The organism is Pseudomonas sp. BMS12 (genome assembly GCF_001592875.1).
GTDB lineage: Bacteria > Pseudomonadota > Gammaproteobacteria > Pseudomonadales > Pseudomonadaceae > Aquipseudomonas.
Map to the genome: position 1 here is coordinate 57672 of NZ_LSOF01000018.1, position 54386 is coordinate 112057.

Annotated in this window: 55 protein-coding genes, 4 pseudogenes and 1 riboswitch (2 of these 60 cut by a window edge); of the genes and pseudogenes, 43 read left to right on the forward strand and 16 right to left on the reverse strand. The window is 65.4% G+C overall.

The window, feature by feature from the left end; translation table 11 throughout:
- Window positions 1-61, forward strand: partial view of an AMP-binding protein gene (locus tag AYB31_RS16915; protein WP_068829882.1) — the 3' end only. Its footprint begins 1580 nt before the window's first position; only the last 61 of its 1641 coding nucleotides appear in the window; its start codon lies off the left edge, out of view; it ends in the stop codon at window positions 59-61.
- A 2-nt stretch (window positions 62-63) separates the two neighbouring features.
- On the forward strand, window positions 64-1239 hold the full coding sequence (locus AYB31_RS16920; RefSeq protein ID WP_068829883.1) for a CaiB/BaiF CoA transferase family protein: 1176 nt from the start codon (window positions 64-66) through the stop codon (window positions 1237-1239).
- Window positions 1240-1355: 116 nt separating this feature from the next.
- Here the strand turns inward: AYB31_RS16920 and AYB31_RS16925 are convergent.
- The 3 genes and pseudogenes from AYB31_RS16925 to AYB31_RS16935 all read right to left on the reverse strand — a co-directional run.
- Window positions 1356-1859, reverse strand: a pseudogene (locus AYB31_RS16925) (SprT family zinc-dependent metalloprotease); the annotation flags it as partial.
- 86 nt (window positions 1860-1945) lie between these two features.
- The gene (locus AYB31_RS16930) at window positions 1946-2545 is read right to left on the reverse strand and encodes a Yip1 family protein (RefSeq protein WP_068829885.1); all 600 of its coding nucleotides are present in this window, start codon (window positions 2543-2545) and stop codon (window positions 1946-1948) included.
- Window positions 2546-2711: 166 nt separating this feature from the next.
- A complete protein-coding gene (locus AYB31_RS16935) occupies window positions 2712-3305 on the reverse strand; it encodes a DNA-J related domain-containing protein (protein ID WP_068829886.1) in 594 nt (197 codons plus the stop codon).
- 86 nt (window positions 3306-3391) lie between these two features.
- Here AYB31_RS16935 and ttcA point away from each other — a divergent pair, with 86 nt between their 5' ends.
- Window positions 3392-4219: a tRNA 2-thiocytidine(32) synthetase TtcA gene (gene ttcA, locus AYB31_RS16940; protein ID WP_068829887.1), complete on the forward strand. Its 828-nt coding sequence runs from the start codon at window positions 3392-3394 to the stop codon at window positions 4217-4219.
- 40 nt (window positions 4220-4259) lie between these two features.
- Here ttcA and AYB31_RS16945 read toward each other — a convergent pair whose 3' ends face one another.
- Window positions 4260-5147, reverse strand: a complete 888-nt coding sequence (locus tag AYB31_RS16945; RefSeq protein ID WP_236715574.1) for a LysR family transcriptional regulator — start codon at window positions 5145-5147, stop codon at window positions 4260-4262.
- A gap of 151 nt (window positions 5148-5298) precedes the next feature.
- Here AYB31_RS16945 and AYB31_RS16950 point away from each other — a divergent pair, with 151 nt between their 5' ends.
- The 7 genes from AYB31_RS16950 (at window position 5299) to AYB31_RS16980 (ending at window position 10299) form a co-directional block, all read left to right on the forward strand.
- Window positions 5299-6510, forward strand: coding sequence for an MFS transporter (locus tag AYB31_RS16950; protein WP_068829889.1), 1212 nt, complete (start codon window positions 5299-5301; stop codon window positions 6508-6510).
- Between the two features lie 81 nt (window positions 6511-6591).
- Window positions 6592-7263: a DNA-3-methyladenine glycosylase I gene (locus AYB31_RS16955; RefSeq protein ID WP_068829890.1), complete on the forward strand. Its 672-nt coding sequence runs from the start codon at window positions 6592-6594 to the stop codon at window positions 7261-7263.
- 26 nt (window positions 7264-7289) lie between these two features.
- Complete coding sequence (locus AYB31_RS16960; RefSeq protein WP_068829891.1) at window positions 7290-8057, forward strand: NAD-dependent deacylase; 768 nt, start codon at window positions 7290-7292, stop codon at window positions 8055-8057.
- A 69-nt stretch (window positions 8058-8126) separates the two neighbouring features.
- Complete coding sequence (locus AYB31_RS16965; protein ID WP_068829892.1) at window positions 8127-8720, forward strand: C40 family peptidase; 594 nt, start codon at window positions 8127-8129, stop codon at window positions 8718-8720.
- Window positions 8721-8796: 76 nt separating this feature from the next.
- Window positions 8797-9312, forward strand: coding sequence for a C40 family peptidase (locus tag AYB31_RS16970; protein ID WP_068829893.1), 516 nt, complete (start codon window positions 8797-8799; stop codon window positions 9310-9312).
- A complete protein-coding gene (locus AYB31_RS16975) occupies window positions 9309-9971 on the forward strand; it encodes a class I SAM-dependent methyltransferase (RefSeq protein WP_068829894.1) in 663 nt (220 codons plus the stop codon). The genes AYB31_RS16970 and AYB31_RS16975 overlap by 4 nt, the downstream gene beginning before the upstream one ends.
- A gap of 7 nt (window positions 9972-9978) precedes the next feature.
- Entirely contained in the window at window positions 9979-10299 is a 321-nt protein-coding gene (locus AYB31_RS16980) for a hypothetical protein (RefSeq protein WP_068829895.1), read from the forward strand.
- Window positions 10300-10307: 8 nt separating this feature from the next.
- Here the strand turns inward: AYB31_RS16980 and AYB31_RS16985 are convergent, their stop codons facing one another.
- Window positions 10308-10637: a four-helix bundle copper-binding protein gene (locus AYB31_RS16985; protein WP_068829896.1), complete on the reverse strand. Its 330-nt coding sequence runs from the start codon at window positions 10635-10637 to the stop codon at window positions 10308-10310.
- Between the two features lie 106 nt (window positions 10638-10743).
- A riboswitch (cobalamin riboswitch) is annotated at window positions 10744-10970 on the forward strand.
- Between the two features lie 100 nt (window positions 10971-11070).
- Between AYB31_RS16985 and btuB the strand changes: the two genes are divergently transcribed.
- From btuB to AYB31_RS17055, 14 genes are all read left to right on the forward strand, one after another.
- The gene (gene btuB, locus AYB31_RS16990) at window positions 11071-12936 is read left to right on the forward strand and encodes a TonB-dependent vitamin B12 receptor (protein ID WP_082805338.1); all 1866 of its coding nucleotides are present in this window, start codon (window positions 11071-11073) and stop codon (window positions 12934-12936) included.
- Between the two features lie 11 nt (window positions 12937-12947).
- Window positions 12948-13517 carry a hypothetical protein gene (locus tag AYB31_RS16995; RefSeq protein WP_068829897.1) on the forward strand — a complete coding sequence of 190 codons (570 nt, stop codon included), beginning with the start codon at window positions 12948-12950 and terminating at the stop codon, window positions 13515-13517.
- On the forward strand, window positions 13517-14809 hold the full coding sequence (locus tag AYB31_RS17000) for a cobyrinate a,c-diamide synthase (RefSeq protein WP_068829898.1): 1293 nt from the start codon (window positions 13517-13519) through the stop codon (window positions 14807-14809). The genes AYB31_RS16995 and AYB31_RS17000 overlap by 1 nt, the downstream gene beginning before the upstream one ends.
- Window positions 14806-15453, forward strand: a complete 648-nt coding sequence (gene bluB, locus AYB31_RS17005) for a 5,6-dimethylbenzimidazole synthase (RefSeq protein ID WP_068829899.1) — start codon at window positions 14806-14808, stop codon at window positions 15451-15453. Before AYB31_RS17000 ends, bluB begins: the two co-directional genes overlap by 4 nt.
- Window positions 15450-16355 (forward strand): adenosylcobinamide-phosphate synthase CbiB, encoded by a 906-nt coding sequence (gene cbiB, locus AYB31_RS17010; RefSeq protein WP_068829900.1) that lies wholly within the window; start codon window positions 15450-15452, stop codon window positions 16353-16355. Before bluB ends, cbiB begins: the two co-directional genes overlap by 4 nt.
- Entirely contained in the window at window positions 16348-17331 is a 984-nt protein-coding gene (cobD, locus tag AYB31_RS17015; protein WP_068829901.1) for a threonine-phosphate decarboxylase CobD, read from the forward strand. Before cbiB ends, cobD begins: the two co-directional genes overlap by 8 nt.
- A gap of 11 nt (window positions 17332-17342) precedes the next feature.
- On the forward strand, window positions 17343-18782 hold the full coding sequence (locus tag AYB31_RS17020; RefSeq protein WP_068829902.1) for a cobyric acid synthase: 1440 nt from the start codon (window positions 17343-17345) through the stop codon (window positions 18780-18782).
- 70 nt (window positions 18783-18852) lie between these two features.
- Window positions 18853-19374, forward strand: coding sequence for a bifunctional adenosylcobinamide kinase/adenosylcobinamide-phosphate guanylyltransferase (cobU, locus tag AYB31_RS17025; RefSeq protein WP_068829903.1), 522 nt, complete (start codon window positions 18853-18855; stop codon window positions 19372-19374).
- The gene (gene cobT / locus AYB31_RS17030; protein ID WP_068829904.1) at window positions 19371-20426 is read left to right on the forward strand and encodes a nicotinate-nucleotide--dimethylbenzimidazole phosphoribosyltransferase; all 1056 of its coding nucleotides are present in this window, start codon (window positions 19371-19373) and stop codon (window positions 20424-20426) included. The genes cobU and cobT overlap by 4 nt, the downstream gene beginning before the upstream one ends.
- Window positions 20423-20995 (forward strand): alpha-ribazole phosphatase family protein, encoded by a 573-nt coding sequence (gene cobC / locus AYB31_RS17035; protein WP_068829905.1) that lies wholly within the window; start codon window positions 20423-20425, stop codon window positions 20993-20995. The genes cobT and cobC overlap by 4 nt, the downstream gene beginning before the upstream one ends.
- Complete coding sequence (locus AYB31_RS17040) at window positions 20995-21732, forward strand: adenosylcobinamide-GDP ribazoletransferase (protein WP_068829906.1); 738 nt, start codon at window positions 20995-20997, stop codon at window positions 21730-21732. The genes cobC and AYB31_RS17040 overlap by 1 nt, the downstream gene beginning before the upstream one ends.
- A 91-nt stretch (window positions 21733-21823) precedes the next feature.
- Window positions 21824-22237 carry a MarR family winged helix-turn-helix transcriptional regulator gene (locus AYB31_RS17045; RefSeq protein ID WP_068829907.1) on the forward strand — a complete coding sequence of 138 codons (414 nt, stop codon included), beginning with the start codon at window positions 21824-21826 and terminating at the stop codon, window positions 22235-22237.
- 27 nt (window positions 22238-22264) lie between these two features.
- Entirely contained in the window at window positions 22265-23488 is a 1224-nt protein-coding gene (locus AYB31_RS17050; RefSeq protein WP_068829909.1) for an MFS transporter, read from the forward strand.
- 177 nt (window positions 23489-23665) lie between these two features.
- Window positions 23666-24235, forward strand: coding sequence for a glutathione peroxidase (locus AYB31_RS17055; RefSeq protein WP_068829911.1), 570 nt, complete (start codon window positions 23666-23668; stop codon window positions 24233-24235).
- Between the two features lie 58 nt (window positions 24236-24293).
- Here the strand turns inward: AYB31_RS17055 and AYB31_RS17060 are convergent, their stop codons facing one another.
- The 6 genes from AYB31_RS17060 to AYB31_RS17085 form a co-directional block, all read right to left on the reverse strand.
- Window positions 24294-25616 (reverse strand): OmpP1/FadL family transporter, encoded by a 1323-nt coding sequence (locus AYB31_RS17060; RefSeq protein WP_068829913.1) that lies wholly within the window; start codon window positions 25614-25616, stop codon window positions 24294-24296.
- A 152-nt stretch (window positions 25617-25768) separates the two neighbouring features.
- Window positions 25769-26248, reverse strand: a complete 480-nt coding sequence (locus AYB31_RS17065; protein WP_068829914.1) for a hypothetical protein — start codon at window positions 26246-26248, stop codon at window positions 25769-25771.
- A gap of 237 nt (window positions 26249-26485) precedes the next feature.
- Window positions 26486-27166 carry a polysaccharide lyase family 7 protein gene (locus AYB31_RS17070; protein WP_068829915.1) on the reverse strand — a complete coding sequence of 227 codons (681 nt, stop codon included), beginning with the start codon at window positions 27164-27166 and terminating at the stop codon, window positions 26486-26488.
- A gap of 424 nt (window positions 27167-27590) precedes the next feature.
- Window positions 27591-30128 (reverse strand): penicillin acylase family protein, encoded by a 2538-nt coding sequence (locus AYB31_RS17075; protein ID WP_068829917.1) that lies wholly within the window; start codon window positions 30126-30128, stop codon window positions 27591-27593.
- Between the two features lie 109 nt (window positions 30129-30237).
- Entirely contained in the window at window positions 30238-30441 is a 204-nt protein-coding gene (locus AYB31_RS17080) for an SEC-C metal-binding domain-containing protein (protein WP_068829918.1), read from the reverse strand.
- Window positions 30442-30446: 5 nt separating this feature from the next.
- On the reverse strand, window positions 30447-30947 hold the full coding sequence (locus AYB31_RS17085; RefSeq protein ID WP_068829920.1) for an LEA type 2 family protein: 501 nt from the start codon (window positions 30945-30947) through the stop codon (window positions 30447-30449).
- A 110-nt stretch (window positions 30948-31057) separates the two neighbouring features.
- Here AYB31_RS17085 and AYB31_RS17090 point away from each other — a divergent pair, with 110 nt between their 5' ends.
- On the forward strand, window positions 31058-31609 hold the full coding sequence (locus tag AYB31_RS17090; RefSeq protein ID WP_068829921.1) for a hypothetical protein: 552 nt from the start codon (window positions 31058-31060) through the stop codon (window positions 31607-31609).
- A gap of 51 nt (window positions 31610-31660) precedes the next feature.
- On the opposite strand, the gene AYB31_RS17095 is transcribed toward AYB31_RS17090, so the two are convergent.
- The 3 genes from AYB31_RS17095 to AYB31_RS17105 are packed head-to-tail and all read right to left on the reverse strand — an operon-like array spanning window position 31661 to window position 33797.
- The gene (locus AYB31_RS17095) at window positions 31661-32770 is read right to left on the reverse strand and encodes a hypothetical protein (RefSeq protein ID WP_068829923.1); all 1110 of its coding nucleotides are present in this window, start codon (window positions 32768-32770) and stop codon (window positions 31661-31663) included.
- 51 nt (window positions 32771-32821) lie between these two features.
- Entirely contained in the window at window positions 32822-33295 is a 474-nt protein-coding gene (locus AYB31_RS17100) for a YchJ family protein (RefSeq protein ID WP_068829924.1), read from the reverse strand.
- Window positions 33296-33299: 4 nt separating this feature from the next.
- Window positions 33300-33797, reverse strand: a complete 498-nt coding sequence (locus AYB31_RS17105; protein ID WP_068829926.1) for a DUF6231 family protein — start codon at window positions 33795-33797, stop codon at window positions 33300-33302.
- Window positions 33798-34218: 421 nt separating this feature from the next.
- On the opposite strand from AYB31_RS17105, the pseudogene AYB31_RS22075 reads away from it, so the two are divergent.
- Together AYB31_RS22075 and AYB31_RS17115 are read left to right on the forward strand one after the other, a co-directional pair.
- Window positions 34219-34581: pseudogene (locus AYB31_RS22075) on the forward strand (OmpA family protein); the annotation flags it as partial.
- A 376-nt stretch (window positions 34582-34957) separates the two neighbouring features.
- A pseudogene (locus tag AYB31_RS17115) lies at window positions 34958-35449 on the forward strand (OmpA family protein); the annotation flags it as partial.
- Between the two features lie 108 nt (window positions 35450-35557).
- On the opposite strand, the gene AYB31_RS17120 reads toward AYB31_RS17115, so the two are convergent.
- Window positions 35558-36022, reverse strand: a complete 465-nt coding sequence (locus AYB31_RS17120) for a CopD family protein (RefSeq protein WP_068829929.1) — start codon at window positions 36020-36022, stop codon at window positions 35558-35560.
- Between the two features lie 90 nt (window positions 36023-36112).
- Between AYB31_RS17120 and dinG the strand changes: the two genes are divergently transcribed.
- From dinG to AYB31_RS17160, 8 genes and pseudogenes are all read left to right on the forward strand, one after another.
- Complete coding sequence (gene dinG / locus AYB31_RS17125; RefSeq protein WP_068829931.1) at window positions 36113-38260, forward strand: ATP-dependent DNA helicase DinG; 2148 nt, start codon at window positions 36113-36115, stop codon at window positions 38258-38260.
- A gap of 70 nt (window positions 38261-38330) precedes the next feature.
- Entirely contained in the window at window positions 38331-40592 is a 2262-nt protein-coding gene (locus AYB31_RS17130; RefSeq protein WP_068829933.1) for a beta-agarase, read from the forward strand.
- A 128-nt stretch (window positions 40593-40720) separates the two neighbouring features.
- Window positions 40721-41866 (forward strand): serine hydrolase domain-containing protein, encoded by a 1146-nt coding sequence (locus AYB31_RS17135; RefSeq protein ID WP_068829934.1) that lies wholly within the window; start codon window positions 40721-40723, stop codon window positions 41864-41866.
- A gap of 139 nt (window positions 41867-42005) precedes the next feature.
- Window positions 42006-42533, forward strand: a pseudogene (locus tag AYB31_RS17140) (OmpA family protein); the annotation flags it as partial.
- Between the two features lie 45 nt (window positions 42534-42578).
- Window positions 42579-43226 carry a pyridoxamine 5'-phosphate oxidase gene (pdxH, locus tag AYB31_RS17145; protein ID WP_068829936.1) on the forward strand — a complete coding sequence of 216 codons (648 nt, stop codon included), beginning with the start codon at window positions 42579-42581 and terminating at the stop codon, window positions 43224-43226.
- 27 nt (window positions 43227-43253) lie between these two features.
- Window positions 43254-44342, forward strand: coding sequence for a sugar diacid recognition domain-containing protein (locus AYB31_RS17150; protein ID WP_068829938.1), 1089 nt, complete (start codon window positions 43254-43256; stop codon window positions 44340-44342).
- A gap of 141 nt (window positions 44343-44483) precedes the next feature.
- Window positions 44484-45842, forward strand: a complete 1359-nt coding sequence (locus tag AYB31_RS17155) for a GntP family permease (protein ID WP_068829939.1) — start codon at window positions 44484-44486, stop codon at window positions 45840-45842.
- Between the two features lie 22 nt (window positions 45843-45864).
- Complete coding sequence (locus AYB31_RS17160) at window positions 45865-47001, forward strand: glycerate kinase (RefSeq protein ID WP_068829941.1); 1137 nt, start codon at window positions 45865-45867, stop codon at window positions 46999-47001.
- Here AYB31_RS17160 and AYB31_RS17165 read toward each other — a convergent pair.
- Window positions 46998-47240 (reverse strand): hypothetical protein, encoded by a 243-nt coding sequence (locus AYB31_RS17165; RefSeq protein ID WP_068829943.1) that lies wholly within the window; start codon window positions 47238-47240, stop codon window positions 46998-47000. The genes AYB31_RS17160 and AYB31_RS17165 overlap by 4 nt on opposite strands.
- Window positions 47241-47413: 173 nt before the next feature.
- Here AYB31_RS17165 and AYB31_RS17170 point away from each other — a divergent pair, with 173 nt between their 5' ends.
- The 8 genes from AYB31_RS17170 to AYB31_RS17205 form a co-directional block, all read left to right on the forward strand.
- On the forward strand, window positions 47414-47878 hold the full coding sequence (locus AYB31_RS17170; protein WP_068829945.1) for a glycine zipper 2TM domain-containing protein: 465 nt from the start codon (window positions 47414-47416) through the stop codon (window positions 47876-47878).
- 217 nt (window positions 47879-48095) lie between these two features.
- The gene (locus AYB31_RS17175) at window positions 48096-50888 is read left to right on the forward strand and encodes a monovalent cation/H+ antiporter subunit A (protein WP_068829947.1); all 2793 of its coding nucleotides are present in this window, start codon (window positions 48096-48098) and stop codon (window positions 50886-50888) included.
- Between the two features lies 1 nt (window position 50889).
- Window positions 50890-51219, forward strand: coding sequence for a Na+/H+ antiporter subunit C (locus AYB31_RS17180; protein ID WP_068829949.1), 330 nt, complete (start codon window positions 50890-50892; stop codon window positions 51217-51219).
- The gene (locus tag AYB31_RS17185; RefSeq protein ID WP_068829951.1) at window positions 51216-52712 is read left to right on the forward strand and encodes a monovalent cation/H+ antiporter subunit D; all 1497 of its coding nucleotides are present in this window, start codon (window positions 51216-51218) and stop codon (window positions 52710-52712) included. The genes AYB31_RS17180 and AYB31_RS17185 overlap by 4 nt, the downstream gene beginning before the upstream one ends.
- Window positions 52709-53212, forward strand: a complete 504-nt coding sequence (locus AYB31_RS17190; protein ID WP_068829953.1) for a Na+/H+ antiporter subunit E — start codon at window positions 52709-52711, stop codon at window positions 53210-53212. The genes AYB31_RS17185 and AYB31_RS17190 overlap by 4 nt, the downstream gene beginning before the upstream one ends.
- Window positions 53197-53466, forward strand: coding sequence for a K+/H+ antiporter subunit F (locus AYB31_RS17195; RefSeq protein WP_068829955.1), 270 nt, complete (start codon window positions 53197-53199; stop codon window positions 53464-53466). The genes AYB31_RS17190 and AYB31_RS17195 overlap by 16 nt, the downstream gene beginning before the upstream one ends.
- Before the next feature lie 9 nt (window positions 53467-53475).
- The gene (locus tag AYB31_RS17200) at window positions 53476-53808 is read left to right on the forward strand and encodes a Na+/H+ antiporter subunit G (protein WP_068829957.1); all 333 of its coding nucleotides are present in this window, start codon (window positions 53476-53478) and stop codon (window positions 53806-53808) included.
- Between the two features lie 130 nt (window positions 53809-53938).
- Window positions 53939-54386 carry the 5' end (the start) of a DMT family transporter gene (locus AYB31_RS17205; RefSeq protein ID WP_068829959.1) on the forward strand. The gene runs 458 nt beyond the window's last position, so only the first 448 of its 906 coding nucleotides appear in the window; its start codon is at window positions 53939-53941; its stop codon lies off the right edge, out of view.

Below are 54386 nucleotides of genomic sequence, written 5' to 3' on the forward strand. Positions count from 1 at the left end.
CCGCTATACCGAGCTGGTCGCCCGCCTGCCGGCCGAAACCTCACTGCATTGGGAAAGCTGAATATGAAAGGCCCGCTGTCTGCGCTGAAAGTCCTCGACTTCTCCACCCTGCTACCAGGGCCCTTCGCCTCGTTGCTGCTGGCGGACATGGGCGCCGAAGTGCTACGCATCGAATCACCCACGCGCATGGACCTGGTGCGGGTACTGCCGCCGCACGTGGATGGCGTGTCCACCAGTCATGCCTACCTCAACCGTAACAAGCGCTGCCTGGCGCTCGACTTGAAGCAGCCCGAGGCGCTGGAGGTGGTCAAGCGCCTGGTGGCCGAGTACGACATCGTGCTGGAGCAGTTCCGTCCCGGGGTGATGGACAAGCTCGGCCTCGGTTACGAGGCGCTGAAAGCCATCAATCCACGGCTGATCTATGTGTCCATCACCGGCTACGGCCAGACCGGGCCATACAAGGACCGCGCCGGCCATGACCTCAACTACCTGGCCCTGAGCGGCCTGGCCAGCTACACCGGGCGCCGCGACAGCGGGCCGCTGCCGCTCGGCGTGCAGGTGGCGGACATTGCCGGCGGTTCGCTACACGGGGTCATAGGTCTGCTCGCCGCAGTGATCGCCCGGCACAGCACGCGGCAGGGCCAGCACGTCGACATCAGCATGACCGACTGCGCCTTCAGCCTGCACGCCATGGCCGGTGCCGGCTTCCTCGCCGGCGGTGTGGAGCCAGATATGCAGAACCAGATCCTCAACGGCGGCAGCTTCTACGACTACTACCGCACCCGCGACGGTCGCTGGCTGTCGGTGGGCAGCCTGGAACCACAGTTCATGCAGCAGTTCTGTGCCGCCCTCGATCGCCCGGAGCTGGCTGCGCTGGGCATGTCACCCAAGGACCAGCCGGCACTCAGGCGCGAGATCGAGATCGAGATCGAGAAGCACGACCTGGCCGAGTGGCAGCAGCGCTTCGCCGCGCTGGATGCCTGTGTCGAACCGCTGCTGAAGCTGTCCGAGGCGGTCGAGCATCCGCAGCTCAAGGCCCGTGGCGTGGTTACCGAAGTGCCGCGTGAGGGCAAGCCCGCGCAGCGCCAGATCGCCTGCCCGATCCGCTTCTCGCAAGGGCTGCAGCCGCCACGCCATATCGGCGCGGCGGTTGGCGCGCACAACGACGAGGTGTTGCGCGAGCTGGGCTACGACGAAGAGCAGATTGCCGTGCTCAAGGCGAGCAAGGCGCTGGGGTAGCTCGGACTGTGTACCCCTCTCCCCGCGGGAGAGGGGTAGGGGTGAGGGGCTCTCCGCCCCTCGCAAGGCTAGAGTGCGGAGCCGCGTGAGATGAGGAACCATCAGTCCCTACGTCTCTACTCCACCCGCTGCTCGCCACTGAATACCAGGGTCGCGCGGCAGCGCCGGCAGAAGTAGCGGCGGCCCTGGGCGACCAGGCGATGGCGCTGGCCGGAGAAGGGGAACTCGCCATCCGGGCATTGGCACAGGTAGAGGTAGCGGGTGCTCTTGCGCCGTCCCACGTCGTAGGTGTGGCAGCGCTCCGGTGGCAGCTCGTAGACGCCGCGCATGATCAGCTTCCACTCCTCGCCATGGGGCTGGATGCGCCCGCCGAACATCTGGTGGGCGATCAGGTGGGCGACTTCGTGGGCCACCGTCTGCTTGAGGAAGTGTTCGCGGTTCTCCGCGTACAGCTTGGGATTGAAGCGCAGCAGGTTCTCGTGCAGATGGGCGACACCGGCCTTCTGCCCGCGAAGCTTGAAGCTGACTTCGGGGCGGGGAAAGCGGCGTTTGAAGAAGTCTTCGGCCAGCTGGTAGCAGGCTTCGACGCGGGCGTGGAGGGATTCGGGCATCGGCTGATTATGCCGGGCTGGTGCCCCTGATAAAACACGAAGCCGCCCGAAGGCGGCTACATGTGGCGGCAGGCCGGGGTTTCTAATCAATAGCTTTAGTTGGTGTAGACCGGGCCCACGCCGAACCCCCAGAGGATGACCGAGCAAGCGATCATCGCCACCAGCACCACCAGGCCTACGGCCAGGACCGAGCTGGAGAACATGAAGCCTTCATCGGAAGGGATGTTCATGAAGGTTGGAATACCGGCATACAGCAGATAGACCGTGTAGCAGATCGCCGCCGTGCCGATGAACATGCCCAGCCACAGGCTCGGATACAGTGCCGCGACACCGCCGACGAACAGCGGAGTGGCGCAGTAGGCGGCGAATACCACGCACTGGGTGAGGCTTGGGTTGGAGTCGTAGGTACGCGCCATCCAGTGGATGAAGGCGCCCATCACCGCCACGCCGGCGAGCATCGCCAGGTAGGACATGATGGTCATCTGCAAAGCGCTGGTTGCGGTGAGTTTGACCGCCGCGCCGTCGCCGATGCGCCATCCCACCTCGGTGGTGCCGAAGTAGGCGCAGAGTGCGGGGATAGCAGCGAGAATCAGGACGTGGGTCAGGTACATGTGGCTGATGGATTCTTCCTCGCCACGGATTTCCTGCCACTCTTGGTCGGGATGGGTGAAGAGCCCCCAAACATGGTGGATCATGCAGACACCTCCTCTTGTTATTGTCGATCGCCCCCGAGCGTAGCGCTCGGCCCGCGTGCTCAGCGGTGCCGGGTGCAGGCCGAATCACTGCGACCGTATGCCGCAGTATAGGAGAAGGCCGCAGCCCGCGTGAGTCGTGGCTTTAGAGCGAATTGCTCTCTACAGGTCAGCCGTAATAGCGCTGCAATATTTCCATCGCCAGGTTGATCGACTGCAGGCGGCTGGTGCTGCCGCCGCGATCCGGGTGGTGCTGGCTCACCAGCTGCCGATAGCGCTGCTTGATAGTGGCGAGCTTGAGCGGTTGCCCGTCGTCCAGCTCGAAGAGTTCCAGGGCCGCGCGCTTCTCGTCGCCGCCCTGCATGCGCGTCCAGAAGCTGGTCAGCAGCTTCTCCACGTCGTCTTCGTTGGTGTCGCGTAGATGTTGCAGATTGAGATAGTAGTCACGCAGCGGATCGTGCTCGGCCAGTGCCAGGTCGCCGGGGCGCCAGGGTTGCAGCTGTATGCACAGCGGGTTGATGTCCAGGTGCGCGGCCTGTGTTTGCCATAGCCGCTCGCGCAGCTGGTAGAGGGCGTTGAACAGCAGGAAGTGGGTGCGGAACAGCACCAGCTTGTCGTCCAGGCCAAGGTTGGGTATGTGCGTCGAGTGGCGGGCCTTGAGGCTCTGGATCAGCTGGTACTCGCTGATGCCGGCAGGCTCCGCGCGCAGCAGTTCGTGAAGTTGCTCGGCCAGGTCCAGGGCGGGGTTGAGGTCGTTGTTCATCGGCTGAGCCTAACACGGGCTGCCCTGTACGATCTTTGTGCGTAAAATAGCCAGCTTTTCGCCTCCCTCCCGGATTTCCCAGCACCATGTCCAGCAGCCTTTCGGTCAACCAGAACAAACTGCAGAAACGCCTGCGCCGCCTGGCCGGCGAAGCCATCGCCGACTTCAACATGATCGAGGATGGCGACAAGGTGATGGTCTGCCTGTCCGGCGGCAAGGACAGCTACACCATGCTCGACATCCTGCTGTACCTGCAGAAGGTCGCGCCGATCCAGTTCGAGATCGTCGCGGTGAACATGGACCAGAAGCAGCCGGGCTTCCCCGAGCACGTGCTGCCGGCCTACCTGGAATCCATCGGCGTGCCGTACCACATCATCGAGAAGGACACCTACTCGGTGGTGAAGGAGAAGATCCCGGAAGGCAAGACCACCTGCTCGCTGTGTTCGCGCCTGCGCCGCGGCACTCTTTATACCTACGCCGATGAGATCGGCGCGACCAAGATGGCCCTCGGTCACCACCGCGACGACATCCTGGAAACCTTCTTCCTCAACATGTTCTACGGCGGCACGCTGAAGGCCATGCCGCCCAAGCTGTTGTCCGACGACGGCCGCAACGTGGTGATCCGCCCGCTGGCCTACTGCAACGAGAAGGACATCGAGGCCTACTCCGAGCTCAAGGAGTTCCCGATCATCCCGTGCAACCTCTGTGGCTCGCAGGAAAATCTGCAGCGCCAGGTGGTCAAGGAAATGCTTACCGAGTGGGAGCGCAAGAGCCCGGGCCGCACCGAAATCATGTTCCGCGCCCTGCAGAACGTGGTGCCCTCGCAGCTGGCCGACCGCAACCTGTTCGACTTCCAGAGCCTGAAAATCGACGACAGCGCCACGCCGCGCTTCCTCGATGTGATGAGCCTCTGACCCCTGCGGTACACGCCTGCCTGGCCAGTCCGCTGGGCGTCTAGGCCTGGCCGCTCGGTGGGCGCATGCCGGCGATGCCCGGGATCGCCTCTCTCATGCAGGCGGCGAATGCCTTGAGGCGTGCCGGGTAGAAGCGGGCATAGGGATACACCAGGTGCACGGGCAGGGCGGGCGCTTCCCAACCTTCGGCCAGCTGGCACAGGCGGCCGCTGGCAAGATCCTCCACCACCATCCAGCTCGATAGCAGTGCGGCGCCGAGGCCCGCCCGCGCTGCACTGCGTGCCGCATAGAGGCTGTCGGTGGTCAGGCGCGGGGTGATTCGCACGTGTTCGCGGCCGCCGTTGCCGTCATGCAGCGTCAGTTCGTTGCGGTAGAGTCGGGGCAGGGCGATCCAGGGCAGGGATTCCAGATCTCGTGGTGCACGGGGCGGCTCGCCGCCACCCCAAAGCTCCGGGGCTGCCACCAGAATGCGCGGTACTTCGGCCAGTTGTAGCGCGACCAGCGCTTCATCCTCGATCTCTCCCACGCGAATGGCGCAGTCGATGCCTTGCGCGATGAAGTCCGTCGGGCTGTCGTGCAGCAACCATTGCACCGTGACTTCCGGGTGCTGCTTCATGAATGCCGTCAACGGGCCCACCAGAAGCTCCTGACCGAATGCGTGCGGCGCGATGACCCGCAGATGACCGCGGGGCTCGTCCTTGCCGCCGCGCAGATCGGCTTCGACGGCCGCCCAGTTTTCCAGCAAGGCCTTGGCATGGGCGTAGCAGCGTTCGCCGTCCTCGGTGAGCCTCATGGCATGGGTGGAGCGTTGCAACAGCCGCAAGCCGAGCATCCGCTCGAGCCACTGCAGACGCCTGCTCACCGTGGGTTGCGTGGTGTTCATCTGCACCGCTGCGGCAGAGAGACTGCCGGCTTCGACGATGCGCACGAAGGTCTGCAGAAGCTCCAGCCTGTCCGACCCTGATTCAGATCTGCTCATACGTATGGCGCATATATGTTGTTCATTCCTGCCTTCTACACGATCAAAGCATGCGCGTGAAGAATGGGTGACGTTATTCATCCTTCTCTGGGAGCAACTCATGAACATCACTCAAAGCCGTCAGGACGGGATAGCGCCGGCCATCGACATCCCTCGCGGACGGGTACTGCTCCTGGCCAGTGGTGCAGGTCTGGCCGTGGCCTCGATTTACTACAGCCAGCCGATGCTGGGGGTTCTCGCGGGCGATCTGGGGGCTGGCACCCGTGAAGTCGGGCTGATCCCGACGCTGACGCAACTGGGGTATGCGCTGGGCATACTGCTGCTCGCGCCGCTGGGTGATCGCTATGATCGCCGCTCCCTGATACTGCTCAAATCCCTGCTGCTGGCACTGGCGCTGCTGGCCTGCGGCCTGCTTGGCAATGTGCCCCTGCTGCTGGCTGCGAGCCTGGTCGTCGGGCTAAGCGCGACCCTGGCGCAGGACATTGTGCCGGCCGCCGCGACCCTGGCCCCCGAGGCCCGGCGCGGCAAGGTGGTCGGTACGGTCATGACCGGGCTGCTGCTGGGTATTCTGCTCTCGCGCGTCGCCAGCGGTTTCATCGCCGAGCACTGGGGCTGGCGCAGCGTGTACCTGGCCGCAGCTGTGAGCATCCTGCTTTTTGCCGTCGCGGCCTGGCATGGTTTGCCGCGCTTCGCTGTGGCCAATCGTATGCGCTACGGGCGGCTGCTGGGTTCGATGCTGGGGTTGTGGTGTGCACATCCCGAACTGCGCCGCGCCGCTTTCGCCCAGGGTCTGCTGTCTCTGGGGTTCAGCGCCTTCTGGTCCACCCTGGCGGTGATGCTGTATGAGCAGTTCCATCTAGGCAGTGCCGTTGCCGGAGCTTTTGGCCTGGCCGGCGCGGCCGGGGCCCTGGCCGCGCCGTTGGCGGGTCGGCTGGCGGATGCGCGTGGCTCCGAACTGGTAGTGCGCCTCGGTGCCGGCTTGAGCACGCTGGCTTTCGCAGCGATGGGCTTGGGTGCGTTCATGCCTGGCTTGGGGCAGCTGTGGCTGATCGTCGTGGCTGCGATTGCCTTCGACTTCGGTATCCAGGCGGCCCTGGTGGCGCACCAGACACAGGTTTACGGTCTGGATCCGGCCGCCCGCAGCCGCCTCAATGCCTTGCTGTTCACTGGCATGTTCATCGGTATGGCCAGTGGCGCGGTGCTGGGCAGCATGGCGCTGGCCAGTTGGGGGTGGACGGGCGTGGCAGCTGTCGCCACGGCGGCAGCCGCTGCGGCATTGCTGGTGCGACTGGCTCCACGTCGGCGCGGTTGAAATACCGTGGTCGTGCGCGCACGGCTTGCTCGCCCCGGGCGGTGCGGGCAACCTGTGCTCCCGTTTCGACAAGGGCTTCTCATGCGCGACTATCAATGGATTCACGAGTACTGCCTGAACCGTTTCGGTTCGACCGCAGCCCTGGAGGCCATGCTGCCGCAACCGCGCAGCGACGCCGAATTGCGCGCCCTGGGCGATGATCGCTACCTGTCGCTGATCGCCCTGCGCGTGTTCCGCGCCGGGCTCAAGCACAGCCTGGTGGATGCCAAGTGGCCGGCCTTCGAACAGGCCTTCTTCGGCTTTGACCCGCACAAGGTGGTGCTGATGGGCGCCGAGCACCTGGAGCGGCTGATGCAGGACACCCGCCTGATTCGCCACCTGGGCAAGCTCAAGAGCGTGCCGCGCAATGCCCAGTTCGTCCTGGATGTGCAAAAGGAGAAGGGCAGTTTCGGCGCGCTGATCGCCGATTGGCCAGTAAGCGACATCGTCGGCCTGTGGAAATATCTGGCCAAGCACGGCAGCCAGCTTGGCGGACAGTCGGCACCGCGGCTGCTGCGCATGGTCGGCAAGGACACCTTCATTGCCAGCGAGGACATGGTCGCCGCGCTCAAGGCGCAGAAGATCATCGACAAGGCGCCGACCAGCCAGAAGGAGCTGGCCGCCGTGCAGGCCGCCTTCAACCAGTGGCAGGAGCAGAGCGGTCGTCCGCTGTGCCAGTTGTCTATGATGCTGGCGCACACGGTCAATCACTAGCCCGCTCACGGAACGGAGGGTCAAGCGTGGATAGCGACATTCTCAGCGTCGCCCGGGCCATCCAGCAGGCCGAACGCATCCTGATCATCACCGGCGCCGGGCTGTCGGCGGACTCCGGCTTGCCCACCTATCGCGGCCTCGGCGGCCTGTACAACGGCCTCACCGCCGAAGGCCTGCCAATCGAGGTGGCGTTGTCCGGGCCGATGCTGCAGCGCGATCCGGCGTTGTGCTGGCGTTACCTGGCCCAGCTCGGCGCCGCCTGCCTGGGTGCCACGCCGAATGCCGGGCATCGAGCCATCGCCGAGCTGCAGCGCCTCAAACCCGAATGCTGGGTGTTGACCCAGAACATCGACGGTTACCACCGCCAGGCCGGGTCGCCGCTGGAGCGGCTGATCGAGATCCATGGCGAGCTGGCGCCGCTGTATTGCCAGTCCTGCGGTGCCGAGGATGCGGAGTTGGCCGCGCACCTGCAGCGACCATTGCCGCCGCTCTGTGCCCGCTGTGGGGGCGTGCTGCGCCCACCTGTGGTGCTGTTCGAGGAAATGCTGCCGGAAGATGCCATTGGTCGGCTTTATGAGCAGGTGCGCGAGGGCTTCGAGGTGGTACTGGCGGTCGGCACTACGGCGAGCTTCCCCTACATAGTCGAGCCTGTGCTCGAAGCCCGCAGGAATGGGGGTTTTACGGTGGAAGTGAACCCGCAGCAGACCGATATCAGTCGCCGCGTCGATGTCCGTTTGTCGGGGAGGGCGTCAGACGTTTTGCCGGAACTAGTAGGTCACATTTCCGGGCATTGAATTTGCAAATCGTCGAATCAGACGGCATAGTCGCCGGCCATAAAAGAACCCTTCGACACGGTCGTGCCCATGCTAAAGCGCTTCGCACCCCTCGTGCCCATTGCACTCACAGTTCTGCTGGCGGCCTGCGCCAGCCAGGCTCCGCAACCACAAGTCAGCGTGGTCGAGCCACAACCCACGGTCGAGTACCTGTCCGACGAGGACATGGCCGAACTGACCGACGACAAGCCCTATGAAATGCCGCAGCTGGCGGACAGCATCCTCAGTGAAGGCCTGTCGCTGATCGGCACTCGGTACCGTTACGGCGGTTCGTCGATCAAGACCGGCTTCGACTGCAGCGGCTTCATCGGTTATCTGTTCAAGGAAGAGGCGGGCATGCAGCTGCCGCGCTCGACTCGCGAGATGATCAACATGGACGCCCCGCTGGTGGCTCGCGATGAGCTGGAGCCGGGCGATGTGATCTTCTTCAGCACCCGTGGTCGTGGCCGCGTCAGCCATGCCGGGATCTATCTGGGCGATGACCAGTTCATCCATTCCAGCAGCAGTCGCAGTGGTGGTGTGCGCGTGGACAGCATTGGCAGCGGCTACTGGAAGCGCAATTACCTGGAAGCCAAGCGTCTGCTGGCCCTGGCGCCCGAACAGGAAAGCGCCGGACATCGTTGATCGCCATCGGCCTCAGGCTTGCGCCCGGGGCCGCCAGCCGGCAGAGTAGGGCGCATTCCGGTCAGGACGCCCGCCCATGCCTTTTTCGGCTCGCCTCACCCTGCTAGCTCTCGCCGCGCTGCTTACCGCCTGCGCCGGCAAGCCTCCCGTCGAACAAACCTACAGTCCCTTTCCGATCGTCAACGCCAGCGCCGACGATGTGCTGATCAGCGCTATCGGCCTGGTCGGTACGCCATACCGCTATGGTGGCAATACGCCGGACAGCGGTTTCGACTGCAGTGGTCTGATCGGCTACGTCTACCGCAACTCGGCCGGTATCAGCCTGCCGCGTTCGACCCGCGAGATGATCCGCGTGCGTGCGCCCAGCATCGGCCGTGCTGATCTGCAGAGCGGCGATCTGGTGTTCTTCGCCACCAATGGTGGCGGCCAGGTCAGTCATGCCGGTATCTATGTCGGCGAAGGGCGCTTCGTGCACGCGCCTTCCAGTGGCGGCACGGTGCGCCTGGACTACCTCGACCAGGCCTACTGGCAGAAGAGCTTTCTCAGCGCCAAGCGGGTGCTGAGCGGCGACAGCCTGGCGCGCCAGCCGTGACCCAGCGCAGCCTCAATCTCGACGACAACCTCTACCAGTACCTGCTGGACATCTCCCTGCGCGAGTCGCCACTGTTGCAGCGCCTGCGCGAGGAAACCGCGCGGCTGCCCATGGCGCGCTGGCAGATAGCCCCCGAGCAGGGCCAGTTCATGGCGCTGCTGGTGCAACTGACTGGCGCGCGCAAGATCCTCGAAATCGGCACCTTCACCGGCTACAGCGCCCTGTGCATGGCTCAGGCCCTGCCGGCGGACGGGCGCCTGCTGTGTTGCGACCTGCCCGGTGACTACAACGCCATCGCCGAACGCTACTGGTACGAGGCGGGCGTCAGCGAACGTATCGAACTGCGCCTGGCGCCGGCCCTGGAAACGCTCAGTGCGTTGGTACGTGGCGGCCAGGGCGAGAGCTTCGACCTGATCTTCATCGATGCCGACAAGGCCAACTACCCGGTCTACCTGGAGCACGCCCTGGTGCTGGCTCGTCAGGGCGGGCTGATCCTGTTCGACAACGTGCTGTGGAGCGGCCGGGTGCTCGAACAGAGCCCGGACAGCGCAGATACCCGCGCCATCCAGGCGCTCAATCGCACGCTCAAACGCGACCAGCGCATCGATTTGTCGATGCTGCCCCTGGGCGATGGCCTGAGCCTCTGTCGCAAGCGCTGAGTGCCGCATGGCTGAACCGATCCGCCTGCCGCCCCAGCCCGAGGCCTGTGAGTTATGCCTGCGGGCAGTGCCCTTGACCCGTCACCACCTGATCCCCAAGGCGCTGCATGACAAGCCCTATGTGCAGAAGCGCTACGCCAGGAGCGAACGCATCACCGCCACCCTGTGGGTCTGCCGCGCCTGTCACAACCAGATCCACAAGCTGTTCAGCGAGAAGGAGCTGGCATTGACCTACAACTGCCGCGAAGCGCTGCTCGGCGATGAGGGCCTACGAACCTTCGTAGAGTGGTTGGCGAGCAAACCGGCCGGTTTCATGCCGCGGCCCTGAGTCGCTCGTCAGGCAGCCATCACCTCGCAGGCTTCGACGCAGTGCTGGCAGGCCTTGGCGCATTGTTGGCAATGGCCCTTCTGGTGCTTGCTGCACTCCTCGGCGCAGGCCTGGCAGGTTAGCGCACAGAGTCGGCAGATTTCGTCGCACAGCGGGCTGTCACGCACCATCAGGCGTTCGGCCAGGCGGCACATGTCGGCGCAGTCGATATCGCAGGTGATGCAGGTCGCCATGTGCTGCAGGTCGGGTTCCCGGAGGCAGGCGGCGGCGCAGGTTTCGCACGCGACAGCACAGGCGTTGCAGGCCTGGATACAGGATGCATAGCGGTTGCGGGTCATGGGATTCTCCTTTGCCAGGGTGTTTGGGTTGTGAGCCCCGTGCGTTCGCAGGGTTCGACCTGTCTGCCAGGCGGTTGCCGATTGACCCCGGCAGGGGCGGCCACTAAGCTGCGCGCCTGCTTCAGGTGCCCCCGCCGCATGCGGTCGAGGGGTGAAACAGGGAAGCCGGTGCGTGCTGCGTTGATCGCAGGCACCATTCCGGCGCTGCCCCCGCAACGGTAGGTGAGTCAAAGGTCGCATCCCGCCACTGTGCTTCGGCATGGGAAGGCGCGACCCGCAAGCCGCATGGCTTGGCTCACGAGCCCGGAGACCGGCCTGTCGCAATCCACGGCATTGCGGAGGGCGGCGCCGGGCGCGCCTGCCGCGTTCCCGTTCGTTCTCCAAAGGCCTTATCCCGCAGTGTCGCGCGGGTGGCGCGACGGAGAACGACAACTTGAGCAAGCCCGATTTGCGGCTGGCGGCGTGCGCGCTGCTGAGCCTTTCCCCCTTTGCCGTGCAGGCGAACTCTCTCAACCTTGATCAACAGGTGGTTACTGCTACCCGTACCACGACCCCGCTGGTGGCGATCGCCTCCAGTAGCGTGATCACTCGCGACGATATCGAACGGACCCAGGCCTCCACCGTGCCCGATGTGCTGCGCGGCCTGGCCGGCGTGCAGATCGTCAGCAACGGTGGGCGCGGCAAGAGCACCTCGCTGTACCTGCGCGGCAGTACCGAGAAGCAGGTGCTGGTGCTGATCGACGGCATCAAGGTCGGCTCGGCCACCTCCGGTGCCGCCGCCCTGCAGGACATTCCGCTGGCCCTGGTCGAGCGTATCGAGGTGGTCCGCGGGCCGCGTTCCAGCCTGTACGGTTCCGAGGCCCTGGGCGGGGTGATCCAGGTCTTCACCCGGCGCGGCGCGGGGCAGGGCTTCAAACCCTATCTGGCGCTGGGTGCCGGCAGTCGCTCCAGCTACAGCGGCAGTGCCGGCCTGGCCGGTGGTGGCGACAACGGCTGGTTCAGTCTGGGTGTCAGCAGCGAGGATACCGACGGCATCAATGCCCGGGCCTATCGTCCCAGCGCGCCCAAGGCTTACGAGGCCGATGCCGATGGCTATCGCAACCTCTCCGGCTCGCTGCGCGGTGGCTATCGCTTCGGCAACGGCCTGGAACTGGATGGCAGCTGGCTGCAGTCGAGCATCCACAGCGACCAGGACCTGCGCAGCAGCTCCGGCAAGAGCGGGCGCTACGGCTATGCCGATGGCGAGCAGCAGGTCCTCGGCGGGCGTGCTCGTTTCTCGCCGTTAGAGCCCTGGGCCGTCACCCTGCAGGCCGGGCACAGTGAGGAGCGCACCGACAATTTCCGCGATGACGACTTCTACTCGCGCTTCGATACCGAGCGCGACAGCCTGGGCTGGCAGAACGACTTCAGGTTGACCGAGGACCAGCTGCTGACCCTGGGTTACGACTACCAGCAGGACCGTATCGACACCTCGGACGACTACGCCGAGGACTCGCGCGACAACCACGGCTACTACGCCCAGTACCAGCTGCGCCTGGGCCGCCATGGCCTGAGCGCCGGCCTGCGTCGCGACGACAACCAGCAGTTCGGCCAGCACGACACCGGCAACCTGGGCTGGAGCTATGACCTGTCCGACAGCCTGACCCTCAGCGCCGCCTATGGCACCGCCTTCCGCGCGCCGACCTTTAACGACCTGTACTACCCGGCGAGCGCTTCGACTGCCGGTAACCCGGATCTGCAGCCGGAGGAGTCGGAAAACTACGAACTCGGCCTGCGCGGTCTCGCCGGTTGGGGTGAGTGGAGCGTCAGTGCCTTCGAGAACCAGATCGACGACCTGATCGTCTGGGCCGGCCGCAGCCCGATGCGCCCGGAGAATGTCGAGTCGGCGCGCATCCGTGGCCTGGAGTCGATGGTGCGCAGTCAGGTGGCGGACTGGGATCTGGCCGCGACTCTGACCCTGCTCGACCCGCAGGATCGCAGTGCGGAGAACCACGGCCACCAGCTGGCGCGCCGGGCCAAGCGCACCTTCAACCTGGATGCCGACCGCCGCTTCGGCGACTTCGGCGTGGGCGCCACGCTGTTCGCGGCCAGCCAGCGCTTCGACGATGCCAGTAACGACGAGGACTCGCGCCTGCCGGGCTATGCCCTGGTCGACCTGCGCGGCGAGTACCACATCGACGCCGAGTGGCAGGTGCAGGCCAAGGTCAGCAACCTGTTCGACCGCGACTACGAAACGGCGCAGACCTACGAGCAACCCGGTCGTGCGTTCTACCTGACCCTGCGCTATCAGGCGCTCTGAGGATCTTTGTCATGCCCGTACTTTCTCCTCGCAGCCAGCTGTTGATCGGCCTGGTCCTCGCCCTGTTGCTGGCGGTGACCCGCGGCCAGCACTTCGCCACATTGAACCTGCCCAGCGCCAGCTGGGCGGTGTTCTTCCTCGCCGGCGTACTGCTGCACCCGCGCTGGGTCTTTCCCGCGCTGTTCGTACTGGCCAGCGCGCTGGACTTCGCCATGGTGGCGAGCGGCACTGTCACTGACTGGTGCACCTCGCCAGCCTACTGGATGCTGCTGCCGGCCTATGGCGCGCTGTGGCTGGGCGGGCGCCTGTATGCGCGCTGGCATCGTGAGCAGGCCGTTAGCCTGGTGACACTGGCGTTGACGGTGCTAGTGGCGGCGTTGGTCTGCCACCTGCTGTCCAGCGGCGGTTTCTACTTCCTCTCCGGGCGTTATGCGGAGCCGAGCCTGGCCGGCTTCCTGCCGCGCATCGGCCATTACTACCCGCGCTTTCTCGGCAACATGGCGCTGTACGTCGGCGTGGCGAGCCTGCTGTATCTCGGCTGGCGCGCGGCCAGCGGCCTGAAGCCGCGCGTGGCGGGCTGATGGCGGGGCGCGCCTGTCCGGCCCTGCTGATCGCTGCCCCGGCGTCCGGCCAGGGCAAGACCACGGTGACCGCCGCGCTGGCGCGCCTGCACACGCGTGCCGGGCGGCGGGTGCGGGTGTTCAAGTGCGGCCCGGATTTTCTCGACCCGATGATCCTGCAGCGCGCCAGCGGCGCGCCGGTATACCAGCTCGACCTGTGGATGGTGGGTGAGGCCGAGAGCCGGCGTTTGCTCTGGCAGGCGGCGGGCGAGGCCGATCTGATCCTGATCGAAGGCGTGATGGGACTGTTCGACGGCCAACCCTCGGCAGCCGACCTGGCGCGCCGTTTCAGCGTGCCGGTGCTCGGCGTGATCGATGCCAGTGCCATGGCGCAGACCTTCGCCGCCGTCGCTCACGGTCTGGCCAGCTATCAGGCGGACCTGCCGTTTGCCGGCGTGCTGGCCAATCGCACCGGCAGCGCCACGCATGCCGAGCTACTGCGGGCCTGCCTGCCAAGCGCTCTGAGCTGGTTCGGCGCCTTGCCGCGCAGTGCCGATGTCGAGTTGCCCAGCCGCCACCTGGGCCTGGTGCAGGCGGCGGAACTGGTCGATCTGGATGCACGCCTGGATGCGGCGGCGGATGCGCTGCTGGCCAGTGCCGGCGCCGTGCTGCCAGCTGCAGTGACGTTCATTGCTCCTGCCGCGGAGGTGTTAGAGCGCCGGCTGGCGGGTGTGCGTATCGGCGTGGCGCGCGACGGCAGCTTTTCCTTCATCTACCAGGCCAACCTCGACCTGCTGCAGGCGCTCGGCGCCGAGCTGGTGTATTTCTCGCCGCTGGTCGATGCCCGCCTGCCGCCGGTGGATAGCCTGTATCTGCCCGGCGGCTACCCCGAACTGCACCTGCAGCAACTGGCCGGCAACCAGCCGATGCTAGCGGCGATTCGTGAGCATCACAGGGCGGGCAAACCGATCCTCGCCGAGTGCGGCGGCATGCTCTATCTGCTGCAGGCACTGACTGACAAACAGGGCGAACGTGCCGAGCTGGTCGGGCTGCTACCGGGCGCGGCGAGGATGCAGCCGCGCCTGGCCGCGCTGGCGTTGCAGCAAGTAGAGCTGCAGCAGGGCAGCCTGCGCGGGCATACTTACCACCATTCGACGCTGGACTGCCCGTTGCAGCCCGGCGCCCGGGGCGCCTGCCCCAATCAGCGACGCGCAGCCGAAGCGGTCTATCAGATAGGGCGCCTCACGGCGTCCTACATCCACTTCTATCTGCCGTCCAACCCGCGGGCGGCGGCCGAGCTATTGCTGCCATGACCGACCACGCCTACCGCCCCGAGGACCGCGCCGCCGTCTACCGCGCCATTGCCGAGCGCCGCGACATGCGCCACTTCGCCGGCGGCGAGGTGTCCCCGGAACTGCTGCAACGCCTGCTGGCGGCCGCGCACCAGGCGCCCAGCGTCGGCCTGATGCAGCCCTGGCGCTTCATTCGCATTACCCGTCCGCCGCTGCGCGAGGCCATTCACGGCCTGGTCGAGGCCGAGCGGGTGCGTACCGCCGAGGCGCTGGGTGAGCGCAGCGACGCGTTCATGCGGCTCAAGGTCGAAGGCATCCGCGATTGCGCCGAGCTGTTGGTGGCGGCGCTGATGGACGGCCGCGAGGCCCATGTGTTCGGCCGCCGCACCTTGCCGCAGATGGACCTGGCCTCGCTCAGCTGCGCCATCCAGAACCTCTGGCTGGCGGCGCGTGCCGAGGGATTAGGCATGGGCTGGGTGTCGCTGTTCGAACCCGAGGCCCTGGCCGAGTTGCTCGGCATGCCGCCCGGCAGCCAGCCCGTGGCGGTGCTGTGCCTGGGGCCGGTGCATGAGTTCTACGAACGGCCGATGCTGGTCGAGGAGGGCTGGGCCGAGGAGCGACCGCTGGCCGAGCTGCTGTTCACCGACAGCTGGGGACAGCGATGAGCCTGGTACTTGCCGTATTGGCCGGGCTGGGCCTGGATGCCTGGCTGGGCGAGCCACGCCGCTGGCACCCGCTGGTGGGCTTCGGCAACCTGGCCCAGCGCATCGAGCAGCGGCTCAATGCCGGCGGGCGCGGCTGGCGTAGCCACGGCGTCACCGGCTGGTGCATGGCGGTGCTGCCGGCGGTGGCCCTGGTGTGGCTGCTGAGCCTGAGCAGCTTGGGCTGGCTGGTTGATATCCTCGCCCTGTATTGCGCCGTTGGCCTGAAGAGTTTGGCCCAACATGCCCTGCCCGTGGCCCAGGCCCTGCGCCTGGGGCAGCTGGACGAGGCGCGTCAGCGCGTCGGCTATCTGGTCAGCCGGCGTACCAGCGAGCTGGACGCCACGGCCGTGGCCCGCGCCGGCACCGAATCGGTGCTGGAGAATGGTTCCGACGCAGTCTTCGCCGCGCTGTTCTGGTTCTGCCTGCTCGGCGCGCCGGGCGTGGTGCTGTATCGCCTGAGCAATACCCTGGACGCCATGTGGGGCTACCGCAACGAGCGTTTCGAGCGCTTCGGCTGGGCGGCGGCGAAGGTCGACGATGCACTCAACTATGTGCCGGCGCGCCTGGTCGCGCTGACCTACGCGCTGCTCGGTCAGACGCACCACGCCATCCGTTGCTGGAGCCTGCAGGCGCCGCAGTGGGACAGCCCCAACGCCGGGCCGGTGATGGCCGCCGGGGCCGGTGCGCTGGGTGTGCGCCTGGGCGGGGCGGCGGTCTACCACGGCGTCGAGGAACAGCGCCCGCAGCTGGGTGAGGGCGCCGAGGCACAGGCGCGGGACATCGAACGGGCGCTCAATCTGGTGTATGCCGGCGTAGGCTTGTGGCTGCTGGTATTGATCGCGGGAGGAGTCTGGCTTGCTTGAGCATGGTGGCCGCGTGCGCCTGGCGGCGCAGCAATTCGGCATCGAACTGAACCAATGGCTGGACCTGTCCACCGGCATCGCGCCCTATGCCTGGCCTTTGCCGGTGATTTCGGCGGACGCCTGGAACCGTTTGCCGGAGAAGGACGACGGTCTGGAAGCCGCGGCGCGGGATTATTACGGCGTGCAGTCGCTGCTGCCGGTGGCCGGCTCGCAGGCGGCGATCCAGCTTCTGCCGCGCCTGCGCGGCGAGTCGCGGGTCGGCATCGTCGCGCCGGCCTATGCCGAGCATGCCCAGGCCTGGCGCCGCGAGGGCCACCGTCTGCAGGAGATCAGCGAGGGTTCGGTGCATCGCGCGCTGGAGCGTCTGGACGTGCTGGTGGTGATCAATCCGAATAACCCTACGGGGCGGCGCATCGAGGTCGAGCAATTGCTGAGCTGGCATGCGCAGCTGGCCGAGCGCGGTGGCTGGCTGGTGGTGGACGAAGCCTTCATCGACTGCACGCCAGAGCTGAGCCTGGCCGCCCACAGCCACCTGCCGGGGCTGGTCGTGCTGCGCTCGTTCGGCAAGTTCTTCGGCCTGGCTGGCATGCGCCTCGGCTTCGTCCTGGCCGAGGCTGACCTGTTGCAGCGGCTGGACGCGCTGCTCGGCCCCTGGACCGTGGCCGGCCCAACTCGCGAAGTGGCGCGTGCCGCGTTGCTGGATGGTGTGCATCAGGAGTATCAGCGCCAACGTTTGCAGGCCGACGGCCTGCGCCTGGCCGTGTTGCTCAGCCACTATGGCCTGCCGCCGGCGGGGGGCACCTCGCTGTTCCAGCTGGTGCTGCATGAGCGGCCGCCCGAGTTGCACGCGTTTCTCGCCCAGCGCGGCATTCTGGTTCGGCTGATCAACGCACCTTCCGGTCTGCGTTTCGGCTTGCCGGGAGACGAGACGGGCTGGGCACGGCTGGAGCAGGCGCTTAAGGAGTACCGTTCGTGACGGCGACACTCATGGTGCAGGGCACCACCTCCGATGCCGGCAAGAGCACCCTGGTGACCGCCCTGTGCCGCTGGCTCAAGCGCCAGGGCGTCAGCGTGGTGCCGTTCAAACCGCAAAATATGGCGCTCAACTCCGCCGTTACCGCCGATGGCGGCGAGATCGGCCGCGCCCAGGCGGTGCAGGCCCAGGCGGCCGGGCTGGCGCCGCACACCGACATGAACCCGGTGCTGCTCAAACCCAACTCCGACACCGGCGCCCAGGTGATCATTCACGGCCGAGCCATTGGCAACATGCACGCCGTGGCCTATCACGACTACAAGCGCGTGGCCCGCGAGGCGGTGCTCGAATCTCATGCGCGCCTTGCCGCGCAGTACCCGGTGGTGATGGTGGAGGGCGCAGGCTCGCCGGCCGAGATCAACCTGCGCGAAGGCGACATCGCCAACATGGGTTTCGCCGAGGCGGTGGATTGCCCGGTGATCCTGATCGCCGATATCGACAAGGGCGGCGTGTTCGCCCATCTGGTCGGCACCCTGGAGCTGCTTGCGCCGAGCGAACAGGCGCGGATCAAGGGCTTCGTCATCAACCGCTTTCGTGGCGACATCGCCCTGCTGCAGCCCGGACTGGACTGGCTGGAGCAGCGCACCGGCAAGCCGGTGCTGGGCGTGCTGCCCTACCTGATGGATTTCCACCTGGAAGCCGAAGACGCGGTGCAGGTGCTGCAGCCGGACAAGGAGCAGGACGTGCTGCGCGTGGCGGTGCCGGTGCTGCCGCGCATCAGCAACCACACCGACTTCGACCCGCTGCGCCTGCACCCGCAGGTGGACCTGCAATTCATCGGCCCCGGCCAGACCATCCCGCCGGCCGACCTGATCATCCTGCCGGGCTCGAAGAGTGTGCGTGCCGACCTGGCACGCCTGCGCGAGCAGGGCTGGGACGCGGCCATCACCCGTCACCTGCGCTACGGTGGCAAGGTTCTCGGCATCTGTGGCGGCCTGCAGATGCTCGGCATGCGCATCGACGATCCCCATGGCCTGGAAGGCGAGGCGGGCAGCAGCGCCGGCCTCGGCCTGCTCGACTACGCCACTGTGCTGGAGCCGGAGAAGCAGCTGCGCAATGTGCAGGGGCAACTGGCGCTGGAAGGGCTGGCGGTCAGCGGCTACGAAATTCATGCCGGGGTCAGCCATGGCCCGGCGCTGGCGCAGCCTGCGGTGCAGCTGGACGATGGTCGCTGCGATGGTGCGGTCAGCGCCGATGGCCAGGTTATGGCCACTTACCTGCACGGATTGTTCGAACAACCGGCGGCCTGCGCCGCACTACTGCGCTGGGCCGGCCTGCGCGAGGCGCGGCAGGTGGACTACCATGCCCGCCGCGAACGCGATATCGAGCGCCTGGCCGATCTGGTCGAGGCACGTCTGGATACCCGCAAGCTCCGCGAGCTATGCGGGCTATAGCTGTTGTGGGAGCGGCTTCAGCCGCGATGCGGGCAGAACCCGCTCCCGCTGTTTTCCGAGAGGGCTCTTCATGCTTGAACTGATCCTCGGTGGCGCGCGCTCCGGCAAGAGCCGCCTGGCCGAGAAGCTGGCCATGCACAGCGGCCTGGCCGTCACCTATATCGCCACCAGCCAGGCGCTGGATGGCGAGATGAGCGCGCGTATCGCCCATCACCGCGAACGGCGTCCGGCCGAGTGGGCGCTGGTCGAGGAGCCGATCGAACTGGCCCACGTGCTGCGCGAACATGCCGCCGCTGGGCGCTGCCTGCTGGTCGACTGCCTGACGCTGTGGCTGACCAACCTGCTGATGCTGGACGACGACACCCGCCTGGCCATGCAGCGCGATGCCTTTCTCGAAGCGCTGGCCGAGCTGCCGGGGCGCATCATCCTGGTCAGCAACGAGACCGGGCTGGGCGTGGTGCCGCTGGGCGAGCTGACCCGCCGTTACGTCGACGAGGCCGGCTGGCTGCACCAGGCCGTTGCCGAGCGCGCCGAGCGCGTGCAGTTCTGTGTGGCCGGCTTGCCCATGTTGCTCAAAGGAGAGTCGCTATGACCGCTGCAACCTGGTGGCTGCAGGCGTGCCGCCAGCCCGATGTCACTGCTGAGGCCGCGGCCCTGGCGCGTCAGGCACAGCTGACCAAACCGACCGGCGCCCTCGGCATACTGGAGGCGCTGGCCGTGCGCCTGGCCGCGCTGCAGGGGCGGGAGAAACCCGCGATCAGCAACCCGCAGCTGGCGCTGTTCGCCGGCGACCACGGGGTGGTGGCCGAGGGCGTGTCCGCTTACCCGCAGGCGGTCACCGCGCAGATGCTGGCCAACTTCGTTGGCGGCGGCGCTGCAGTCAGCGTGCTGGCGCGCGAGCAGGGTATGCCGCTGCGCCTGATCGACCTGGGCACCATCAATCCAGAACTGGAGCTGCCCGGCGTGCGCCATCTGCGCCTGGGCGCGGGCACCGCCAACTTCGCCGCCGAGGCGGCGATGACGGCGGAACAGTGTCTGGCTGCCCTGCAGGCTGGTCGTGAGACTGTGCTGGAGGCCCAGGCCGCCGGCTGCGATCTGTTCCTCGCCGGCGAGATGGGTATCGGCAATACCAGCGCCGCCACGGCGCTGGCCTGCGCGCTCGGTGATCTCAGCCCGGCTCTGTTGACCGGGCCCGGCACCGGGCTGGATGGCGCCGGCGTCCGTCACAAGCAGGCGGTCATCGAGCGCGCCCTGGCCCTGCATGGCGCGCACCTGGGTGAGCCGTTCGAGGCGCTGCGCCGGCTCGGCGGCTTCGAGCTGGCGGCCCTGGCCGGTGCCTACCTGACCTGCGCCCAGCTCGGCATTCCGGCTGTGGTCGATGGCTTTATCTGCTCCGCTGCGGCGCTCTGCGCGCTGCGCCTGAATCCTGGCGTGCAACCCTGGCTGCTTTTCGCCCATGCCGGCGCCGAGCCGGGCCATGCCGCCCTGTTGGCCGAGCTGGGCGCGGAGCCGTTGCTTGACCTCGGCCTGCGCCTGGGCGAGGGCAGCGGCGCGGCCCTGGCGCTGCCGCTGATCAAGCTGGCCTGTGCGCTGCACGGCAGCATGGCGACGTTTTCCGAAGCACTGGTCGAGGACCGTTCATGAGTCTTTATCTGGATATGTTGCGCCACGGCGCGACGCTGGCGGGCCCCGGTTTTCGCGGCAGCAGCGATGATGCGCTGAGCGAGCAGGGCTGGCAGCAGATGCACCAGGCCCTGGCGGGCCAAGGCCCCTGGGACCTGGTGATCAGCTCGCCGCTGCAGCGCTGCGCCGTCTTCGCCACGCAATATGCTGAAGCCAATGGCCTGCCGCTGCGCATCGAGGCGGACCTGCGCGAGCTGCACTTTGGTGCCTGGGAAGGGCGCAATTCGGCGGAAATCCTGCTGGAAAATCCCGAGGCCTTGGGCCAGTTCTGGAACGATCCCTATCGCTTCACCCCGCCTGAGGCCGAGCCGGTGCGTGAGTTCGCCAACCGCGTGCTGGCTGCCGTCGAGCGTTTGCAGGCTGAGCTGGCAGGCCAGCGGGTGCTGCTGGTGACCCATGGCGGGGTGATGCGCCTGTTGCTGGCCCGTGCCCGTGGCCTGCCGGAAAGCCAGCTGCTGCAGGTGGAGGTCGGGTACGGCGCGCTGCATGGCCTGCAGGTCGGCGCCAATCTGGCCTTGAGCGAAGCCTGATGTTGCCGCTGCCGGCGCTGATCGCCCTGCAGTTCCTCTCGCGCCTGCCGGTGCGCCTGCCGGGCATGCCCGAGCCGACGCAGATCGGCCGCTCGCTGCTGTGGTATCCGGCGGTCGGCCTGTTGCTCGGAGGCTTGCTGCTGGGGCTGCATGGCCTGCTGGGTGAGGTGGCGCCGCTGCTGCAGGCCGCCATCCTGTTGGCCGCGTGGGTTGCTTTCAGTGGCGGCCTGCATCTGGATGGCCTGGCCGACACGGCCGATGCCTGGGTCGGTGGCTATGGCGACCGCGAGCGCACCCTGACGATCATGAAGGACCCGCGCAGCGGGCCGATTGCCGTTGTGCTGCTGGTGCTGGTGTTGTTGCTCAAGTTCGCCGCCCTGGTCGTGCTGCTGGAACAGGGTGCCTGGGGCGGGTTGCTGCTGGCACCCTGGCTGGGGCGGGCACTGTTGCCGCTGCTGTTGATGACTACGCCCTATGTGCGTGCCGGTGGCCTGGGCGCCGCGTTGAGCGAGCATCTGCCGCGCGAGCAACTGCCCTGGATGCTGGCAGCGCATGGGGTGGTCATGTTGTTGTTGGGCTGGAGTGCTGTGCTCGCCCTGCTGGCGGCGGCCCTGGTGTTCTGGCTGCTACGCCGTGCCTTTGTCGCCCGCCTGGGGGGTACCACCGGAGATACGGCCGGTGCTCTGCTGGAGCTGGCGGAGTGCGCTGTGCTGCTGGTCCTGGCGCTGCAGCTTTGAATCACTGAGAGACTCTCCTTCGATCTGTGCTGCCGGCTTGCCCGGCAACTGTATCTGTCGGCTCGGCTGATGCGGGTATATACCTGTATCCATGTTGCCGACCCAATGCCTCTGTACCAAATTGCGCCGCGCCAGCCGTGGCGTGACCCGCTTCTACGACGACGCCCTGGCGCCGGTCGGGCTCAATGCCGCGCAATTCTCCCTGCTGCGCAACCTGCAGCGCCTCGGCCAGCCGAGCATTACCGGCCTGGCCGAGGCCATGGGGCTGGATCGCAGCACCCTGGGGCGCAACCTCAAGGTGGTGCAGGGCATGGGCCTGGTTGAACTGGGCGACGGCAGCGACCAGCGCAGCCGGCAGGTGGCGTTGAATGAGGCCGGCCTGTTGGTGCTGGAGCAGGGCGCACCGCTGTGGGAGCAGGCCCAGCAGGCACTGGCCCGGCGCCTGGGCGCTGACAAGCGCGCAGCGCTGATGCTGCTGCTCGACGATCTGGAAACCATCGATTGACGGGCGTGGCCCGCGGAGACGACGCAGATGAATGATTCCACGCACGGCGCATCCTGGCGCACGGCGGGCTTGGTGCTCCTCGGCGCATCGCTGGTGCTGGCCCTGTCCCTCGGCATCCGTCATGGCTTCGGCCTGTTCCTGGCGCCGATGAGCAGCGAGTACGGCTGGGGCCGCGAGACCTTTGCCTTCGCCATCGCTTTGCAGAACCTGATCTGGGGCTTGGCTCAGCCGGTGACCGGCGCCATTGCCGACCGCTTCGGCGCGCGGCGGGTCATCGTCGTCGGCGGCCTGCTGTATGCCGCTGGCCTGGCGCTGATGGCCAGTTCGGACTCGGCCTGGTCGCTGTCGCTGAGTGCAGGGTTGTTGATCGGTATCGGCCTGTCCGGCACCTCCTTCTCGGTGCTGCTCGGCGTGGTGGGCCGTGCCCTGCCGGCGGAGAAGCGCAGCATGGGCATGGGCGTTGCGGCGGCGGCCGGCTCCTTCGGCCAGTTCGCCATGCTGCCGGGCAGTCTGGGCCTGATCGGCTGGTTGGGCTGGTCCTCGGCGCTGCTGGCGCTGGGCCTGCTGGTGGCCCTGATCGTGCCGCTGGCCCTGATGATTCGTGACCAACCGCTACCGGTAGCCGGCGGCACCGAACAGAGCCTGGGCCAGGCGCTGCGCGAGGCGTGCAGTCACTCGGGTTTCTGGCTGCTGGCGCTGGGCTTCTTCGTCTGTGGCTTCCAGGTGGTATTCATCGGTGTGCATCTGCCGTCCTACCTGGTCGACCAGCACCTGCCCGCGACGGTCGGCACCACGGTGCTGGCGCTGGTGGGGCTGTTCAATATCTTCGGCACCTATGTGGCCGGCTGGCTCGGCGGGCGCCTGTCCAAGCCGCGCCTGCTGACCGGCCTTTACCTGCTGCGCACGCTGGTGATCGTCGCCTTCGTCTACTCGCCGCTTACCGAGTGGAGCGCCTATGCCTTCGGCATGGCCATGGGCTTTCTCTGGCTGTCCACGGTGCCCTTGACCAATGGCACGGTGGCAACGCTGTTCGGCGTACGCAACCTGTCCATGCTCGGCGGTATCGTCTTTCTGTTCCATCAGCTCGGCTCCTTCCTCGGCGGCTGGCTGGGTGGCTATCTGTATGACCATACCGGCAGCTACGACATGGTCTGGCAGCTGGCGATTCTGTTCGGCCTGCTGGCGGCGGTGCTCAACTGGCCGGTACGCGAGCAGCCCGTGGCGCGCCTGCGGGCCGAGGGCTTGATATGAGCCGTACCGCCGGGTTTGGCGTGGTGCTGGCCGTCGGCCTGTTGCTGGCGCTGGCCTGGTGGGGCTGGAGTCAGGGTGGCCTGGCGCTGCTGCAACTGGGCATGAGTCTGTGTTGAGCATTGCCGGGGCGGGGCTGGGCGAGTAGCGTTGCCCTATTACCGCACTGGAGAATTACCCATGTTCCCGCGAATCGCCGGAGTCGCCGCCCTGTTACTGAGCAGCCCTCTGTGGGCGGCAGAGTGTCCGCCCTTGCTGCAGGACCAGGCACCGTTGCAGCAACTGCGCAGCAAGGAGCAGATAGACCTGTGCCAGCGTTTCGCCGGCAAGCCACTGGTGGTGGTCAATACCGCTAGCCATTGTGGTTTCACCCCGCAGTTCAAGGGCCTCGAAGCGCTCTACCAGCGCTACAAGGCTCAGGGGTTGGAAGTGCTGGGCGTGCCCTCGGATGATTTTCGTCAGGAGGCCGATACCACTGAGGAAACCGCCAAGGTCTGTTTCATCAACTACGGCGTGACCTTCGCAATGAGCGAGCCGCAAGCGGTCAGTGGAGCCGATGCCGTACCGCTGTTCCGCGAGCTGGCCGAGCAGAGCAGTGCGCCGCGCTGGAACTTCTACAAATACGTGGTGGGGCGCGATGGCAAGGTGATTGCCAGCTTCTCCAGCCTGACCAAGCCGGATGATGAAGACCTGATCGCCGCAGTGGAGCAGGCCATCGCTCAGCCACAGGCCGCGCCGGCGGCTGAATAAATCCGAGGCAAGAAAAAGCCGGGCAGATGCCCGGCTTTTTTGTCGCTGCCTACCGCGCTTAGAAGCGGTAGGTGGCCTGCAGGCCCAGGCCATGGGCGTTGTTGCGGTACTCGGCGCTGTAGCCGGGGGCAATGTTGGCACTGATCGGGCCTGCCGATAGCGTGCGGTCGGCCTGGTCGATCGAGGCCTTGCTCTCGTGCAGGTAGGAATAAGCCACGTCGATGGTCAGGTCGGCGCTCGGCGACCAGCCGGCACCCAGGGAGAACACCTTGCGGTTGCCCACCGGGATACGCACGGTGCGGTGGGCGTTCTCGGCGGGCGACGGATCGAAAGCCAGGCCGGTACGCAATACCCACTGCGGATTGAGCTGGTAGGAGGCACCGATGGCATAGGACCAGGTGTCATGCCATTTCAGCTCTTCGCTTACGACGCCCAGCGGCGCGGGCAGGGTGCCGATACCTGGAATGGTGAGGTTGGGAGAGTTCTCGTTCTCGACCACGATGGCGTCCAGGCGACTCCAGCGCGTCCAGGTTGTGCCGCCGTACAGGGTCCACTTGTCATCGAGCTTGTAGGTGATCGAAGTGTCTACCGTCTCGGGTGTGGTGAAGTCCAGGCTGGCGTCATATTCGCCATTCAGCGTGCCGAGTACCGGGCCATCGAAACTGCTGACCTTGGTGCGGCCTTCAAGGGTGTAGTCGACCTTGGAGTGGTAGGTCAGGCCCCAGGTGAGGCTGTCGGTAACGTCGACCAGTACGCCGAGGTTGAACCCGACTGCGGTGTCGTCACCCTTGATGTTGACCTTGGCATCACCCGAGCCGCCGATTGCAGCCAGAGCGCCGTCGTTCAGGTTGCTGGTCAACTTGCCTTTGATCTTGTTGATGGTCGGGCCGAAGCCGACGGAGACGCGGTCGTTGATCTTGTAGCTCAGGGTCGGCTGCAGGGTGACCACTTCGACCTTGCTGTACAGGCCCTTGTAGCGGCCACCGAAGCTTTTCTCATAGTCGCTCACCAGCGCATAGGGCACGTACATGCCGATGCCCCAGCTCCACTGCTCGTTGATCGGGCTGGTGTAGTAGGCGAAGGGGACGGCAGAGGTGGGCACCATGTCGCCATCACTGGTTTCAGCGTTGGCGTCATCGATGTCGATGTCGGCCTTGATTACGGCGAAGCCGCCCACTACTTGCGGGCGATCCAGCTTGCTGATACCGGCCGGGTTGCCGAACAAGATGGTGGCGTCGGTCGCAGCAGAAGCGCGCCCGGCAAAGGAGGTACCCATGCCGCTGACGCTCTGTTCGTTGATGGCAATTCCGTTGCCCAGGCTGTGAGTGGAAATCGCGCTGACGGCCAGGGCGAGGGAAGTCTTCAACCAGAGATTTTTCATTAGGATGCTCACGAACAGCGAAAACGAGGGCGGCAAGCTATAGCTTTTGCCATGGCTTGCCAACCGCTCTGGAATGCCTTTTTCGTGAAGATTCGTAAGCGAATCAACGAGGTTTTCAAGCTCGTTAATTGACCAATTGGTCAGCGCGAGGTTCAGGCTGCGCGATACTGCCCAACGACGCAGTGCTGCCAGGCCTGGAGAAAATCGCGCAGACGACCCTGGGGGTGGAATACCCGGCGCCAGACGCGGGCCAGGCCGTGCAGATCGTCGGCGGCCGGCAGGGTGGTGTGCTCTGCCTCGATCAGCATCCAGGCGATGGCGGTGGCATAGCGCAGGTTGACCGCCAGCTCCAGATGCGGGGCGGCAAGGAAGGCATGCTGGCTGGCGAGGCCGCGCACCAGGCTGGCCAGGTCCGGGTCGCGGGCCAGGTGCTGGTCCCACAACTGTCGGTGGCGCAGTTCGCTGATGTGGTAGAGGCCATGGCCATGTGGATCGCCAAGAGCGCTGCCGAGTGCGGACTGGCTGGCGGCGCTGCCGAGCAGCAAGGCTTCGGCGCTAGGAGAGTGGCACCCCAGGTAGAGCAGGGTAGGGCGGATGACGTGTTGGCACAGCTCGTTGGCGGCGATTCCCATGGTCCCCTCGCAAAGGGTGCCGGTGGGGCCGATGCCTGGCAGCTGTTCTTGATTCTAATAAAGGCCCCACCGGGAGCGGGGTTAGCCGCTCGATTTGAAGTGTAGTGCTACAAATCGGCTGTAAAGGGCTGTTTTTAAACTGTTTAAGGATTTGCTTGCGACGTTATATATCGGCTGGTGCTTAAAAGATGGCTTCTTACTCGGGGAGCCAGCGTCCACTGCCGGCCCCGATTGAGCTTACGGGTTGTGCTCGACGCGCAGGCTGGAGAACCTCACCGAGCCGGCTTCGGTGTTGTCGCCGACGTTGTCCTGCACGTAGGAGCCGGCCTTGAAGTACAGGGTCTGCGCCGCCCAGGATGAATCCAGCTTGGCGACCCAGCGTACGGTTTCGGTGCTTGGCATCTTGGCGTAAACCGCCAGCGTGCCAGCCTTGGTCAGGGCAATGGTGTAGGAAAAATCCTGGCCCAGCGGCACACCACTCATCACCGTGGCGCTGAGGGTACTGGCACCGGGCTTAAGGCGGTAGATGGCGCTGATGACACCGGTCTGCAGATCCGCCTTGTAGTGGTACTGCAGTTTGATGGGCGGATCGGTGCCTTCCACATTGTGGATTTGGCCAATGACAACCTTGCCGGTGGACGGCACCTGAGTGACCTTCAGCGTGGCGCGCAGGAAGTTGTCGGCATCCTGATATTTCCAGTTGCGCAGCTTGCCATCGGCATAGGTCTCACGCAGTTCGCTGCGCGGGTACTTGGCGTTCTTGGTGGTAGTGCCATCGACGGGCGCCCAGAAGAACAGGGTGCCATCGATGTTCTTGAAATAGTCGTCCCGGTAACCACTGGCGAGCAGCGGGGTGGAGATGGTGGTGGCAGGCTCGCCGACAGGAATGGTCAGGTTCCAGGTGTTGAGATCGATCATGGTGCGGTTGACTCCGGCAGCAGAAGAGCGGGGTCATTCGGAGTGCAGAAGATCCCTGTCCCAGAACTGCCTAGCCGCCTTGCCAGTACGCGCATGCTGAATGACGTGATACATGTCACGCGGCCGTCTGGGCCGGGACATGGCGCGCTTTATACGGGCAAGCGAGGCGGAGTGTAACGACCATTCGTCGTTATATTGGCGTCAACAAAATGACTTTTTATTTGGAAAAAAGCCTATTCCTCTATGGTCGGGGCTGATGAATAAGGAGTTTTTCTCGGACTGCCCGATAGGGCCCAAGTGCGCGCAGAAGATGCCTGGCCGACGAATGGAAGTGCCAGGCTAGAGCGGTTTGTGCGGGCGTGCACATTTCCTGGTGGCAGCAAAAGGGCGCCTCGCGGCGCCCTGCAGAGTGCTTTGGCGGGAGCTATTTGCCCGGCATCAGCATCAGCCGTTTGCTGCCGTAGACCTTGTCGACATTGCCGCTCTGGAACGGGAAACTCATGTAGTCGCCCTTGCGCCAGGTTTCGATGCCGTCGGCATAGTGCGGGCTGGCCGGGTTGCCGGACTGGCCCGAGCTGTTGACGCCGATCATCGGCTCCGCCAGGCCGAAATCGACGACGATGCGCATGGCCGGAATCAGCCACACGTCGAAGTTGTTGCCCCACTCGTAGGCGGCCACGTTGAGCGTGCCGTGGTCGCCGCCGGCCGGGTAGGGGCCGCGATCCAGGTAGCTGCTGATGGATTCGATGCCACTGCGCTGGCTGGCGCTGAGGTAGGGGGCCATCTTGGTCGCGTTGCTGGTCCAGTAATACTGGTGCAGCTTGCCCCACTGCCAGGTGCTGCGATTGGTGCCGAGCTTGCCTTCCAGGTAGGTGACGGCACCAGCCAGGCTGCGCGCCAGGATCGCCGGCTTGTCTTCCTTCTGCGGCGTCTTCACATCGTCCCAGAACGGGCTGTCATCGCGGCCGAGCAGGTGGTCGGCCTGGGCCGAATAGCTGTTGTTGGCGGTGTCCACCAATGCCTTCCAGGCGGGGCTGCTCTGCGGGCCCAGTTCATCGAGGAAGATGTCCCTGGCGCTCTCCTGGAGGAAGGCGCCGTACAGCGCGGCATCGGCTGAGCTGGCGGTCATGCGGCCGTCGAAGGCCATCAGGCGCTTGTAGGCCTCCTCGGCCTTGCTGCGCTCGGCTGCCGGCAGGGCGGCGATGGCCTGCTGCAGTGACGCTGCCATGCCTGGCGCTTCCAGCATCGCCTGCAGCTTGCCGGCGAATGGTGTGTTCTGGTCGAGTTGCATGGCGATCATGCTCTTCTGATCGTGCTTGCCGCTGCCGGCCAGTTGCGCGATGCGCTCGGCGCGCTCGGGGTAGAACCAGGAGTTGGAGAGTTGCATGCCATAGCCACGCGGCACCGTGCGGTGGTTGGCGGTGCCCAGCCAGCCCTGCATTGGGTCCTGGTCGTAGGGGTGGAGCATGGCATCGGCGTAGCCATCCCAGTCGTAGGCGCCATCCCAGCCCGGCGAGGGCACCAGGCCAACGCCCTGTTTGCGATTGGGGTAGCGGCCGGTGACTTGCCAGCCGATGTGCTGGGCGTCGGCGAAGACGATGTTCAGCGCCATTGCGCGTACGTCACGGGTGGCTTCGAAGGCTTCATCCACCGATTGGGCGCGGGACAGGTCGAAGAAGGCGTCGATCGATTTGTCCGCCTCGCCTTGAATGCTATGCAGCGCCAGGCCGTAACCGCTGGAGAACGGCAGCGGCTGCAGGGGCGTCTTGCGCTCACCCAGCGCCGAGTTGAGCAGCGGGCCGTGGCGGGTTTCCCAGATGGTCTCGCGGATCGGCCGCTGGCCACGGATGAAGAAGGTCTCCTGGCGTTCGCGAGCCGGCTGCCACTTGCCATCGGCCAGGTAGTAGAGCCGGCTGCCCTCGCGCTTGACCTTTTCCAGGAACAGGTCCTGGTTGTCGCCCATGACCATGGTCATGCCCCAGGCCAGCTTGCCGTTGAAGCCGGCGACCACGGCGGGCACACCGGCGATGGACACGCCGGCGGCCTGGAATTTCGGCGAGCGGATCTGCACGAAGTTCCAGATCGAGGGCATGGACAGTGGCAGGTGGGTGTCGTTGGCCAGCAGGCTCTTGCCGCTGCGGCTGTTCTGCGGGGCGATGGCCCAGTTGTTGGAAGCGGCGATGCCGAGCATGTTCATTGCGGCGACCTGGCCGGCGACGCTTTCGACGGCGGCCAGTCCCGGAATCTTGCCGCCGAGGCTGAGGCCGCGCAGCTTCTCGGCCTCCTCGAAGGGCAGTGGTTCGTCCGGGTAGGTGGGCAGCAGCCAGGCCAGTTTGTCGGCGCCGACCTTGTCCGCCAGGGTCAGTGCGGCGATCTCTTCCTGTAGGTTCACCGACAGGCCGAAGTTGAGCAGGCAGAACAGCAGCACCGAGTCTTCCGGCTTCCAGTAGGCCGGGCGGTAGCTGGTCTCGGCCAGATCCATCGGTAGCTTGTTCTGGTAGCGGAACAGGTAGGCGTTGACGCCGCGGGCATACACCTCGAAGAACTTCTTGATCCGCGGCGATGCGTTCTTGTACAGCACCTCGGCCTGGGCGCGCAGGTTGACCGTGCGCATGAAACGGTCGATTTCCAGCACGCCGGGGCCATTCATCTCGGCCAGGCGGCCTTCGGCCAGCAGGCGCATGCCGACCATCTGGCTGAGACGGTCGGCGGCGTGCACGTAGCCCAGGCTGAACAGAGCGTCGTGGAAGGTGCCGGTCTCGATCAGCGGCATGCCCAGTGGGTTGCGCCGGATGACCACGCTCTGTGCCAGACCTTGGACACGGACGATGCCCTGATCCGGGTGCACGCTGCTGGCATAGCGGCTGTCGAGGAAGGATTGGCAGCCGCTGAGAAGCAGGGTGCTGCCCAGGGTGGCGGCAGCGGTTAGCGATAGCGAACGGGAAAACAGGCGCGAACCCATGACTGGCTCCTGGCGCGGGGCGGCGGACGATGGGCGGATTGTAGAGGGCGGCAGCGGTGGGGAGTAGTGGGGGCCCGGCGGGGCGTTGCGCCCAGCCGGGATATTCAGATCAGGCGCCGTGGCACTTCTTGAACTTCTTCTGGCTGCCGCAGGGGCAGGGGTCGTTGCGCCCGACTTCCTTCAGCGGGTTGCGCACCGGCTCCTGATGGTGGTGGTTGCAGTGTGGGCCGTGGACGTGGCCGTCATCGTGATGATGATCGTGGTCGTGATCATGGTTGCAGTCGGGGCCGTGAACGTGGGGTTGCTGAGTCATGTAACTCACTCCGGGATGTAATCGCCGGGAATTATCTCGCCATTACGCTGCAGATGCACGCTGCGCCCGAACAGCATGCTGCCAACCTTCACTTCGCCGCGCAGCTGGTAGCGAAGTGGCCGCTCGGTGTCCTCCAGCGACTTAACCAGCCCCTTGAGGTGGCGCCAGAGGTTGGTGCGTACCGGCACCTCGAACTCGCGGTGCCCGTGGGCCGGAACCTCGACCGATTGGCTGGATTGGCCTGTGGCCAGAGGAATGCCATTGAGCTGGACGTCGTAGACCAGGCCGCGTATGGCCAGCTCGGAGTCGTTGGGGTTGTCGATGCGAAAGCGCAGGCTGAAGCGCTGTTCGAGCAGGCGCGCCTTGATCACATCGACCTTGACCAGGTGGACGTGCGGGTCCTGAAAATCACTGCCAAACCAGCTGGCGCAGCCACTCAGGCCGGAGGCCAGAATCGTCAGCAGTGTCAGGGCGATAGTTGTTGTATGTGGCGCCCGTGCAAGCATCTAAGTACTCCAATGGTTGGCTCAGTGTAACAAGCACATGCTTGGTGACTAGCTGCAGGAGGAGGAAAAACTGCGCCATACTGAAGGCCAGATTGGACGGGAGTGTGACCATGAGTCTGTATGAGATTGCCTTCGCCGGACAGGTAGTGCCGGGGGCTGCGGCGGAGCAGGTGAAGGCGAACCTGGCGCGGTTGTTTCAGGCCGACGAGCAACGCATCGCCCTGCTGTTCTCCGGGCGTCGTATCGTGATCAAGAGTGGGCTGGATGCCGCCGGTGCCGAGAAATATCGAGCCACCATGGAACGTGCAGGGGCCGTGGCCATTGTCCAGGCGCTGGCGGTGGAAGAGGTCGAAATGGTGCCGCCGCCCGCATCCGCCCCGGTTGCTCACACGCCTGCTTCACCCGCGCCGGCCGCGGCGAGCAGCAGCTCCCGGGTGATTCCGCGCGACGAATACATGGCGGCCTTCGCCGATGTCGAGGCGCCGGACTTCGATATCGCCCCGGTTGGCGCCGATCTGCAGGACGCCAAACCGGAGGCGCAGGCGCCGCAGGTAGACATGTCTCAGTTCAGCCTGGCACCGGTTGGCAGCGACATGGGGCAGGCCAAAGACGCGCCGCCGGCACCGCCACCAGACACCTCGCACCTCAAGCTCCAGGAGTAAATGACAAGGCCCGCAACGCGGGCCTCGTTCTGTGTGCTGCGGCTAGCCGTCTTAGCTGCTGCCGGCGCTGCACTTGGCCTGTGCCTGGGCGGGCGTGAGTTCGCGGATCGAGGTGTAGAACAGCTCGCAGGTTTGCTCCTTGTCGCTGACCTGCCATTTGCTGGTGCAGGTATTCAGCGTCTGTTGCGGGTCGGCGGCCGGATTCTGGCCCATGCCGGCCTGCCAGCAGGCAGCGCTGAGGTCCTGGCCCATGACCTTGAGGCCAGCTGCATCGGCTTTCTGCTGGTCGCCGCCATAGTTCTGCGGGTCGGCCGCGTACCAGATATAGCTTGGATGGTTGGAGCCCAGCACGGCCACGCGTTGTCCGGGCGCCGGAGTGATTTCGTCCAGACCGAGTACGCCGATATTGGCGTGGTACTGGCTGTTGACCCAGTTACGTACCGGTGCACCGAAGGCGACCATGGGCAGGGGGGTGCCGTTGCCGGCGGTGAGCTGGGCGACCATGCGCGTCTGGTAGTCGCTGAAATAGCTGTAGACATCTTCCAGAGTGCTACCGGCACTGGCTGGGGCGGCAATCGGGGCGATGTCGATGATGGTCTGGAACGCCGGTGTCTGCTCGCTCGGCACATCGTTCTCGGTGAGCAGCGCTGCCCAGCGATCCGTGGTCTTGGATTCCAGATAATCCTGGGCCTGGGTCAGGGAATAGTCCGGCGGGAAGTGCAGCAGCTCGACGCTCTTGCGATTGTCCAGGGCCATGCCCAGTGGCAGGAAGAAGTACCAGCTGTACTGCCACTTGCCATCGCTGTTGAGCTTGCTGGCGCCATCGAAGGCCAGGTCGCCTGCTGCCAGCAGGTCGGTCAGCGGTTTGCCGTAAGTGTCGGGTACGCCGCTGAAACTGGCTTTCAGGCGGTCGCCGTCGCGATGTACTTTGACCTCGGCATTCGCGTAGCCATCGCGGGTCAGGCTCTGCTTGAGGTAGTGCTCGGCCGTTTGCTCCAGGGTCCAGTCGCGATAGCAGATCACGCTGCAGTTGTTGGGGAAGGCAAACAGTCGGGCGACCCGCTCGCTGCTGCCCAGGTCGACCTGAGTGCCTGTTGCCTGGCAGCCCCCGGCGAGCAACAGGCTGGCCAGGACGACCGCTACTCCACTTTTCTTGTGCATGCACTTCTCCTTGTTGATCCCGGCTCCGCCGGGCTGGCTTACGACTGAAACTCACGGGCTCATGTAACCGCTGCAGCACTTCTTGAACTTCTGGCCACTGCCGCAGGGGCAGGGCTCGTTGCGTCCGACCTTGAGTGCCACCGTGGGGTCGATGAAGTACCAGCGTCCACCTTGCTGGACGAAAGCCGAGCGCTCGCGATGGCTGTGTTCGCCGTTGCCGTCATGCCAGCTGGCAGTGAAGGTGACGAAGGCATGTTCGGGCTGGGCGCCGATCAGTTCGCTGCTTTCCACTTCCAGCCCAAGCCAGGTACTGCCCAGGCTCCAGGCCCGAATGCCGGCCAGATCAAGTCCTGCCTGCTGGGCGGGCAGAGTGGTGTCGCGCAGGTAATCAATCAGGCCCAGGGTGTAGGCGCTGTAGCGCGAGCGCATGAGCGCCTCCGCGCTAGGGGCCGGTGTGCCCCGGTGATAGTTGGCGCAGCAGGCCTCCAGGGGAGTGCCGCTGCCGCACGGGCAGGCCTGGCTCATGCCGTCACCACCAGTACTTGCCGAAGTTTTCCGGGTTGGCCCAGAACTTGGCATTGAGCCAGTCCGGTACCTGCTTGTAGTCGCGCAGATCATAGGTGAACAGGTTCAGCACCTGTTCGGCGCGCTCGAAGCGCTCGCTGGCCTGCAGGGCCAGGGCAAAGAAGTCGGTTTCCTGCCAATCACAGGCGGCCAGGTCGACCAGTACGGCCAGGCGGCTGGCATTAAGGTTGCGAATGCCGCCAAGCAGCTCCAAGGCGGCGCGTTTGGGCAAGTGTTCCAGGCAGTCCACTACCAGGGCCAGGTCATAGCGCTGTGCGGCCAGCTCGGCCGGCAAGGGGCCGGCATCGGCGTGGGCCATTACGGCATCTGGATGGGCCAGGTGGAAGGCGGCGAGTGCCGGCAGCTGGCTGGCACCCACCAGCAGAACCCGCTCGGGGGCATGGTGTTCGAGCAGTGCGGCCAAGGCTTGCTGAGGCGTGCGCGAGGAAAAATTCTGGGTCATTGACGGGGTTCCCGAAAGCGAACGGCAAGACTATCGCGGTGAGAAAGTTTGGCCTAGCTGTAGAAGTAGGCCCGGAAACTGCCTATAACTGGCAGATAGTAAGGAAGCCATCTTTACTTCTTTGCTGTCGGTTCCATGCCGATTCCCACAGGAGACCTAAGAAATGAGTATCACAAGGAAAGCAGTACCTCTGATCCTGGCAAGCGGCCTGTTGACCGGTTGTGCCGGTATCCAGAAAACCGATTGGCCGACCTGCGCGGCCGTTGGCGGTGTTACAGGCGCTGCACTGGGCGCAATTGAAAGTTCCGAATGGGCCGGTGGCGGCGCCGTGTTGGGTGCCGGTCTCGCGGCAGCTTACTGCTGGGTGCACGGCGCCGAGGAGCAGGTCGTAGTCGAGGAGGTCATGGTCGAGGAAGTCGTTCCGGAACCCGCCGAGCCGGTTCGTGTTGAGCTGGACGTCAAGTTCGACTTCGACAAGGCAGTGGTCAAGCAAGAGAGCCAAGGCGACATCAAGTCCCTGGCCGACTTCATGAGCCAGTACCCGCAGACCACTACTGTGGTTGAGGGTCACACCGACTCCGTCGGTACCGATGCCTATAACCAGGGTCTGTCCGAGCGCCGCGCCAATGCCGTACGCGACGTGCTGGTCGACCAGTATGGTGTGGGCGGTGAGCGGGTGAGCTCGGTCGGTTATGGTGAAAGCCGTCCGGTGGCGGATAACGCCACTGCTGAAGGTCGTGCCATCAACCGTCGCGTTGAAGCCGAGGTGGAAGCTCGCCCCTAAGTAGTCCGAACCCGGCAAGGCGACTGTCGCATCTGGCGCGGTCGTCAACCGGGTGTTGGCTTGTACACTTTGGGGGACGGGTCTTTACTCCTGTGTTACCGGTAATCAACCGGCGACACAGGAGATCTCCGCCATGAGAACAAGACTCTCAAGGGCTGCAGTACCCCTTCTCTTGGTCAGTAGTGTTCTTTCTGGTTGCGTCACGACTTCCAGTACGGGAGACGCGCCGCTCAACCAAGGGAACTGGCCCCTTTGTACCGTGCTTGGCGGCTTGGCCGGCGGCGGTCTTGGTGCAATCGAAAGTTCTACCTGGGCAGCTGGAGGTGCCGTGGCCGGTGCGGTCATAGGTACTCTGGTTTGCTATGCCCAGGATGGCGACGAGGATGGCGACGGAGTGTTCGACCGCCGCGACCGTTGCCCGGGCACTCCGCCCAATACCAGCGTTCGCCACAATGGCTGCCCGTTACCGGTCTATCCGGATACCGCGGCGCCCATGGAGCCGGTTGCTGAAGTGACCGATGCGGTTCGCGTCGAGCTGGACGTCAAGTTCGACTTCGACAAGTCTGTGGTCAAAGAAGACAGCATGGGCGATATCCAGAGCCTGGCCGACTTCATGAAGCAGTATCCGCAGACCTCCACTGTGGTCGAAGGGCATACCGACTCGGTCGGTTCCGATGCATACAACCAGGGGCTCTCCGAGCGCCGTGCCAATGCCGTGCGCGATGTGCTGGTGAACCAGTACGGCGTCGAAGATGGCCGGGTGTCGTCGGTGGGTTATGGTGAGTCGCGACCGGTCGCCGACAACGAAACCGATGAAGGCCGCGCCATCAATCGCCGAGTGGAGGCGGCTGTTGAGGCACAACCATGAGTGACATCAATACCCGTTAGGGCGAATAACTCCTGCGCCACCGGCAAGCCGGTGGCGCAGGAGTTCATTGTCAGAGTGCCCCTCTCTGTGGCCCGGTACAGGCCTTGGTCAGAATGTTGGTCGAGCTGCCGCAATAGTCACCAGGGTCAGCCCCACCAGCAGGTTGCAACCTACCAGGCGCCGGATGCGGCCAAGCACTTCCCCTCCCGCTGGCCAGTCCTGAGCGGCAACCGCACGGTTCAACTGCGGTAGCTGGAGTACCTGGATGCGCAGGAACAGGGCGAGCATCACCAGGTACAGTCCCATCATCACCTGCACATAGCGCGGTGCCGAATCGAAGCCGGCGAAGCGCAGGTGCAGCATGCCTACGCCGGAAACCGGCAGCACCAGTACTGCGACCCACACCCAGACAAAGAAACGGCGGAATACTTCAAGCCACAGGCCCAGGCGCTCCGGTGGCAGCAGTTTGCTCACTGCTGCCGGGCGCAGAATCATCCAGGCGAAGAACATGCCGCCGACCCAGATCAGGGCGGCCAGCAGGTGCAGGGCGTAAACGGCGGCAAAGGCAGTCATCGGGTTCTCCGTCCAGAGCGGGTTGAATGATGGCGCGCGAGCATAACCTATCGGTAAACTACTGAAAATTTATCCAGTTTTTTTGCGCCCATGCTCAGCACCGAACTCAAGTCCCAGATCCAGGGCGCCTATAGCAAATTCCTCGAGTCCAAAGGGCTGAAAGCCCGTTATGGCCAGCGCCTGATGATTGCCGAGGTTGCCAAGGTGCTCGGTGCCATCAAGACCAACGAAGAAGGCCAGCGCGACGGTGAGCCTGCCGTGGTGGCGGTGGAGGCCGGCACCGGTACCGGTAAGACGGTGGCCTACAGCCTGGCTGCCATTCCGGCTGCCAAGGCCGCCGGCAAGCGCCTGGTGATTGCCACCGCGACGGTGGCGTTGCAGGAGCAGATCGTGCACAAGGACCTGCCGGACCTGATGCGCAACAGCGGTCTCAACTTCAGCTTTGCCCTGGCCAAGGGACGTGGTCGCTATCTGTGCCTGTCGAAACTCGACGTGTTGCTGCAGGAAGGCCAGGCGCAGAGCGCCACTGCGCAGATGTTCGAGGAAGAGGGCTTTCGCATCGATGTCGACGAGCAGAGCCAGAAGCTCTACAGCAAGATGATCGAGAAGCTCGCCGGCAATCGTTGGGATGGCGATCGCGACAGCTGGCCGGAGGAGCTGGAAGATCAACTCTGGGGCACTCTGACGACCGACCACAGCCAGTGCACCAACCGGCATTGCCCGAACTTCCAGCAGTGCGCGTTCTACAAGGCGCGCGAGGGCATGACCAAGGTCGACGTCATCGTCACCAACCACGACATGGTTCTGGCCGACCTGGCCCTGGGCGGCGGTGTGGTGTTGCCGGACCCGCGCGAGACCATCTACGTGTTCGACGAGGGGCACCACCTGCCGGACAAGGCCATCGGCCACTTCGCCCACTTCACTCGCCTGCGCAGCACGGCCGACTGGCTTGGCCAGGTAGAGAAGAACCTGACCAAGCTGCTGGCCCAGCACCCGCTGCCCGGTGACCTCGGGCGTTTGATCGAACAGGTGCCGGAACTGGCGCGTGAGCTGCGTACCCAGCAACAGTTCATGTTCAGCGCCTGCGAGCAACTGGCCGACTTCCGTGCCGGCGAGGACATGGAGGGGCGCGAGCGCCCACGCCACCGCTTCGTTGGCGGCCTGGTACCGGAGCACCTGCGTGAGCTGGGTATCGAGCTGAAGAAGGGCTTCGCCAAGCTGACCGATCTCTTCACTCGCCTCACCGAGCTGCTCAAGCAGGCGATGGACGACGAGGGCACCAGTCTCGGCCTGGCCAGCCATCAGGCCGAGGAGTGGTACCCGCTGTTCGGCAGCCTGCTTTCGCGTGCCCAGGGCAACTGGGAATTGTGGACCGCCTTCACCGTCGAAGATCCGGAAGACAGCCCGCCCATGGCCCGTTGGCTGACCCTGGCCGAGGGTGGTGCGCTGTTCGATATCGAGGTCAACGCCAGCCCGATCCTGGCTGCCGAGACCCTGCGGCGCAACCTGTGGAATGTCGCCTACGGCGCCTTGGTGACCTCCGCGACCCTGACCGCGCTGGGCACTTTCGACCGCTATCGCATGCGCGCTGGCCTACCCAAGGTCGCGGTCACCGCCGTGGTGCCCAGCCCGTTCCATCATGCCGACGCCGGTGTGCTCAAGGTGCCCGACCTCAAGGCCGACCCGCGCGATGCGGCCATGCACACTGCCGCCATCATTCGCGAGCTGCCGAGCCTGGTCGAGGGGTCGCGGGGTTCCCTCGTGCTGTTTTCCTCGCGCAAGCAGATGCAGGAAGTCTTCGACGGCCTGGAGCGCGACTGGCGCAAGCGCGTGTTTATCCAGGGCAACCTGTCCAAGCAGGAAACTCTGAACAAGCACAAGGCACGGGTCGACTCCGGCGAGGAGAGCGTGCTGTTCGGCCTGGCCAGTTTCGCCGAGGGTGTCGACCTGCCTGGCGCCTATTGCGAGCATGTGGTGATCGCCAAGATCCCTTTCGCCGTGCCGGACGACCCAGTCGAGGCGGCACTGGCCGAGTGGATCGAGGCCCGTGGCGGCAACCCCTTCATGGAAATCGCCGTGCCCGACGCTTCGCTGCGCCTGGTGCAGGCTTGCGGTCGCCTGCTGCGTACCGAAGCCGACCGCGGCATCATCACTCTGCTGGATCGGCGTGTGGTCACCCAGCGTTACGGCAAGGCGATTCTCAACGCGCTGCCGCCGTTCCGTCGCGAGATCGGCTGAGTCGGGTTTCGGGGTGGCATCTGCGGCACCGGCTGTTGTCTACTTGGACATCTTCCGGAGTGCACGTTCGATGATTCGCCGTTCCTTGCCCCTCTTCTTCAGCCTGTTCTGCGCCGTTCCGCTCGGCGCAGTCGCCGCCAGCCAGACCACCTTGCTCAGCTTCGTCAAACCCACCGACGTGGTGAAGGTCGACAGCAGCGCTGCCAGTTTTCCCGAACTGACCGCCGAGCCCACGCCGGAGGGCGAGGTACTGCGACGCTTCACCTTCACGGCTGCCAAGCAGCCGAGTCTGCGCCTGTCGCCGCAGAAGGGCGACTGGGATTGGTCGCAGCAAGGCGCCATGAGCTTGCGCCTGCAGAACGCCATGGACTGGGCGATTACCCTGCATGTACGTATCGAAAGCCGTGATGGCAAGGTGCTCTACAGCCGTATCGACCTGCCGGCGGGCCCTGCACAGACCCTGTTGGTGCCGCTCGCCGCGACCTCGCCACTGGCCCGTGGCATGCGCGCCGGCCCGCCGATGCCGATGACCTTGCAGGGCCATCGTGTTCTGCTGGCCGAGACGGTGAGTGGCGAACTGACGCGCGACAAGGTCAGCGCCGTGACCCTGTCACTGGACAATCCCGACTCGCCGCAAAGCATTCTGCTCGGGCGCTTTGGTGTCAGTGACGATGATCTGCAGGCCAGGGCCTATAGTGGCCTGATCGATGCCTGGGGGCAGTACACCCGTGGCCAGTGGCCGGGCAAGATCGAGCAGGAGCAGCAACTGCGCAGTGCCGCTCAAGGCGAGCGCGAACAGCTCAAGGCCTGGTTGGGCGAGCGCCCGGCGCAGGACAAGTTCGGTGGCTGGCAGGGCGGCGCAAGTTTCGAGGCGTCGGGTTTCTTCCGTACCGAAAAGCGCGATGGTCGCTGGTACCTGGTCAGCCCGGAGGGCAATCCTTTCTATTCCCTGGGCGTCAATGCAGTCAGCGCCTGGCAGAGCCAGACCTATGTGGAAGGTCGTGAAGACATGTTCGCCAGTCTGCCGAAGGGCAGCGAAACGCTGTCGGCCTACTACGGCGAACGAGACAGCCGCAGCAGCAGCGGTGCCAACCGCGGTCGGGCCTTCGATCATGGCCGCTGGTTCGACTTCTACCGAGCCAACCTGCAGCACAGCTATGCCGAGCCGTGTCCGGCCGCACAGCCGCCACTGGCCGCGACTCCGGCTCCGGCCGAGCTGGCACCGTGCCCGCCACCGGGCTTCGATGATGTGCGTTGGGCCCAGCACAGCATTGATCGCCTGCAGGCCTGGGGCTTCAACAGCCTGGGTAACTGGAGTGACGACAGTCTGGTCGCTACCCGGCGCATGCCCTACAGCATCCCGCTGTCGATCTCCGGCGACTATGCCACCATCAGCACCGGGCACGACTGGTGGGGCGGCATGCCCGACCCGTTCGATCCGCGCTTCGCCATGGCGGCGGAACGGGCTATTGCCATTGCCACCCGTGATCGGCGTGACGACCCCTGGCTCCTGGGCTTCTTCGCCGACAACGAACTGGCCTGGGCGGCACCCGGCAGCGAGCCGCATGCCCGCTACGCCCTGGCCTACGGCACTCTGCGTTTGAGCACCGATGTACCGGCCAAGCGCGCCTTTCTCAAGCAGCTGCGCGACAAGTACCGCAATGAATCCGGGCTGTCCAAGGCCTGGGGCATCCAGCTCAAGGCCTGGGAGTTGATGGAAGATCCGGGGTTCGAAGCGCCGCTGCCGAGCGCCGAGTACCCGCAGATCGAGAAGGACCTGCAGGACTTCCAGCGCCTGTTCGCCGACACCTATTTCAAGACCATCGCCGACTCACTGGAGTGGCATGCCCCCAACCACCTGCTGCTCGGTGGCCGTTTCGCCATCGCCACGCCAGAGGCAGTGGCGGCCTGCGCTCAGTATTGCGATGTGCTCAGCTTCAACCTCTACAGCGCCGAGCCGCAGCAGGGTTACGACTTCGCCGCCCTGCGCGCGCTGGACAAGCCGCTGCTGGTCAGCGAGTTCCATTTCGGCTCGCGTGACCGCGGCCCGTTCTGGGGTGGCGTCAGCGAAGTGGCCCGCGAGGAAGAGCGTGGCCCTGCCTATGCCCGTTTCCTCAAGCGCGCCCTGGAAGAGCCGGCGATAGTCGGCGTGCACTGGTTCCAGTACCTGGATCAGCCTGCCAGCGGTCGCCTGCTGGATGGCGAGAACGGTCATCTGGGCCTGGTGGCCATCACCGACCGCCCATGGCAGGGCTTCGTCGAGGCGGTACGGGCGGCCAATCTGGCCGTGCCCAAGCAGTTGCTGGTGTCGCCGGTTGCCGCCAAACCGTGAGCCATGCCCTCTTTTCGAGGGCGATGGGCACCGTTGGTCTGAGGATGGCGATTGCGGCACTTGGCCAGGATTCACATGTGCTGCCTGGGCTGGAACAATGCCCGGCAATCAGACCGAGGAGTATGGGGTTGCTGATACAGGGCTATTTCGACCTGCGTTTCGAGGCGCTCAAAGACGCCTTCGCCGAACTGTTCGTTGATCCACAGGAGCGCGGTGCCGCGCTCTGCGTGCAGATCGGCGGCGAAACCGTCGTCGACATCTGGGCTGGCACATCCGACAAGGACGGTGCCCAGGCCTGGCACAGCGACACGATTCTCAACCTGTTTTCCTGTACCAAGACCTTCGCCGCCGTTGCTGCTCTGCAGCTGGTGGAGCAGGGCAAGCTGGAGCTGGACGCGCCGGTCGTGCGCTGGTGGCCGGAGTTCGCTGCCGCCGGCAAGGAGCGCATCACCCTGCGTCAGTTGCTCTGCCATCGCGCTGGCCTGCCGGCCTTGCGCCAGATGTTGCCGGCCGAAGCGCTCTACGACTGGCAGCAAATGACCAGCGCCCTGGCCGCCGAACAACCCTGGTGGGTACCTGGCGAGGCTCACGGTTATTCGCCCATTACCTATGGCTGGCTGATCGGCGAGCTGCTGCGCCGGGTCGACGGCCGTGGCCCGGGGGAGTCCATCGTCGCCCGTATCGCCCAGCCGCTGGGGCTGGATTTTCATGTCGGCCTGGCCGAGGAGGAGTTTCCCCGGGTCGCCCATATCGCCCGTAAGAAGGGGGAGATGGGCGATGCCGCCGCGCAGCGCCTGCTCAAGTGCATGATGAGCGAGCCGGAGGCGCTGAGTACCCGCGCCTTTGCCAATCCACCGTCTATTCTCACCAGCACCAACAAGCCGGAATGGCGACTCATGCAGCAGCCGGCGGCCAATGGCCATGGCAATGCCCGCGCCCTGGCCGGTTTCTACGCCGCCTTGCTCGATGGTCGCCTGCTGGAGGTGGAGATGCTGAACGAGATGACCCGCGAGCATGCCTGCGGCGACGATCTCACCCTGCTGACCCCGACCCGCTTCGGGCTGGGCTGCATGCTTGACCAGCCGGGCGTGGCCAATGCCACCTATGGCCTCGGGCGCAAGGCTTTCGGCCACCCCGGTGCGGGTGGCTCGGTCGGCTTTGCCGACCCCGAGCGCGAAGTCGCATTCGGCTTCGTCACCAACAGTCTCGGCCCCTATGTTTTGATGGACCCACGCACGCAGAAACTGGCGCGCGTGCTGGACCAGTGCCTATGAACCGCCACCTGGAAGACCAATAATGAGAACCCAAGCCCTCGTCCTGCTCAGCTGCATCAGCCTCGCCGCCTGCACCGGCTCTGCCGGTTGGTCCCAGGACAGTTCGGCCAAGCCCGTAACCAAGGTGGCCCCGAAGATCGACTACCAGGTCACCAATGCCTGGCTGGATGAATACGAGCCGCGTCTGAAGGAGGCCCTGAAGAACTCCCGCATGGAACTTGAGCGCCGCGAGAGCGTGCTGGTGGTGACTGCGCCGGTGGAGAGCTCGTTCAATCCGGACCGCCCGAGCATGCTGATGCCAGCGGTGCTTGGTCCTTTCACCAAGGTGGCCAAGATTCTCGAGAAGGATCCGCGTACCGCCGTGCTGATCCTCGGCCATGCCGACAGCAGCGGCCAGGTTGATAGCAACCGTAAGCTCAGTGAAGACCGTGCCAGGGCGGTGGCCTCGATCTTCCGCCTGAGCGGCCTGCAGCGTGATCGCCTACTGCTCAAGGGGGTCGGCTCCGACATGCCGCGTGCGGCCAACGACAGCGTGCAGGGGCGTGCGCTCAATCGTCGCGTGGAAATTGTCCTGACCCCGCAGCCGACGCTGGTTGCCCTGCTGGCCAAGTACAGTCAGCCGGCGCCAATGCCGTTGTCCCAGGCTGTCGCAGATCAAGGGAAACCGGCCAAGGCGCAGTAAGCTAGAGGGGTTCTGAATCAGGAGAGCTTCATGCCCCAGTCCCTTGCCGATATGCGTCGCGACTATGTTCGCGACGGCCTTAGCGAAGCCAATGCACCGGGCGAGCCTTTCGCCCTGTTTCGCCAATGGTTCGACGACGCGGTACAGACCGAGCAACTGCCGGTCGAGCCCAATGCCATGACCCTGGCCACGGTGGACGGTGAAGGCCGTCCGCATTGCCGGGTGTTGTTGCTCAAGGGGCTGGACGAGCGCGGTTTCACCTTCTTCAGCAATTACGACAGTGCCAAGGGCGAGCAATTGGCGGCCCGGCCTTATGCCGCCATGACCTTCTTCTGGCCGAGCCTGGAGCGCCAGGTGCGCATCGAGGGCCGGGTGGAGAAAGTCTCGGCGCAGGAGTCCGACGCCTATTTCCAGGTGCGGCCGCTGGGTAGCCGCCTCGGCGCCTGGGCCTCGCCGCAGAGCCAGGTGATCCGCGATCGCGCGGAGCTGGAAGGTTATCTGGCTGAGACGGAGCGGCGCTTCCTCGACAGTGCACCGCATTGCCCGCCGCATTGGGGTGGCTATCGCTTGCTGCCGGAACGCATCGAGTTCTGGCAGGGCCGTGCCAGCCGTCTGCACGACCGCCTCAACTACCGCCTGGTGGATGGCGACTGGCTGCGCGAGCGCCTGGCCCCCTAAACTCTGGCCTCCTTACGGAGGCCTCTCATGCTCGAACTCGACTCCACCCTGGCGCAGCACATCGTTGACCGCGCCATGGCCATCCTGCCGTACAACATCAATGTCATGGATGCCCAGGGCATGATCATCGGCAGTGGCGACCCGCAGCGCCTGCATACCCGGCACGAGGGGGCGCAACTGGTGCTGGCCAATCGGCGCGTAGTGGAGATCGACGAGCAGGCGGCTGCCTGTCTGCGTGGCGTGCGTCCCGGGGTCAATCTACCGCTGTTGCACGCCGAGCAGCTGATCGGCGTGCTCGGCATTACCGGTGCGCCGGAAACGGTGCGCCCCTATGCCGAGCTGGTGCGCATGGCTGCCGAAATGCTGGTCGAGCAGCGCCAGCTGCAGGCCGAGCGGCATTGGCAGCGCCATCAGCTGGAGGCCTGGCTGCGTCAGCTGTTCGATCCCGGCGTCGGCCTGGCTCAGCTGGCGGCCGAAGCGGAGCGCATCGGCGTGCAGTTAAGCTGGCCGCGGCAATTGGTGTTGCTGGAGCTGGATGGGGAGGGGGAACCCGGGCGCCTGCTCGCCGCGCTCGCCGGCAAGGGTGAGCAGTGTGGTCCGCTGGCGGCCCGTGAGTTGCTCTGGTGTCGACCCATGCAGAGTGGGCGTGACGATGTCGCCTGGCTGGAGCAGGCCGATGGCCGTAGCTGGGGTGTGCGGCGTCTGTTGCTCAGCGATGCGCTGGAGGATCTTGCCGAGCTGCGCGAGGCCGCCCTGGCCCTGCGCGAACTCCAGGCTTATGCGCGCACGCACAAGCCGCAGGGGCGCCTGCTACGCCTGGAACAGCATCGATTGCAGGCGCTGCTGCATGGCCAGCGCCACAGCTGGTCGCTGCAGCGCTGGCTGGCGCCGTTACGCCAGGTGCTGGCCCAGGATGCGCAAGGCCAGCTTCGCCAGACCCTGGAGGCCTGGTGCCGGCATGACGGCCATCCCCAAGCCTGCGCCGAGGCCCTCGGCATTCATCGCAATACCTTGCGCTATCGCCTGGAACGGGTCGCCGAGCTGAGTGGCCTGGATCTGGCGCGCCGCGATCAGCGGCTACTTTTCACCCTGGGTTTGGAGCTGCTGGAGGAGTAGCTCGGTTTGTGCGTTCGCACAGATTTATGGGTTGCAGGCTGTTCTTGCTTGGTGCGTTCGCACGGCGCTTCGCTTGTCGGCCCTGGGCCACAATGGAGCGCCTCGTGGCATTCATACCCATAACAACAAGAGGAATCGGTCATGGCTCTGGTCCTGATCCTGGTGGCGCTGATCGCGTTCATCGTGCTTTCCACCACTCGTCTCAAGCTGCATCCCTTTCTTGCTCTGCTTGCCGCGGCATTCGTCGCCGGCTTCGCCTACCAGCTGCCCAGCGGCGAGATCGTCAAGACCATCACGGCCGGTTTCGGCGGCATCCTCGGCTACATCGGCATCGTCATCGTGCTCGGCACCATCATCGGGGTGATCCTCGAGCGTAGCGGCGCCGCGATCACCATGGCCGAGACGGTGATCAGGCTGCTCGGTGAGCGTTTCCCGACCCTGACCATGTCGATCATCGGCTATCTGGTGTCGATCCCGGTGTTCTGCGACTCCGGTTACGTCATCCTCAACTCGCTGAAGAATGCCCTGGCGGCGCGCATGAAGGTGTCTGTGGTGGCCATGAGCGTGGCCCTGGCTACCGGCCTATACGCCACCCATACCTTCGTGCCGCCGACTCCGGGGCCTATCGCCGCTGCCGGCAACCTGGGGCTGGAGTCCAGTCTCGGTCTGGTGATCGGCGTCGGTCTGCTGGTGGCCATGGTCACGGCCCTGGCGGGCATGCTCTGGGCCAATCGTTTCATCGGCAAGGACATTGCCCTCGAGGACGATGGCCAGCCACTGCCGGCCGCCGAGGATTTCGCCGAGCTGAAAGCCCGCTACGGCAAGCTGCCGAGTGCCTTCCAGGCGTTCGCGCCAATCTTCGTGCCCATCCTGCTGATCTGCCTGGGCTCCATTGCCGCCTTCCCGAGCAAGCCGCTGGGCGAGGGCGCGCTGTTGAGCGTGCTGAGTTTCCTCGGCCAGCCGGTGGTGGCGCTGCTGGTGGGCCTGGCACTGGCCTGCACCCTGCTCAAGAGCGCCGACAAGCGCAAGGAGCTGCATGATCGTGTCGCCGAGGGTCTGTTGGCGGCAGCACCGATTCTGCTGATCACCGGTGCCGGCGGTGCCTTCGGTGCGGTGCTCAAGGCCACCCCGCTGGGCGATTACCTGGGCAGTACCCTGTCGGCCCTGGGGATCGGTCTGTTCATGCCCTTCGTGGTCGCCGCTGCGCTGAAGAGTGCCCAGGGTTCGTCCACCGTGGCGCTGGTCACCACTTCGGCACTGGTCGCACCGCTGTTGGGCCAGCTCGGCCTGGACAGTGAAATGGGTCGGGTGCTGACGGTCATGGCGATTGGTGCCGGGGCCATGACCGTATCGCATGCCAACGACAGCTTCTTCTGGGTGGTGACCCAGTTCAGTCGCATGCCGGTGGCGGTGGCTTACCGGGCCCAGACCATGGCCACGCTGGTCCAGGGTATCGCCGGTATCATCACGGTCTGGCTGCTCAGCCTGGTGCTGCTGTAACTCTTTGCCAAGGTTGTTGTAGATGAAGATTGTCGTTGCGCCCGATTCCTTTAAAGAAAGCCTCAGCGCCCCGGAGGTGGCCGCAGCCATCGCCCGGGGCTGGCAGCGGGTGTTCCCCGCGGCCGAAATTCTGCTACGGCCGATGGCCGATGGTGGCGAGGGTACGGTGGATGCGGTGCTGGCCGCCTGCGGTGGCGAGCGCCGCGAGCTGCGGGTAAGCGGTCCGCTGGGTGAGCCTGTAGTGGCGCACTGGGGCTGGTTGGGCGACTCCACTGCGGTGCTGGAAATGGCGGCAGCCAGCGGCCTGCACTGGGTGCCGCAGCAGCAGCGCGACGCCACCCAGGCTAGCAGCCATGGTACTGGCGAGCTGATCCGTGCGGCGCTGGATGCCGGCGCCCGGCGCATCATCTTGGGCCTTGGCGGCAGTGCCACCAACGATGCCGGTGCCGGTCTGCTGCGTGCCCTCGGTATGCGTTTCCTGGATGCTCAAGGTGTCGAGCTGGAGCCGGGTGGTCTGGCCTTGGCGCGATTGGCGCGCATCGATTCGAGTGGCCTCGACCCGCGTCTGCTGAGCGTGAGCGTGGAGGTGGCTGCGGATGTCGACAACCCGCTGTGCGGGCCGCGTGGCGCCTCCCATGTGTTCGGCCCGCAGAAGGGCGCGAGTGCGGCTCAGGTGCTGGCACTGGATGCGGCTCTGCAGCACTTTGCCCAGGTGGTGGCCGCCACTCTGGGTGAAGACCACAGCGGTTTTCCCGGGGTCGGTGCCGCCGGTGGCTTGGGCTTTGCCGCACGGGCCTTCCTGCGGGCGCAGTTTCGTCCGGGTATCGCACTGGTGGCGGAACTGTCCGGCCTGGCCGAAGCGGTGCAAGGTGCCGATCTGCTGATCACCGGGGAAGGGCGGCTGGATTCGCAGAGTCTGCATGGCAAGACCCCGGTGGGGGTGGCGCGTATTGCCCGCGCTGCCGGTGTGCCGGTGATCGCCCTGGCGGGCAGTCTGGGCGATGGCTATCAGGCGCTGTATGAGGCCGGTATCGACGCGGCGTTCAGTCTCAGTGCCGGGCCGCAAAGCCTGGCCCAGGCGATGGCGGGGGCGGCGGCGGAGCTTGAGGCGCGCAGTTGCGACCTGGCGCGGCTGTGGCGTCTTGCCAAAGGCGCTTAGCCAGCGTTCTGCAGATAGTCCTTGGCAGCCTGGTGCAGCCAGTCTTCCAGGTGGCGCCGGGGAATACCCTGGCGCTTGGCCTCTTCCAGGCATTGCAGCAGGTGGGCCTGCATCGCCGGGTCACCGGCGGCGATGGACAACGCCAGGTCACGGTCCATCCAGCGGCGGATGAGGCGATACAGCCAGCCGTGAAAGACCAGGCCGGCCAGAGTGGCGACGGCGACGATGAAATAGTCCATGTGCGGTGTTCTCCCGAGAGTCTCGGCATCCTGCGCCAGTCTGATGCGCCGGGAAACCTGACCCGATGTCGCACCCGGCCTCTACACTGTGACTGTCTACATGGAGTTTGACTGGGCAGATGACAGGTTGCAGTTGTCGCTGTCTAATAACTGCCTCACTCGGAGAGAAACCTATGCGTAAATCCAATTTGCTCACCGCTTCCGTCGTCGCCCTGGCTCTGACCCTGGGTGGTTGTGTTTCCAACCTGAGCGGCGACAGCTATAGCCGCGACGAAGCGCGCAAAGTGCAGACCGTGCGCCTGGGCACCGTCGAGATGCTCCGTCCGGTCAAGATCGAAGGCACCAAGACCCCCATCGGCGCGGGTGCCGGTGCCGTGGTTGGTGGCGTGGCGGCCAGCGGTATCGGCAATGGCCGCGGCTCGGCGGTAGCCGCTGTGATCGGCGCGCTGGCCGGTGGCCTGCTTGGCTCCATGACCGAAGAAGGTCTGACCCGTACCCAGGGCGTGGAAATCACCGTGCGTGAAGACGACGGAACCCTGCGTGCCTATGTCCAGCAGGTGCAGGAGAACGAGATCTTCCGGGTTGGCGATCGGGTGCGCATTATGACGGTCGACGGCACCAGTCGCGTCGCCCACTGATCCAGGCAGGCCCGGCACTCACCGGGCCTTCTGCTTTCTGGCTCTATCGAATCCGGTAGGCAGATAAGTTCTGGTAATAATTCATCCATGACTTGCCCCGTTCAGTCATGGATAATCGGCGCAATAGTCCTGCGCTGACAAAGGCTTAGCAGCGCAAATGGAAGCCTGATTTGCCCCGCTCATATCCTTGCTCGGGGTTCGCGGAAAGGGGAGATTCATGGAGCTGCTGCTCATCGTCGGCTTGCCGTTTATTGGCGCTCTCCTGCCTATTCTTTGTGACCGTTTCGGGCGCTTGCCTACCACGTTGGCGGCAGCTCTGGCTCCGTTGCTGGGCCTGGGCTGGCTGTTGGGGCTGGCGCCTCGGGTTTTTGCTGGCGAGCGCCTGCTGGTGTCTTACAGCTGGTTGCCCGAGCTGGGCCTCAATCTCTCGCTACGCCTCGATGGCCTGGGCTTTCTGTTTGCCCTGCTGATCCTCGGCATCGGCCTGTTGGTCATCATCTACGCCCGCTACTACCTGTCCGAACGTGAACCGGTAGGGCGCTTCTTCTCCTATCTGCTGCTGTTCATGGGCGCCATGCTCGGTGTGGTGCTGGCGGAAAACCTGCTGTTGATGATGGTGTTCTGGGAGCTGACCAGCCTGTCGTCCTTCCTCCTGATCGGTTTCTGGGGCAACCGTGGCGATGCCCGCAAGGGCGCGCGGATGGCGCTGGCGGTGACCGGCGGTGGCGGCCTGGCATTGCTGGCCGGGGTGCTGTTGCTGGGGCAGATCGTGGGCAGCTTCGAGCTCAGTGCAGTGCTCGCGGCCGGCGAGCAGATCCGTGCGCATGCCTTGTATCCGGTGGCGCTGGTGCTGGTGTTGCTGGGGGTGTTCACCAAGTCGGCCCAGTTTCCCTTCCATTTCTGGCTGCCCCACGCGATGGCCGCACCGACGCCGGTGTCGGCCTATCTGCACTCGGCGACCATGGTCAAGGCCGGGGTATTCCTGCTGGCACGCCTGTATCCGGCCCTGAGTGGCTCCGATCTGTGGTTCTACCTGGTCAGCCTGACGGGGCTGGCGACCCTGCTGGTCGGCGCCGGCATGGCTCTGTTCCAGCACGACCTCAAGGGCCTGTTGGCTTACTCGACCATCAGCCATCTGGGTCTGATCACCTTGCTGTTCGGCCTCGACTCGCGCCTGGCGACCGTGGCGGCGGTGTTCCACATCATCAACCACGCCACCTTCAAGGCGTCGCTGTTCATGGCGGCGGGGATCATCGATCACGAGACCGGCAGCCGCGACATGCGCCGCATCAACGGTATGTGGAAATACCTGCCGCATACGGCGGTGCTGGCGATGGTGGCCTCTTCGGCGATGGCCGGGGTGCCGCTGCTCAATGGCTTCCTGAGCAAGGAGATGTTCTTCGGCGAGACCCTGCAGCAGGACCTGTTGGGCAGCTTCAACTGGGTGATCCCGGCGGCGGCGACCCTGGCCGGGGTGTTCTCGGTGGCCTATTCGCTGCGTTTCATCCACGACGTGTTCTTCAACGGCGAGCCGATCAACCTGCCCAAGTTTCCACCTCACGAGCCACCGCGCTACATGAAGGTGCCGGTGGAAATCCTGGTGTTCCTCTGCCTGCTGGTGGGCATGCTGCCGGGCTATACCGTGGCTCCGCTGCTGGCGGTGGCGGCTCAGGCCAGTCTCAACGGGCCCTTGCCCGAATATGACCTGGCCATCTGGCATGGCTTCAACCTGCCGCTGGCGATGAGCTTCGCCGCTTCTCTGGGCGGCATTCTGGTCTATCTGTTCCGCCAGCCGCTGTTTCGCTGGTATGCCGGCCTGCCGGAAGTGGATGCCAAGGACGTATTCGAGCGCGCCGTGCGTGCCCTGGTGTCGCTCAGCCGGCGCATCACCGCGTTGCTGGAGAGCGGCTCGTTGCAGCGTTACCTGGCGCTGATGCTGCTGGCTGCCCTGGTGGTGCTGGTCAGCGGACTGTCGCACCTGCCGCGTTTTACCGGCTCGCTGGGCCTGTCACCTGTGGATGGCCCGGGGCTGATGGGCGGCACCGTGCTCTGCGTGGCGGCCCTGCTGACGGTGATCTTCCATCGTCAGCGCCTGGTCGCGCTGCTGATGCTCAGCGTGGTCGGCCTGCTGGTGTCGCTGGTGTTCGCCCGCTACTCGGCGCCGGACCTGGCGCTGACCCAGCTGTCGGTGGAGGTGGTGACCATCATCCTGCTGATGCTGGCGCTGTACTTCATGCCGTCGCACACCCCGGCCGAGAGCAGCAGCCTGCGCGGTCTGCGCGACTTCATCGTGGCCGTCGGCTGCGGCAGCGTGGTGGCGTTGCTGGTGTATGCCGTGCTGACTCGACCACTGCAGAGCATTTCCGATTTCTTCCTGGAAAACAGTGTGCCGGGCGGCGGCGGGACCAACGTGGTCAACGTGATTCTGGTGGACTTCCGCGGCTTCGATACCCTGGGCGAGATCAGCGTGCTGGCCATCGCCGCCGTGGGCATCTACGCGCTGCTCGATGGCCTGCGCCTGTACCAGCCCCAGGCCGACACCGCCGGACATCATTGGGCCCGTGACCGGCACCCGCTGTTCCTTTCCACGCTGTCGCGAGTGCTGTTGCCTCTGGCCCTGCTGATTTCCGTGTTCATCTTCCTGCGTGGCCACAACCTGCCGGGGGGCGGTTTCATCGCCGGCCTGATCACGGCCGTGGCGCTGATCCTGCAGTACGTGGCCAACGGTGTGAGCTGGACGCAGAGCCGCCTGCCGCTCGATCACCAGCGCGTGGCCGGTGCCGGCGTGCTGCTCGCCGGCCTAACCGGGCTGGGTAGCTGGCTGTTCGGCTACCCCTATCTGACCACGGCTTTCGGTCACTTCCACCTGCCGTTGGTAGGTGAATTCGAGCTGGCCACGGCCATGCTGTTCGACCTCGGCGTGTACCTGACCGTGGTCGGCGCAACCCTGACGATTCTCGCCAGCCTGGGCAAGTTGACCCGTGGCAATAGCACCGAGGAGCTGCTCTGAGATGGAAGCCTTGTTCGCCCTGGTTCTCGGCGTGCTCACTGCCAGCGGCGTGTATCTGCTGCTGCGCGCCCGTACCTTCCCCGTGGTGATGGGGCTGACCCTGCTGTCCTATGCCGTCAACCTGTTCCTGTTCGCCATGGGGCGCCTGCACAGCGGCGTGCCGGCGGTGATTCGCGAGGGCGCGCGCTACACCGATCCGCTACCGCAGGCGCTGGTACTGACCGCGATTGTCATCGGCTTCGCCATGACCGCGTTCGTCGTGGTGCTGGCCCTGCGCAGCCTGGGTGAGCACGACAGCGATCATGTCGATGGCGGGGAGCGCGGCCGATGAACCATGCGTTGATCCTGCCGGTCCTGATTCCGCTGTTCGCCGGCAGCCTGCTGCTGTTGGCAGGCAATCTGAGCATGCGCCTGCAGCGCGGGCTGTCGCTGCTGGCAACCCTGGGGTTGTTGCCGGTCAGCCTGTGGCTGGTACAGCTGGCCGGTGAGGGCAGCCTGCAGCAGTACGCCCTGGGCAACTGGGCGGCACCGTTCGGTATCGTCCTGCTGCTGGACCGTCTCAGCGCGTTGATGCTGATGCTCACCGCCGTGCTGGCGATCTTTGCCCTGTTGTATGCGGTGCGTGGCGATGACGAGCGTGGGCGCAGCTTCCATGCGCTGTTCCAGTTCCAGCTGCTGGGCATCAACGGTGCCTTCCTCACCGGTGATCTGTTCAACCTGTTTGTGTTCTTCGAGATCCTGCTGATCGCCTCCTATGCGCTGCTGCTGCATGGCGGGGGGCGCGAACGGGTACGCGCCGGCCTGCACTACGTGGTCCTCAACCTGCTGGGCTCGGCGCTGTTCCTCATCGCCGTCGGCACCCTTTACGGTATCGCCGGCACGCTGAACATGGCCGATCTGGCGCTGAAGATGGCCGCCGCCGGTCCCGACCAGGCGCCGATCCTGGCGGCGGCCGGGTTGCTGCTGTTGCTGGTGTTCGGCCTCAAGGCGGCCTTCCTGCCGTTGTATTTCTGGCTGCCGAGCGCCTACGCCTCGGCCAGTGCGCCGGTGGCGGCGTTGTTCGCCATCATGACCAAGGTCGGCCTGTACTCGATCCTGCGGGTTTACACCCTGGTCTTCGGTAGCGCTGCCGGCAGCCTGGCCAACCTGGCTCAGGACTGGCTCTGGCCGCTGGCGCTGCTGACCCTGGCGGCGGGCGTGTTGGGTGCTCTGGCCGCCGCCAGCCTGCAGCGGCTGATCGCCTATCTGGTGGTGGTGTCGGTGGGTACCCTGCTGGCCGGCCTGGCCATTGGTACGCAGGCGGCGCTGCAGGCTTCGCTTTACTACTGGTTGCACACCACCTGGGTTTCGGCGGCGCTTTTCCTGCTGGCCGACCTGGTGTCGCGTCAGCGTGGCGAGAAGGCCGGCGATCTGGTGCAGGGGCCGGCGCTGGAACACCCGCGCCTGCTCGGCGGTCTGTTCTTCCTCGGCGCCATCGCGGTTGCCGGCCTACCACCGCTGTCCGGTTTCCTCGGCAAGCTGCTGCTGTTGCGAGCTGCAGGCGAGGGACAGCATGCCCTGTGGCTGTGGCCGCTGCTGCTGATCGGCGGGTTGGCCACTCTGATCGCCCTGAGTCGGGCGGGCAGCACGCTGTTCTGGCGCGTAGGTCTGCATCAACTGGACAGCTCGGAGCTGGATCGGGGGCGCCTGCTGGCCTGCGTCGGCCTGTTTCTGCTCAGCCCGACGCTAACGGCACTGGCTGCGCCGGTGCTGGCGTACCTGGGCGCTACCGCTGCGCAGCTGCATGACCTGAACGCCTATCTGCTCCTTGGAGGTGGCCGATGAGAACCTGGCGCTGGTTGCCTCATCCGCTGCTGAGCCTGTTCCTGCTGCTGGTCTGGCTGCTGCTGGTCAACGACTTCAGCTTCGGCCACATGCTGCTAGGGGCCTTTCTGGGCTGGGTGATCCCGCTGATTTCCCAGCTGTTCTGGATCAACCCGCCTCAGGTCGCCCGGCCCTGGCAGCTGTGCCGTTTCCTGCTGCTGGTACTGTGCGACATCATCGTCGCCAACCTGCAGGTGGCGCGTCTGGTGCTCAATCCGCTGGCGCGTCCGCGCCCGGCCTTCGTCGAAGTGCCGCTGGAACTGACCGATGAGCTGGCGCTGACCATGCTGGCCAGCATCATCTGCCTGACGCCGGGCACGGTGTCCGCCGACCTCAGTGCCGACCGCCGCACTCTGCTGCTGCATTGCCTGGATATCGGCGACGAAGCGGAGCTGGTGGCGCAGATCAAACAGCGCTACGAACGACCACTGCTGGAGGTGTTCGCATGCTCACCTACGTGATTCCCCTGTGCGTCACCCTGGTCGGCCTTGCACTGCTGCTGACCCTGGTGCGGCTGATTCGCGGGCCGAGCATGCCGGATCGCATCCTCGCCCTGGACACCCTGTACATCAACGCCATTGCCCTGATCGTGCTGCTCGGCATCTGGGAAGGTTCCGACCTGTATTTCGAGGCGGCCCTGCTGATCGCGGTAATGGGCTTCATCGGCACCGTGGCGGTTACCAAATACCTGCTGCGTGGCGACATCATCGAATAGGAACGACGGATGAATCCCTGGATCGAAGCACTGGTCGCTTTCTTTCTCCTGGCTGGCAGCCTGTTCACTCTGGTCGGCGCCATCGGCCTGGTGCGCCTGCCGGACTTCTTCACCCGCCTGCACAGCCCGACCAAGGCCACCACGCTGGGCGTCGGGGGGCTGGTGATCGCTTCCATGCTGTTTTTCGGCGTGGGCGAGGAGGGGGTCAGCCTGCACGAACTGCTGATCACCCTGTTCCTGTTCATCACCGCGCCGGTCAGCGCGCACATGCTGGCCAAGGCCGCCATGCAGCAGAAACTGCCGGTGGACCCGAGCACCCGCGGCCGACCCTGGGAGGAATGAGCCCCGGCGGCTGGCCAACGGGGTTGAAGTCGGTTCTGTCGTTCTGCTGAGGCACAGTTTTCGCTGCTTGCTGTGTCTGTCGCCGCTTGCGTTCAGCCCCTAGACTGAGGGTTTTGTGGCGGAGGTGAAGATGGTCCGGCAAGCCCGGATGTTTGCCATGGCTTGCCTGGTCCTGGCCATGGCGCTGTGGGGCAGTTCCTTCATCGCCCTCAAGCTGGCCTTTGCCGAGCTGCCGCCGATGTGGGTGGTGTTCGGGCGCATGGCCATCGGCAGCCTGGTGTTCCTGCTGGCCTGGCGCTGGCGCGGGCGGCTGGAGTATCGCCGGGGCGACTGGCGCTACCTGCTGGCTCTGGCGGCCTGCGAGCCCTGCCTGTACTTCATCTTCGAGGCCCTGGCGCTGCAACACACCAGTGCTTCCCAGGCCGGGATGATCACCGCGCTGCTGCCCTTGCTGGTGGCCATCGGCGCCTTTTCCTTCCTGCGTGAACGCATCGCGGTGACGACCTGGGCCGGTTTTCTCCTGGCCGTGGTCGGCGCGCTGTGGCTGAGTCTGATTGGCGAGGCGGACCCCAGCGCAC

Excerpts from the sequence above, each read along its gene's own strand:
- AYB31_RS17155 (WP_068829939.1), top strand. The coding sequence starts at position 44,484 with ATGGCTCTGGTCCTGATCCTGGTGGCGCTGATCGCGTTCATCGTGCTT.
- cobT (WP_068829904.1), top strand. The coding sequence starts at position 19,371 with ATGACCGCTGCAACCTGGTGGCTGCAGGCGTGCCGCCAGCCCGATGTC.
- AYB31_RS17100 (WP_068829924.1), bottom strand. The coding sequence starts at position 33,295 with ATGAGCCAGGCCTGCCCGTGCGGCAGCGGCACTCCCCTGGAGGCCTGC.
- AYB31_RS16965 (WP_068829892.1), top strand. The coding sequence starts at position 8,127 with ATGCTAAAGCGCTTCGCACCCCTCGTGCCCATTGCACTCACAGTTCTG.
- AYB31_RS17185 (WP_068829951.1), top strand. The coding sequence starts at position 51,216 with ATGAACCATGCGTTGATCCTGCCGGTCCTGATTCCGCTGTTCGCCGGC.
- AYB31_RS17200 (WP_068829957.1), top strand. The coding sequence starts at position 53,476 with ATGAATCCCTGGATCGAAGCACTGGTCGCTTTCTTTCTCCTGGCTGGC.
- AYB31_RS17075 (WP_068829917.1), bottom strand. The coding sequence starts at position 30,128 with ATGGGTTCGCGCCTGTTTTCCCGTTCGCTATCGCTAACCGCTGCCGCC.
- AYB31_RS17000 (WP_068829898.1), top strand. The coding sequence starts at position 13,517 with ATGGCGGGGCGCGCCTGTCCGGCCCTGCTGATCGCTGCCCCGGCGTCC.
- AYB31_RS16950 (WP_068829889.1), top strand. The coding sequence starts at position 5,299 with ATGAACATCACTCAAAGCCGTCAGGACGGGATAGCGCCGGCCATCGAC.
- AYB31_RS17105 (WP_068829926.1), bottom strand. The coding sequence starts at position 33,797 with ATGACCCAGAATTTTTCCTCGCGCACGCCTCAGCAAGCCTTGGCCGCA.
- bluB (WP_068829899.1), top strand. The coding sequence starts at position 14,806 with ATGACCGACCACGCCTACCGCCCCGAGGACCGCGCCGCCGTCTACCGC.
- AYB31_RS17180 (WP_068829949.1), top strand. The coding sequence starts at position 50,890 with ATGGAAGCCTTGTTCGCCCTGGTTCTCGGCGTGCTCACTGCCAGCGGC.
- AYB31_RS17020 (WP_068829902.1), top strand. The coding sequence starts at position 17,343 with ATGGTGCAGGGCACCACCTCCGATGCCGGCAAGAGCACCCTGGTGACC.
- AYB31_RS16930 (WP_068829885.1), bottom strand. The coding sequence starts at position 2,545 with ATGATCCACCATGTTTGGGGGCTCTTCACCCATCCCGACCAAGAGTGG.
- AYB31_RS16935 (WP_068829886.1), bottom strand. The coding sequence starts at position 3,305 with ATGAACAACGACCTCAACCCCGCCCTGGACCTGGCCGAGCAACTTCAC.
- AYB31_RS17195 (WP_068829955.1), top strand. The coding sequence starts at position 53,197 with ATGCTCACCTACGTGATTCCCCTGTGCGTCACCCTGGTCGGCCTTGCA.
- AYB31_RS17080 (WP_068829918.1), bottom strand. The coding sequence starts at position 30,441 with ATGACTCAGCAACCCCACGTTCACGGCCCCGACTGCAACCATGATCAC.
- AYB31_RS16970 (WP_068829893.1), top strand. The coding sequence starts at position 8,797 with ATGCCTTTTTCGGCTCGCCTCACCCTGCTAGCTCTCGCCGCGCTGCTT.
- AYB31_RS17165 (WP_068829943.1), bottom strand. The coding sequence starts at position 47,240 with ATGGACTATTTCATCGTCGCCGTCGCCACTCTGGCCGGCCTGGTCTTT.
- AYB31_RS17095 (WP_068829923.1), bottom strand. The coding sequence starts at position 32,770 with ATGCACAAGAAAAGTGGAGTAGCGGTCGTCCTGGCCAGCCTGTTGCTC.
- AYB31_RS16980 (WP_068829895.1), top strand. The coding sequence starts at position 9,979 with ATGGCTGAACCGATCCGCCTGCCGCCCCAGCCCGAGGCCTGTGAGTTA.
- AYB31_RS17160 (WP_068829941.1), top strand. The coding sequence starts at position 45,865 with ATGAAGATTGTCGTTGCGCCCGATTCCTTTAAAGAAAGCCTCAGCGCC.
- AYB31_RS17065 (WP_068829914.1), bottom strand. The coding sequence starts at position 26,248 with ATGGGAATCGCCGCCAACGAGCTGTGCCAACACGTCATCCGCCCTACC.
- AYB31_RS17175 (WP_068829947.1), top strand. The coding sequence starts at position 48,096 with ATGGAGCTGCTGCTCATCGTCGGCTTGCCGTTTATTGGCGCTCTCCTG.
- AYB31_RS17045 (WP_068829907.1), top strand. The coding sequence starts at position 21,824 with ATGTTGCCGACCCAATGCCTCTGTACCAAATTGCGCCGCGCCAGCCGT.
- AYB31_RS16985 (WP_068829896.1), bottom strand. The coding sequence starts at position 10,637 with ATGACCCGCAACCGCTATGCATCCTGTATCCAGGCCTGCAACGCCTGT.
- AYB31_RS17150 (WP_068829938.1), top strand. The coding sequence starts at position 43,254 with ATGCTCGAACTCGACTCCACCCTGGCGCAGCACATCGTTGACCGCGCC.
- AYB31_RS17040 (WP_068829906.1), top strand. The coding sequence starts at position 20,995 with ATGTTGCCGCTGCCGGCGCTGATCGCCCTGCAGTTCCTCTCGCGCCTG.
- AYB31_RS17070 (WP_068829915.1), bottom strand. The coding sequence starts at position 27,166 with ATGATCGATCTCAACACCTGGAACCTGACCATTCCTGTCGGCGAGCCT.
- AYB31_RS17190 (WP_068829953.1), top strand. The coding sequence starts at position 52,709 with ATGAGAACCTGGCGCTGGTTGCCTCATCCGCTGCTGAGCCTGTTCCTG.
- AYB31_RS16920 (WP_068829883.1), top strand. The coding sequence starts at position 64 with ATGAAAGGCCCGCTGTCTGCGCTGAAAGTCCTCGACTTCTCCACCCTG.
- cbiB (WP_068829900.1), top strand. The coding sequence starts at position 15,450 with ATGAGCCTGGTACTTGCCGTATTGGCCGGGCTGGGCCTGGATGCCTGG.
- AYB31_RS17120 (WP_068829929.1), bottom strand. The coding sequence starts at position 36,022 with ATGACTGCCTTTGCCGCCGTTTACGCCCTGCACCTGCTGGCCGCCCTG.
- AYB31_RS17090 (WP_068829921.1), top strand. The coding sequence starts at position 31,058 with ATGAGTCTGTATGAGATTGCCTTCGCCGGACAGGTAGTGCCGGGGGCT.
- cobC (WP_068829905.1), top strand. The coding sequence starts at position 20,423 with ATGAGTCTTTATCTGGATATGTTGCGCCACGGCGCGACGCTGGCGGGC.
- AYB31_RS17060 (WP_068829913.1), bottom strand. The coding sequence starts at position 25,616 with ATGAAAAATCTCTGGTTGAAGACTTCCCTCGCCCTGGCCGTCAGCGCG.
- AYB31_RS17130 (WP_068829933.1), top strand. The coding sequence starts at position 38,331 with ATGATTCGCCGTTCCTTGCCCCTCTTCTTCAGCCTGTTCTGCGCCGTT.
- AYB31_RS17055 (WP_068829911.1), top strand. The coding sequence starts at position 23,666 with ATGTTCCCGCGAATCGCCGGAGTCGCCGCCCTGTTACTGAGCAGCCCT.
- AYB31_RS16995 (WP_068829897.1), top strand. The coding sequence starts at position 12,948 with ATGCCCGTACTTTCTCCTCGCAGCCAGCTGTTGATCGGCCTGGTCCTC.
- dinG (WP_068829931.1), top strand. The coding sequence starts at position 36,113 with ATGCTCAGCACCGAACTCAAGTCCCAGATCCAGGGCGCCTATAGCAAA.
- AYB31_RS16955 (WP_068829890.1), top strand. The coding sequence starts at position 6,592 with ATGCGCGACTATCAATGGATTCACGAGTACTGCCTGAACCGTTTCGGT.
- pdxH (WP_068829936.1), top strand. The coding sequence starts at position 42,579 with ATGCCCCAGTCCCTTGCCGATATGCGTCGCGACTATGTTCGCGACGGC.
- ttcA (WP_068829887.1), top strand. The coding sequence starts at position 3,392 with ATGTCCAGCAGCCTTTCGGTCAACCAGAACAAACTGCAGAAACGCCTG.
- cobU (WP_068829903.1), top strand. The coding sequence starts at position 18,853 with ATGCTTGAACTGATCCTCGGTGGCGCGCGCTCCGGCAAGAGCCGCCTG.
- AYB31_RS17050 (WP_068829909.1), top strand. The coding sequence starts at position 22,265 with ATGAATGATTCCACGCACGGCGCATCCTGGCGCACGGCGGGCTTGGTG.
- AYB31_RS17085 (WP_068829920.1), bottom strand. The coding sequence starts at position 30,947 with ATGCTTGCACGGGCGCCACATACAACAACTATCGCCCTGACACTGCTG.
- AYB31_RS17170 (WP_068829945.1), top strand. The coding sequence starts at position 47,414 with ATGCGTAAATCCAATTTGCTCACCGCTTCCGTCGTCGCCCTGGCTCTG.